The 57,671-nt window shown below is 64.4% G+C and carries 31 protein-coding genes and 6 tRNA genes (1 of these 37 running past the window's edge); 8 read left to right on the top strand and 29 right to left on the bottom strand.

Annotated features, from left to right (window positions below):
- The 5 genes from pvdM to ACLEJU_RS23590 all read left to right on the top strand — a co-directional run.
- Positions 1-830: the 3' portion of a pyoverdine-tailoring dipeptidase-like protein PvdM gene (pvdM, locus tag ACLEJU_RS23610; RefSeq protein ID WP_435424148.1), read on the top strand. 532 nt of this gene lie to the left of the window's left edge; 830 of the gene's 1,362 nt are visible here — the last part of the coding sequence; its start codon lies beyond the left edge, outside the window; it ends in the stop codon at positions 828-830.
- Positions 827-2,116, top strand: coding sequence for a pyoverdine-tailoring periplasmic protein PvdN (gene pvdN / locus ACLEJU_RS23605; RefSeq protein WP_435424149.1), 1,290 nt, complete (start codon positions 827-829; stop codon positions 2,114-2,116). Before pvdM ends, pvdN begins: the two co-directional genes overlap by 4 nt.
- A 25-nt stretch (positions 2,117-2,141) precedes the next feature.
- Positions 2,142-2,996 carry a dihydropyoverdine dehydrogenase gene (gene pvdO, locus ACLEJU_RS23600; protein WP_435424150.1) on the top strand — a complete coding sequence of 285 codons (855 nt, stop codon included), beginning with the start codon at positions 2,142-2,144 and terminating at the stop codon, positions 2,994-2,996.
- 155 nt (positions 2,997-3,151) lie between these two features.
- On the top strand, positions 3,152-4,810 hold the full coding sequence (locus ACLEJU_RS23595) for a cyclic peptide export ABC transporter (RefSeq protein WP_435424151.1): 1,659 nt from the start codon (positions 3,152-3,154) through the stop codon (positions 4,808-4,810).
- Positions 4,811-4,894: 84 nt separating this feature from the next.
- Complete coding sequence (locus ACLEJU_RS23590; protein WP_435424152.1) at positions 4,895-7,375, top strand: TonB-dependent siderophore receptor; 2,481 nt, start codon at positions 4,895-4,897, stop codon at positions 7,373-7,375.
- A gap of 331 nt (positions 7,376-7,706) precedes the next feature.
- On the opposite strand, the gene ACLEJU_RS23585 is transcribed toward ACLEJU_RS23590, so the two are convergent.
- The 7 genes from ACLEJU_RS23585 to phnN form a co-directional block, all read right to left on the bottom strand.
- Complete coding sequence (locus ACLEJU_RS23585) at positions 7,707-8,654, bottom strand: alpha/beta hydrolase (protein ID WP_435424153.1); 948 nt, start codon at positions 8,652-8,654, stop codon at positions 7,707-7,709.
- Between the two features lie 59 nt (positions 8,655-8,713).
- On the bottom strand, positions 8,714-22,339 hold the full coding sequence (locus tag ACLEJU_RS23580; RefSeq protein WP_435424154.1) for a non-ribosomal peptide synthase/polyketide synthase: 13,626 nt from the start codon (positions 22,337-22,339) through the stop codon (positions 8,714-8,716).
- On the bottom strand, positions 22,332-30,098 hold the full coding sequence (locus tag ACLEJU_RS23575; RefSeq protein ID WP_435424155.1) for an amino acid adenylation domain-containing protein: 7,767 nt from the start codon (positions 30,096-30,098) through the stop codon (positions 22,332-22,334). Before ACLEJU_RS23575 ends, ACLEJU_RS23580 begins: the two co-directional genes overlap by 8 nt.
- Positions 30,099-30,100: 2 nt before the next feature.
- Entirely contained in the window at positions 30,101-33,496 is a 3,396-nt protein-coding gene (locus ACLEJU_RS23570; protein ID WP_435424156.1) for an amino acid adenylation domain-containing protein, read from the bottom strand.
- A 144-nt stretch (positions 33,497-33,640) separates the two neighbouring features.
- Entirely contained in the window at positions 33,641-34,618 is a 978-nt protein-coding gene (locus ACLEJU_RS23565) for a TauD/TfdA family dioxygenase (protein ID WP_435424157.1), read from the bottom strand.
- Positions 34,619-34,822: 204 nt separating this feature from the next.
- Positions 34,823-34,897, bottom strand: a tRNA-Arg gene (locus ACLEJU_RS23560).
- A 128-nt stretch (positions 34,898-35,025) separates the two neighbouring features.
- On the bottom strand, positions 35,026-35,613 hold the full coding sequence (gene phnN, locus ACLEJU_RS23555; protein WP_435424158.1) for a phosphonate metabolism protein/1,5-bisphosphokinase (PRPP-forming) PhnN: 588 nt from the start codon (positions 35,611-35,613) through the stop codon (positions 35,026-35,028).
- Between the two features lie 229 nt (positions 35,614-35,842).
- Here phnN and ACLEJU_RS23550 point away from each other — a divergent pair, with 229 nt between their 5' ends.
- Positions 35,843-36,004 carry a hypothetical protein gene (locus ACLEJU_RS23550; protein ID WP_163985918.1) on the top strand — a complete coding sequence of 54 codons (162 nt, stop codon included), beginning with the start codon at positions 35,843-35,845 and terminating at the stop codon, positions 36,002-36,004.
- A complete protein-coding gene (locus ACLEJU_RS23545; RefSeq protein WP_003254499.1) occupies positions 35,961-36,287 on the top strand; it encodes an Arc family DNA-binding protein in 327 nt (108 codons plus the stop codon). Before ACLEJU_RS23550 ends, ACLEJU_RS23545 begins: the two co-directional genes overlap by 44 nt.
- 199 nt (positions 36,288-36,486) lie before the next feature.
- On the opposite strand, the gene mgtE is transcribed toward ACLEJU_RS23545, so the two are convergent.
- From mgtE to alaS, 9 genes are all read right to left on the bottom strand, one after another.
- Positions 36,487-37,929 (bottom strand): magnesium transporter, encoded by a 1,443-nt coding sequence (gene mgtE, locus ACLEJU_RS23540; protein WP_103446435.1) that lies wholly within the window; start codon positions 37,927-37,929, stop codon positions 36,487-36,489.
- Between the two features lie 377 nt (positions 37,930-38,306).
- A tRNA-Arg gene (locus tag ACLEJU_RS23535) sits at positions 38,307-38,383 on the bottom strand.
- 70 nt (positions 38,384-38,453) lie between these two features.
- Positions 38,454-38,530 (bottom strand) — tRNA-Arg (locus ACLEJU_RS23530).
- A gap of 71 nt (positions 38,531-38,601) precedes the next feature.
- Positions 38,602-38,678 (bottom strand) — tRNA-Arg (locus ACLEJU_RS23525).
- A 73-nt stretch (positions 38,679-38,751) separates the two neighbouring features.
- Positions 38,752-38,828 (bottom strand) — tRNA-Arg (locus tag ACLEJU_RS23520).
- 105 nt (positions 38,829-38,933) lie between these two features.
- Positions 38,934-39,024 (bottom strand) — tRNA-Ser (locus ACLEJU_RS23515).
- A gap of 72 nt (positions 39,025-39,096) precedes the next feature.
- A complete protein-coding gene (gene csrA / locus ACLEJU_RS23510; RefSeq protein ID WP_003254503.1) occupies positions 39,097-39,285 on the bottom strand; it encodes a carbon storage regulator CsrA in 189 nt (62 codons plus the stop codon).
- A gap of 165 nt (positions 39,286-39,450) precedes the next feature.
- Positions 39,451-40,686, bottom strand: coding sequence for an aspartate kinase (locus tag ACLEJU_RS23505; RefSeq protein WP_027921100.1), 1,236 nt, complete (start codon positions 40,684-40,686; stop codon positions 39,451-39,453).
- Between the two features lie 85 nt (positions 40,687-40,771).
- The gene (alaS, locus tag ACLEJU_RS23500) at positions 40,772-43,396 is read right to left on the bottom strand and encodes an alanine--tRNA ligase (RefSeq protein WP_435425231.1); all 2,625 of its coding nucleotides are present in this window, start codon (positions 43,394-43,396) and stop codon (positions 40,772-40,774) included.
- Between the two features lie 263 nt (positions 43,397-43,659).
- Between alaS and ACLEJU_RS23495 the strand changes: the two genes are divergently transcribed.
- Complete coding sequence (locus ACLEJU_RS23495; RefSeq protein ID WP_435425232.1) at positions 43,660-44,943, top strand: M91 family zinc metallopeptidase; 1,284 nt, start codon at positions 43,660-43,662, stop codon at positions 44,941-44,943.
- A gap of 18 nt (positions 44,944-44,961) precedes the next feature.
- Here the strand turns inward: ACLEJU_RS23495 and astE are convergent, their stop codons facing one another.
- From astE to ACLEJU_RS23430, 13 genes are all read right to left on the bottom strand, one after another.
- Complete coding sequence (astE, locus tag ACLEJU_RS23490) at positions 44,962-45,969, bottom strand: succinylglutamate desuccinylase (protein WP_435425233.1); 1,008 nt, start codon at positions 45,967-45,969, stop codon at positions 44,962-44,964.
- 10 nt (positions 45,970-45,979) lie between these two features.
- Positions 45,980-46,270: a hypothetical protein gene (locus ACLEJU_RS23485; protein ID WP_027921097.1), complete on the bottom strand. Its 291-nt coding sequence runs from the start codon at positions 46,268-46,270 to the stop codon at positions 45,980-45,982.
- 14 nt (positions 46,271-46,284) lie between these two features.
- Positions 46,285-47,634, bottom strand: a complete 1,350-nt coding sequence (astB, locus tag ACLEJU_RS23480; RefSeq protein WP_435425234.1) for an N-succinylarginine dihydrolase — start codon at positions 47,632-47,634, stop codon at positions 46,285-46,287.
- A gap of 23 nt (positions 47,635-47,657) precedes the next feature.
- Positions 47,658-49,121, bottom strand: a complete 1,464-nt coding sequence (astD, locus tag ACLEJU_RS23475; protein ID WP_435425235.1) for a succinylglutamate-semialdehyde dehydrogenase — start codon at positions 49,119-49,121, stop codon at positions 47,658-47,660.
- Positions 49,122-50,150, bottom strand: coding sequence for an arginine N-succinyltransferase (gene astA / locus ACLEJU_RS23470; RefSeq protein ID WP_435425236.1), 1,029 nt, complete (start codon positions 50,148-50,150; stop codon positions 49,122-49,124).
- 66 nt (positions 50,151-50,216) lie between these two features.
- A complete protein-coding gene (gene aruF, locus ACLEJU_RS23465; RefSeq protein WP_435425237.1) occupies positions 50,217-51,236 on the bottom strand; it encodes an arginine/ornithine succinyltransferase subunit alpha in 1,020 nt (339 codons plus the stop codon).
- Between the two features lie 137 nt (positions 51,237-51,373).
- Positions 51,374-52,594 (bottom strand): aspartate aminotransferase family protein, encoded by a 1,221-nt coding sequence (locus ACLEJU_RS23460; RefSeq protein WP_435425238.1) that lies wholly within the window; start codon positions 52,592-52,594, stop codon positions 51,374-51,376.
- A 342-nt stretch (positions 52,595-52,936) separates the two neighbouring features.
- Complete coding sequence (gene argR / locus ACLEJU_RS23455) at positions 52,937-53,917, bottom strand: transcriptional regulator ArgR (protein ID WP_435425239.1); 981 nt, start codon at positions 53,915-53,917, stop codon at positions 52,937-52,939.
- Between the two features lie 100 nt (positions 53,918-54,017).
- Entirely contained in the window at positions 54,018-54,782 is a 765-nt protein-coding gene (locus tag ACLEJU_RS23450) for an ABC transporter ATP-binding protein (protein WP_176509051.1), read from the bottom strand.
- 22 nt (positions 54,783-54,804) lie between these two features.
- Positions 54,805-55,503 (bottom strand): ABC transporter permease, encoded by a 699-nt coding sequence (locus ACLEJU_RS23445; RefSeq protein ID WP_435425240.1) that lies wholly within the window; start codon positions 55,501-55,503, stop codon positions 54,805-54,807.
- Positions 55,500-56,189: an ABC transporter permease gene (locus tag ACLEJU_RS23440; protein ID WP_027921088.1), complete on the bottom strand. Its 690-nt coding sequence runs from the start codon at positions 56,187-56,189 to the stop codon at positions 55,500-55,502. Before ACLEJU_RS23440 ends, ACLEJU_RS23445 begins: the two co-directional genes overlap by 4 nt.
- Positions 56,190-56,280: 91 nt before the next feature.
- A complete protein-coding gene (locus tag ACLEJU_RS23435) occupies positions 56,281-57,066 on the bottom strand; it encodes an ABC transporter substrate-binding protein (protein WP_103446424.1) in 786 nt (261 codons plus the stop codon).
- A gap of 484 nt (positions 57,067-57,550) precedes the next feature.
- Positions 57,551-57,671, bottom strand: a 121-nt coding sequence (locus ACLEJU_RS23430; RefSeq protein ID WP_440776753.1) for a hypothetical protein, incomplete at its 5' end; no start/stop codon positions are given.

The following is a 57,671-nucleotide window of genomic DNA, read 5'->3' as shown; positions in this document are numbered from 1 at the left end:
ATGCCCTGGATATCTGGGCCGCCCGCGGCATGCGCATGTTCGGCTTCAGCTACGTGGGCAACAACGCCTGGGCCGACTCCTCGCGCCCGCTGCCGTTCCTCAACGACACCCCCGACGCCCTCGGTGGCCTGTCGCCGCTGGGTGAGCAGGCCGTGGGTCGGCTCAACGACCTTGGCGTGATCATCGACGTGTCGCAGATGTCCACCCTGGCTCTGGAAGACGTCGCCCGCCTGAGCCGCGCGCCGATGGTCGCCTCCCACTCCGCACCGCGTGCGCTGGTGGACATCCCGCGCAACCTCAGCGACCACGAGCTGCAGGCGATCAAGCACAGCGGCGGCGTGGTGCAGGTGGTGGGCTTCCCGGCCTACCTCAAGCCCCTGAGCCAGGGCACCCTGGACAAGCTCAATGCCCTGCGCAAGCGCTTCGACCTGCAGCCGCTGAACGGCCTGGCCAACGCCTTGATGCCGGGTGACGCGATCATCTCCATCTGGCCCGAGAAGAAGTTCGGCGAGTACGCCAGCGCGCTCTACGCCATCCTCGACGAAGAGCCCCGCGCCACGGTCAAGGACATGGTCGACGCCATCGACTACACGGTGCGCAAGATCGGCATCGACCATGTCGGCATCGCCTCCGACTTCAACGATGGTGGCGGCGTCACCGGCTGGATGAATGTCGGCGAATCACGCAATGTCACCGCCGAGCTGATCCAGCGCGGTTACTCCGACGCCGACATCGCCAAGCTGTGGGGCGGCAACTTCCTGCGCGTGTGGGAAGAAGTGCAGCGCCTGGCCAAGCCCGGTGCCAACACTCAAGCGGAGCGTGGCCGATGAACGACCGTCGCCACTTTCTCAAGCAGGCCGGCCTGCTCGCTGCCGCCCTGCCCCTGACTGGCAGCTTTGCCCAGAGCGCACTGGCAGCCGCGCCTGCGGCAAAAACCGGCCAGGGCAAATGGCAGGCCCTGCGCCAGCAGTTCGACCTGGACCCGGCCTACCTGCACTTCTGCAATTTCCTGCTCGCCTCCCACCCCCGCATGGTCAGCGAAGCCATCGCCCGTTTCCGCGCGCGACTGGACCAGAACCCCGGCGAAATGGTCGACTGGGACCGCGAAGAACTCTGGGGCTATGAAAACGACGTGCGCGCCTGGGCCGGTCGCTACTTCGGCGTGCAACCAGGCCAGGTGGCCCTGACCGGCAGCACCACCGACGGTTTGTCGATGATCTACGGCGGCCTGCAGGTGGCACCGGGCAAGGAGATCCTGGTCAGCGCCCACGAGCACTATTCCACCAACACCCGCCTGGCCTATCGCGAGCGGCTGATGGGCACCCAGGTGCGCCGGGTGAAGCTGTTCAAGGACCCGCAGCTGGCCTCGGTGGACGAGATGCTGGGCAATATCCGCCAGGCCATCCGCCCCGAAACCCGCGTGCTGGGCATGACCTGGGTGCAGTCCGGCAGCGGCGTCAAGCTGCCGATCCGCGAAGTCGGCGAACTGGTGAAAACCGTCAACCAAAACCGCGACGAGCAGGACCGGATCATCTACGTGGTCGACGGCGTGCACGGCTTCGGCATCGAAGACGTGACCTTCGCCGACTTCAACTGCGACTACTTCATCGCCGGCACCCACAAGTGGCTGTTCGGCCCGCGGGGCACTGGCGTGATCATCGCCCGCGAAGAAAAGCCGCAGCCGTACCTGGTGCCCAGCCTGCCGACCTTCACCAAGGGCGAGAACTTCGGCACCTTGATGAGCCCCGGTGGCTATCACGCCTTCGACCATCGCCTGGCCCTGGGCAAGGCGTTCGAACTGCACCTGCAACTGGGCAAGGCCGATGTCCAGGCGCGCGTGCACCAGCTCAACGACTACCTCAAGCAGCGCCTCGCCGAGCACGCCAAGGTGCAGCTGGTGACGCCACGCAGCAGCCAGCTGTCCGCAGGCTTCACCTTCTTCCGCGTCGAGGGCCGTGATTGTGACGCCGTCGCCCGCCACCTGATGGCCAACAAGGTGATCAGCGACGCCGTGGACCGTGACGTCGGCCCGGTGGTGCGCCTGGCCCCGAGCCTGCTCAACGACGAAGCCGAGATCGACCGGGTGATGGCCATTCTCGCCCCGCAACTCGCCTGACCTTTTGCCTTTGAAGAGAACCGCCATGCACATGTTCAAGCCCCTGGCCTTGGTGGCCGCCCTGCTCGCCAGCGCCCCGGCCTTTGCCGCCGACGCGCACGCACCCGGCAAGACGTTCAAGGACTGCAAGGATTGCCCCGAGATGGTCGTCCTGCCCGCCGGCAGTTTCACCATGGGCGTACCCGATGACGAAGTCGGCCGCCAGCCGGACGAAGGCCCGATGCACACCGTGACCTTCGCCAAGCCCTTCGCCATCAGCCAGTTCCAGGTGCAGGCCAAACAGCTGCAGGCCTGGCAGCGCGACGCCAAGGTCACCCTGCCTGATGGCGACGACCGCCCGGGCCGCCGTTGCACCAACGGCAAGCCCAGCTACCCGCAAGGCCCCGACCAACCGGCGGTGTGCATCAGCTACGACGAGGTGAAGGCCTACGTCGCCTGGCTGTCGAAGAAGACCGGCAAGCACTACCGCATGCTCAGCGAGGCCGAGCGCGAATACGGTGCTCGCGCAGGCACCAGCGGCCCGTTCCCGTTCCCCTTCGATGAAGGCAAGGAATACAGCATCGCCAAGCATGCCAACACCTATGGCGCCGCCGACGGCTACAACTACACCTCCCCCGCCGGCAGCTTCCCGGCCAACGCCTTCGGCCTGTACGACATGCATGGAAACGTCTACGAATGGGTTGCCGACTGCATGCATGACAGTTACGTCGGCGCCCCCAGCGACGGCAGCGCCTGGATGGAAGCAAGCTGCGAGTACAACCACATCCGTGGCAATGACTACAGCGAAGCACCGGTGTTCTCCCGCTCCGGCAACCGCAACTACCGCGAACCCTACGTGCGCGGCGACTGGCTGGGCTTCCGGGTAGCCCGCGAGCTCTGAAGCACGCAGCGCCAGCTCCACCTGCCCAGGCCCACGGCCTGGGCCTCCTAAATAAGAACACTTCTCGAACGTCTTCCTCACAGGGCAATGGCCCGCACGGCGCCTGCCCCGCACAGCGCCCCAAAGCGCATCCGCGCATCCACCAGGAACTCAGCATGAACCAATCGACCCCTGGCGCCCTTCGCGAACTCCTCGGCTTGCTCAAACCCTACCGGCTGATCGTCGCCTTTGCCGTCGGGCTGGGCATCGTCGGCGGCTTCTGCATCACCTTGCTGCTGGCCAACATCAACAACCTGCTGCATGCCCCCGGCGCCCTGAGCTGGGGCGTGGTGCTGGCGTTCGCCGGTATCTGCCTGGTGGCGCTGGCCTCCTCCATCGCCTCGGACATTGGCACCAACTACGTAGGTCAGCACGTGATTGCCGGCTTGCGCCGCGACCTGGGCGAGAAGGTACTTAGTGCCCCCATCGAACAGATCGAGCGCTACCGCAGCCACCGCCTGATTCCGGTACTGACCCATGACGTCGACACCATCAGCGACTTCGCCTTCGCCTTTGCGCCGCTGGCCATCTCGCTGTCGGTGACGCTGGGCTGCCTGGGTTACCTGGCGCAGCTGTCGTGGCCGATGTTCCTGATCGCCGCCCTTGCGGTGCTGATCGGTACTGCCGTGCAGTACATCGCGCGCATCCGTGGCATCCGCGGTTTCAACGAAGCCCGCGAGGCCGAGGACGAACTGCAGAAGCACTACGACGGTGTCGCCTCGGGCGCCAAGGAACTGCGCATCAGCCGTCCGCGTCGCCAGCGCATGTTCAATGAGCGCATCAGTCGCACGGCCAACTTTATCCGTGACACCCATGTGCGCTCGATCAACATTTTCGTCATCGCCAAGAGCCTGGGCTCGATGCTGTTCTTCGTGGTCATCGGCCTGGTGCTGGCCCTGCAGCAGGCCCAGTTGGTCAGCGACCCCAAGGTCACCAGCGGCTTCGTGCTGGTGCTGCTGTACATGAAAGGGCCGCTGGAGCATCTGGTCTCGACCCTGCCGATCGTCAGCCGTGCTCAGATCGCCTTCCGCCGCATCGCCGAGCTGTCGCGCCAGTTCTCCTCCCCGGAGCCGCACCTGCTGCTCGACGCCGCCGAAGTACCCAACCAGCAGATCCGCAGCCTGGAACTGCGTGACGTGCGCTTCGCCTTCCCACCAGTAGAGGGCGCAGCGCCGTTTGCCCTTGGGCCGATCAACCTGCGCATCGAACAGGGCGACATTCTGTTCATCGTCGGCGAGAACGGCTGCGGCAAGACAACGCTGATCAAATTGCTGCTGGGCCTGTACGCACCGCACGAAGGCGAGATCGTGCTGGACGGCCAAGCCGTCACCGCCAGCAACCGCGACGACTATCGCCAGCTGTTCACCACGGTATTCGCCGACTACTACCTGTTCGATGACCTGCTGCAGGACGCGCAGGCCCTGCCCGAGGACGCCGGCAAGTACCTGCAACGCCTGGAGATCGCGCACAAGGTGCAGATCCGTGACGGCGCCTTCACCACCACCGACCTGTCCACCGGCCAGCGCAAGCGCCTGGCATTGGTCAACGCCTGGCTGGAGAAACGCCCGGTGCTGGTGTTCGACGAATGGGCCGCCGACCAGGACCCGACATTCCGCCGCATTTTCTACACCGAACTGCTCCCGGAACTGAAGCGCCTGGGCAAGACCATCATCGTCATCAGCCACGACGACCGCTACTTCGACGTGGCCGATCACCTGCTGCGTTTGCGCAACGGCAAGCGGGTGGAAAAAGAAATCACAGAATTTTCACATTGATCTTTCCGGTTCTGGGGAGCCGGTACGTCACATAAATGCAAATAAATCTCATAACTAGTCAAACTGCCAACACTGAGTATCCGCATGTCGATTACCACGGTTTCGCCGCTCGCCCGGGCGGTTCGCAGCAAATCACTGGCATTGCTCACCCCGTCGCTGCTGGCCTGTGCGCTGGCAGCTTCGATGAGCGCCTACGCCGAGCCCGTGCAACTGAATATCCCTTCTCAAGGGCTGGTCGGGGCACTCAACACACTTGCCAAACAGGCCGACCTGCAGCTGCTCTACAGCCCGGAAACCGTGCGCAACACCACCGCACCGGCAGTCCGCGGCAACATGGAGCCGGAACAGGCACTGCGCCTGCTGCTGCGTGACAGCGGCCTGACCTACCAGATCGACGGCCACACAGTGATCCTCAATGGCGCATCGGGTTCGTCTTCGGCGATGGAGCTGGGGCCGCTGAACATCAATGCCAATGCACTGAACGCCACGAGTGAGGGGACCAACTCGTACGCAGCGCGCGCCGTGACCATTGGCAAAGGTGTGCATACCCTGAAGGAAACGCCGCAGTCGGTCACCGTCATGACCCGCAAGATGCTCGACGACCAGAACCTCAACACCCTGGAGCAGGTGCTGGACAAGACGCCCGGCATCACCACCTACGACTCGCCCATGGGCGGCAAGTACTTCTACTCGCGCGGTTTCAACCTCGACGGCCAGTACCAGTACGACGGCGTACCGCTGGATGTGGGCGGCAACTACGTGCAGGCCAACAGCTTTTCCAGCGACATGGCGTTCTACGACCGGGTCGAGATCCTCAAGGGCGCTGCCGGCATGATGAAAGGCTCCGGCTCCTCGGCCGGTGGCGTCAACTTCGTGCGCAAGCGTGGGCAGGAAAAGGCCCACACTTCTGTAACCTTGTCCGCTGGCAGCTGGGACAACTACCGCAGCCAGGTAGACGTGGGCGGCCCGCTGAACGAGTCGGGTACCGTGCGTGGCCGCGCCGTGGCGGCGCTGCAGGACAAGCAGTACTTCTACGACAATTCCAAGCGCCAGGACCGCATCGCCTACGGCGCCATCGACTGGGACGTGACCCCCGACACGACCCTGGGCTTCGGCCTGGCGTACGAGGATGTCGACGCCACGCCCTGCTACCACGGCCTGCCGCGCTATGCCGACGGCAGCGACCTGAAGCTGTCCCGCTCGACCTGTCTGGGTGCCAGCTGGAACGACCTGCAGAGCGAGCGCATCACCGCCTTCGCCGACGCCAAGCACCGCTTCAACGATGACTGGTCGCTGAACTTCGCTTCGGTCTACACCCACAACAACCAGAACATCGAGTACGGCTATTCCGAAGGCTCGGTGCCGGTGGGCGCCACCACCGGGGCGATGGGCCGCTATTCCGGCCGCTTCGATTACGACCAGGACGACTACGGTTTCGATAGCTACGTCGACGGTAAATTCGAGGCGTTCGGCCTGGAGCACGAGCTGATCGTCGGCGCCAACGCCAGCCGCCAGAAGAACCACGACTACTTCGCCCTGCTGGCCTTGAGCGGCACGCAGAACCCGTTCGACCCATCGGATAGCTTCCCGCATCCGTCGAAAGCCGACTACCAGACCGGCACCATCCGCGGCGGCCCCTTTCCGACCGACTCCACCACCACCCAGTGGGGCACCTATGCCAACCTGCGCCTGAAACTGGCCGAGCCCCTCACCTTGGTACTGGGCACCCGCGTCAGCTGGTACCGCAACAACCGCGATTCCTACACCCAGCGCTGGGATACCTGGGAGCATATCCGCAGCCAGGAAAATGGCGAAGTCACCCCGTTCGGCGCCCTGCTCTACGACCTCAACGACCAGTGGACCGCCTACGCCAGCTATGCGCAGATCTTCCAGCCACAAGGCAACCTGACCACTGCCGATGGGCAATCGCTGCAGCCCAAGACCGGTGGCAGCTATGAGCTCGGCATCAAGGGCGAGCTGCTCGACGGCCAGCTGAACACCTCGTTCAACCTGTTCCGCACCATCGAAGACCACCGCGCCGAAACCGACTACGAGAATGTCTGTGCCGGTTCCAGCGATGGCTACTGCTACACCGACAGCGGCAAGGTGCGCGCCCAGGGCTTCGAGGCCGAGATCAGCGGTTCGCCGATCGATCGCCTGCAGTTGCTGGCTGGTTACACCTACACCCAGACCAAGTACCTGAAGACCATCAACGATACCGACCCGACCGAGCTGACCTTCACTTCCAGCTTCATTCCGCGGCACATGCTCAAGGTCTGGGGTGACTACCAGCTCGATGGCGCACTGGATCGCTGGACCATCGGTGCCGGGGTGTCCAGCCAGAGCGACAACTTCCGCCGCCAGGGCAACATCCATATCGAGCAGCCGGGTTACACCCTGTGGAGCGGCCGCGTGCAGTACCGCCTGGACGAACACTGGACGGTGGCAGTCAATGGCAACAACCTGTTCGACAAGAAGTACTACTCCACCATCGGTGCTACCGGTTGGGGTAACTACTACGGCGAGCCACGCAACTTCATGCTGACCCTCAAGGGCGATTTCTGAAGAGCGTTTGCGTGAACATGGAAAGGGCCGCTTAGCGGCCCTTTTTGTTGGGTGATTAAATAGCCTACAAGTCCTGTCGACTCGCGTCTGATTGTCCCTGGGGCCAGGCGGATGCGCTGTCACAGGCCTTGGAGCGGACTAGCAGCCTGCATTGAGGTTGGATTTGCGGGCCTCTTCGCGGGACAAGCCCGCTCCCACAGAGTCATCACAAGTCTCATGACTTACACATGACCTGTGGGAGCGGGCTTGTCCCGCGAAGAGGCCAGAACAGGCAATCGAGAATGTTCAGGAAAACCACCCTCTTCCAAGGCGAACACCCCTGCCACACCCCCTACCCCAGCACCCTACCCAACACCGCACACAACCGCTCATGCACCTGCAGCACATCCGGCAGCACCGAAGCCATGCGCAGCAGGTCATGGGTCAACCCCGGCAACTCCACCAGCTCGACCTCGACCCCCGCCTCGCGCAGCCGCTCGGCATAGGCCCGGCCTTCGTCCAGCAGCGGGTCGAGCCCAGCCAGGGCGACGATGGCCGGCGCCACACCGCTCAGGTCCTCGGCCAGCAGCGGCGAGAAACGCCAGTCGTGGCGGTCCTGCGGGCTGCGTGCGTAATGGTCGTAGAACCACTCCAGGGTATCGCTCTCCAGCAGATAGCCCTCACCAAACAGCGTACGCGAAACACTCTGCCGGCTGGCATCGGTGACCGGGTAGCACAACAGCTGGGCGCAAGGCTTGAGCAGCGCTCGCTCACCCGCGCGGGCCGCTTCGATCGCCAGCACCGTAGCCAAGGTCGCGCCGGCGCTGTCGCCACCGAAGGCCACACGCGCACTGTCCAGGCCCAACTGTTCAGCCTGACTGGCCAACCAGGCCAAGGTATCCTGGCCGTCCTCCAGGGCGACCGGGAAGCGGTGCTCCGGCGCCAGCCGGTAACCCACTGCCAGCACCGCGCAACCGGCCCGTGCGCACAGTTCGCGGCACACGCCATCATGGCTGTCGAGGCTGCCGACGACAAAGCCACCACCGTGAAAATACACCAGCACCGGCAGCGTGGTCGTTGCCTGTGGCGGCCGATACAGGCGCAGCGGGATGGCCGCGCCGTCCCTGGCCGGCGCTTGCAGTGCTTCGACGGCCAGGCCCTCGGGCGCTGCCCAGCGCAGTTGCTCGGTGGACTGCTGGAAGACTCGGCGCGCCTGCTCGGGGCTCATGTGATGGAACGGCGCGTTGCCGGCATTGGCCTCGGCCAGGTCGAGAAAAGCTTCAAGTTCAGGATGCAGCATGGTGTTCCTCTAGAGAGGGAGGCCAGCAGCGGCCTCCCTCGATTGGATGATGAAAAGGCTCAGCCCAGTCGTGCCAGGCAGTGGTCGATCAACAGCTCCAGCTCGGTACGGTAGTCGTCCATCAGCGCGTGCACGGTCTCCGGGCGGTAGCGGCGCGTGCTGTAGACACAGCGCAGCGCCAGGCAACCGTCATAGACCTGACCGATGATCTCCAGCCAGTTGCCCAGGCGCGCCACAGGGCTGTAGCAATCCCCTGTGCCCTCGGCCGCCGGCACCAGCAGTGCCTTGTCATCGAAGCTCTGATCGAACTGCCCCAGGTAGTTGAAGGTGATCCGCGCCTGCGGCAGACGCGCCAGGCGCTCGCCGAGCGCTGGTTCACCGAGGTAGCGCAGCACGCCATAACCGATACCCTTGTTGGGCACCGCCTGCAGTTGCCCCTGGATAGCCAGGATCGAGCTGCCGATATCTGCCTCGGGTTGCAGGCGAACCGGGAACATGCTGGTGAACCAACCCAGCGTGCGCGACAGGTCGAGGGCCTCGTACAAGTCTTCGCGGCCATGGCCTTCCAGTTGCACCAGCACCGACTCCTGTTCGCTCCAACGGCACAGCACACGGCCCAGGGCGGTCAGCAGCAGGTCATTGATCTGCGTGCCATAGGCCGCTGGCGCCTCCTTGAGCAGGCGGCTGGTCGGAATGCTGTCGAGCACGACCCTGGCCACCGCCTGTTCACTGACCTGGTTGCGGCCCCTGGGGTTGTCGCACGGCAGGTCCTGGCCCGCACGGTCCAGCTGCCCCAGCCACCAGTCGCTTTCTTCGGCGGCGATACGCCCGGCATCCTGCACCAGGCGCTCGACCCAGGCGCGGTAGCTGCTGCTGCGCATCGGCAACGTGGGTTCCTGGCCCAGGCAGCAGGCCTCGTAGGCAGTGCGCAGATCCTCCAGCAACACCCGCCACGACACCGCATCCACCACCAGGTGGTGGATCACCAGCAACAGGCGCGCTTCACCCTCGGCCATGCTCACGTGCATCGCACGCCACATCGGCCCCTCGCCCAGGTCCAGGCTGCGTTGCGCCTGGTTGGCCAGTTGCTCCAGCGCTTCGGCATCGGCGGCCTCGCGGCGCCACAGCTGCGGCGCACAGGCATCCTCGGCCAGGTAGTGCTGCAGCCAACGGCCACCGTCGCGGCTGAAGCGCAAGCGCAGCGAATCGTGATGCCGCTGGATTACACCCAGGGCGCGCTCCAGCGCATCCAGGTCCAGCGCGCCGCGCGCCTTGAGCATCAATGCCTGGTTGAAGTGCTGCGGCTCGCGCATGTCCTCGGCGAACAGCCATTCCTGGATCGGCAGCAGGCGGAAGGCACCTTCGCCAGCCTGCAAGCTGTGATCCTCGACCTTGCCGCTGGCGGTTTCCACTGGCCGCTCGCAGATGCCGGCGATGGTCTGATAGCGCAGCAGGTCACGCAGCTTCAGGTCGAGTTCCAGGCCTGGGTGGTTCTTCACCCGCGACACCACCTGCAGGCTCAGGATCGAGTCACCGCCCAGCTCGAAGAAGTTGTCTTCGATGCCGACTTGCTCGACCTGCAGCACCTGTGCCCAGATCTCGGCGAGCAACTGTTCTTCGAGATTGCGAGGAGCCAAATAGGCCTCCTGCTGGAAGCTCGGTTCCGGCAGCGCCTTGCGATCCAGCTTGCCATTGGGCGTGACCGGGAACGCGGGCAACACCATGACCTGCATGGGCACCATCCAGTCCGGCAGGCTGGCGCGCAGGGCCATCTTCAGCCGGTCTCCCGACAGCGAAGTCTCACCCACCACGTAGCCCACCAGTTGCTTGCCCGAAGCACTGTCGCGCGCCACCACCAAGGCATCCTCGACGCCCGGCTGGCGGCGCAACGCCGCCTCGACTTCGCCCAGCTCGATGCGGAAACCGCGGATCTTCACCTGCTGGTCGATACGCCCCAGGTAATCGAGAATACCGTCTTCGCGCAGGCGTACCAGGTCGCCAGTGCGATACAGCCGTGCGCCGGGTTTGCCGAACGGATCGGGCATGAAGCGTTCGGCGCTTTGCCCTGGGCGGTTCTGATAGCCACGGGCGACCCCTTCACCACCAATGTACAGCTCGCCGGCAAAGCCCACCGGCAACGGGTTGAGCTGCTCATCCAGCACATGCAGGCTGCGCTCACCTACGGCACGCCCGATAGGTGCGTAGTCGGCGCCGCAGCGGTCACTGCCCGCCGCCTTCCACAGCAACGGCGTGACCACGGTCTCGGTGGGGCCGTAGCCATTGGTGAAGTAGCGCGGGCGCAGTGCTGCGCGGACCTGCTCGAAGCTGCGCTCCGGTACCGCATCACCACCGAAGCAGTAGATGCGCACAGGCGGCGCCGGCATGCCACTGCCCTCGATGAACTCGGCCATCTGCTTGAGGTAGGCCGGCGGGAAACAGGCGATGTCGATACGTTGCTCGTGCAGCGCTCGGCAGGTCTGCTCCGGGGTCCACAGGCTGCCATCGCGAATCACCAGCGTGCCACCGACCATCAGCGTGGTGAGCCAGCGTTCGTGGGCGCCGTCGAAGGCGAACGACATGAAGTGCAGCTCGCGCACGCCAGGTTCCATCTCGTACAGCTCGGCAATGGCCTGGCAATGCATGCTCAGCGGCCCTTGCGGCACGGCCACGCCTTTCGGCCGGCCGGTGGAGCCCGAGGTATAGATCAGGTAGGCCAGGTTGCCCGGCTGCGCCTGCGACACCGGTGCAGTTTCCGGCCACTGGCCCTGGTTTTCGGCATCGAGCAGCACGCGCTGCAGGGCAGCCGGTGCCGGCACGCGGTCCTGCAGCCCGTTCTCGGTGATGAGCAAGCCCATCCCCGAGTCCTCGACCATGTAGGCCAGGCGCTCGGCCGGGTAGTCGATATCCAGCGGCAGGTAGGCGGCGCCGCTCTTCATCACCGCCAGCAAGGCCACCAGGGTTTGCACCGAACGCTCCAGGGCGACGCCGACGACCACTTCGGGGCCTGCGCCCAGAGCTTGAAGGCGATGAGCCAGGCGGTTGGCCGAGCGTTCCAGTTGCAGGTAGTCGAGCTGCTGCGCGCCACAATGCACCGCCAGCGCTTGCGGGCGCTGCTCGGCATGGCGGGCGATCAGCTCGACCAGCGACTGTGCCTGCCAGGTGTTGCCGGGCGCCGTGCTCCAGCCCTGCAAGGCCGAGCGTTGTGCCGCAGGCAGGCGCTGCAGGTTGCCCAGAGCCACCTGCGGGTTGGCGAGGATCTCTTCCAGCAGGTGCTCCATCATGGCGCGAATACCCTGCACCACCGGCTCGCTGAAGCAACCACGCAGGTACAGGTACTCGATCGACAGCTGCTCGCCCAGGTGCACCGCCAGGTCCATCGGGAAGTTGGTGACGTCGTGGTTGGACGACTGGCCGAAGCTCAGCCCACTGGCCGCGCTGTCGCCCAGGCGCTGGTCGATCGGGTAGTTCTCGAAGACGATGATGCTGTCGAACAGCGGCTGTCCGCCCTGCCCCGACCAGCGCTGCACGTCAGCCAACGGCGCATGGGCGTGCTCACGCAGTTCCAGGTTGTCGCGCTGCAGGGCCTGCAGCCAGTCGAGCAGTGTCTGTTCGGCGTCCATCCGGCCGATCACCGGCAGGGTGTTGATGAACAGGCCCAGCATGCGGTCGGCCCCCGCCAGGCCCTCGGGGCGCCCGGCGACGGTCGCACCGAAACAAGGCGCCGCCTGGCCGGTGTAGCGCTGCAGCAACAGCAGCCAGGCGCCCTGCACCAGGGTGTTGGCGGTGATGCGCAGTTCGCGGCAACGCTGTTGCAGGCGGGCAGTACGCTCGCCATCCCAGCGGGTGTAGAGCGCGTGATGCCCCTGTTCGTCGCTGACATGCCGCGGGTGCACGGCCTGGCTCAGCGAGGTCGGTTCGTCCAGGCGCTGCAGTCGGTCTTTCCAGAAGCCCCCGAGAGCGCCCTGGTCCTGGCGCTGTAGCCAGGCGATGAAGTCGCGATAGCGGCCGACCTCTCCCGTGCTGCTGCCTTGGTGGTACTGCTCCATCACCTCGCCGAACAACTGCGAGCTGGACCAGCCATCCATGAGGATGTGGTGGCTGGTCCAGGCCATGTGGTAACTCTGCTCCGCCACGCGGATCAGCAGCAGCCGCTGCAACGGCGCGCGGGTCAGGTCGAAACCACGGGCGCATTCCGCTTCGGCACGCGCGGCGAGGCGTTGCTCGTCGACCGCCTCACCGCGCCAGTCGAGCACCTCGAAGTCCAGGCGTGCCTGGCGGTGCACCACTTGCACCGGGCGCGGCAGCCCTTGCCAGTGGAAACTGGTGCGCAGGATGTCGTGGCGGACCATGACACGCTGCCAGGCTGCGGCGAAACGCTGCGGGTCGAGGCCCTCGACAGGCAGGCAGACCTGGTTGACATACAGCGCCGAGCCACCGTCGGAGAGGGTGTGGAACAGCATGCCCTCCTGCATCGGCGACAACGCGTAAACGTCCTCGATGTCATCCACTGCCACCGGCAATGCGTCGAGCTGTGCCTGGTCGAGGCCGGCCAGCGGGAAGTCCGTCGCTGTCACGCCACGGTTGGCCGGTTGCTGGCAATGCTCCACCAGCGCCCGCAGGGCGTCTTCGAATGCCGTCGCCAGCGCCTGTACCCGGCTTGCCTCGAAGGTGCAGGCGCTGAACGTCCAGCTCAGGCTCAACACGCCTTCGTGCACCTGGCCATCCAGGCTCAGCCAGTTGCCCAGCGGTGCATCGTCGTCGATGCCGCTGCCGGCCGATTCATCCGCCAGGCGCCATAGCGCATCCTCTGCCGAGCTCGTATCGAACTGGCCCAGGTAGTTGAAGGTGATGCGTGGCTGCGGCAGAGCGGCCAGCGCCTCGCGGGCTGCCTGTGGGCCGAGGTGGCGCAGCAGGCCATAGCCGATGCCTTTGTTCGGCACGCTGCGCAATTGTTCCTTGATACGCTTGATCGACGTGCCGATATCGGCAGCGGGTTGCAGGCGCACCGGGTACAGGCTGGTGAACCAGCCCAGGGTGCGCGACAGGTCGATAGCGTCGAACAGTGCCTCGCGGCCATGCCCTTCCAGCTGCACCAGTGCCGATGCTTCGCCGCTCCAGGCGCAAAGTGCCTGGGCCAGGGCGGTCAGCAGCAGGTCGTTGACCTGGGTGCGATAGGCCGCCGGTGCCTCTTGCAGCAGCGCGCGGGTCAATGCAAGGTCGAAGTGGCTGGTGAGTGTGCGGGCATGGCGTTTGGCCTGGCTACCCTCGGGGTGGTCGACAAGAATGCCTTCGCCACCCTCGGCAAGCTGCGCCTGCCAGTAGCTCAGTTCGTCGTTCATCACTTCTGACTGCGCGTGAGCAACCAGCCTTTCGCCCCAGGCCTTGTACGCGCTGGTCTTGACAGGCAGGCGCGGTACATCGCCCTGCTGCAACTGGCGGTAAGTGGCTTGCAGGTCTTCCAGCAGAATGCGCCAGGAAACGCCGTCGATGACCAGGTGGTGAGCCACCAGCAGCAAGCGCTGGCTGCCATCGGCCAGGCTGGCAAGCAGCGCACGGCACAGCGGACCGTGTTCCAGCGACAGGCTGCGCTGGGCCTCGGCGGCCACGGGATCGAGGCTTTCGACCTGTACGCACTGCAACTGCACGGCCTGGTCGATGGCGGCGTGGTACTGGACCCAACCCGCTGCGTCCTGGCGATAGCGCAGGCGCAGGGCATCGTGGTGCAGCGTCACATGCTGCAGCGCGGTGCGCAGCAGCTCGCCATCCAGGGGCTCGACCGGCGTCAGCAGCAGCGCCTGGTTCCAGTGATGGCGGGCCGGAATGTCCGTTTCAAAGAACAGCTGCTGGATCGGCAGCAATGGTGCCTCGCCAGTCACCGGGCCTTGCTCGACCTGGCTGGCTTCGCCCTGGTCGACGACGCCGGCCAGGCGCTGCAGGGTCTGCTGCTCGAAAACGTCCTTGGGCGTGAAGCGCAGGCCTTGCTGGCGGGCACGGCTGACCAGCTGGATCGAGACGATGGAATCACCGCCCAGTTCGAAGAAGTTGTCGTTGAGCCCCACCTGCTCGACTTTCAGCACATCCTGCCAGATGCCAGCCAGGCGTTGCTCCAGTTCGCTTTGCGGCGCCAGGTACTCGCGCCGGGACTGGCCCAGCTCCGGTTTCGGCAGTGCCTTGCGGTCGAGCTTGCCGTTGGGCGACAGCGGCATGCGCTCAAGCACCACCCACTGCGCAGGCACCATGTAGTCCGGCAGCACGGCCGCCAGGTGCGCCTTGATCGCTTCCAGGCTGTCAGCCTGCTCGGCCACCAGGTAGGCCACCAGTTGCTTGCCGCTCGGGCCATCGGCGGCCACCACTACCGCTTCACGCACCGCGTCCTGCTCTTGCAGGCGCGCTTCAATCTCGCCCAGTTCGATGCGCAGGCCGCGGATCTTCACCTGGTGGTCGATACGCCCGGCGTACTCGATCACCCCGTCCTCGCGCTGGCGCGCCAGGTCGCCGGTGCGGTACAGCCGCTGGCCAGTGCCGAACGGGCTGGTAACGAAGCGCTCGGCGGTCAGCGATGGCCGACGGTGGTAACCCCGGGCCAGGCCGATGCCGCCCAGGTACAGCTCGCCGGTCACGCCGGGGCTGACCGGGTTCAGTTCGCCGTCCAGCACGTAGGTTTGCAGGTTGGCGATCGGCTGACCGATCGGCACCGCATCCTTGCCTTCTTCGACGCAGGTCCAGTGGGTGACGTCGATGGCCGCTTCGGTCGGGCCGTACAGGTTGTACAGGCCGCTCTGCGGCAGCAGCGCCAGGGTCTGGCGTTGCAGCTCCACCGGCAGTGCTTCGCCGGAGCAGATGATGCGTTGCAGCGAGGTGCAGCGGGCGGCGTTTTCGTCAGCGACGAAGGCCTGCAGCATCGACGGTACGAAGTGCAGCGTGCTGATCTGTTCGCGGTTGATCAGCTCGGCCAGGCGTACCGGGTCGCGGTGGTCACCGGGCAGCGCCATGACTAGGCGTGCGCCTTCCATCAGCGGCCAGAAGAACTCCCACACCGACACGTCGAAGCTGAAGGGCGTTTTCTGCAGCACGCTGTCATTGGCCGTGAGCGGATACGCCTCCTGCATCCAGGCCAGGCGGTTGTGCAAGGCGACATGGCGGTTGCCGGCGCCTTTCGGCTTGCCGGTGGAGCCGGAGGTGTAGATGACATAGGCGAGGTTTTCCGGGTGCAACTCTACAGCCGGATTGTGCGCCTCAAGGGTACTCCAGGCCTCGGCCCGGTCCAGATCGAGCACCGCCAGCCCGGCCGGGATCGGCAGGCCATCGCGAAGGTGCGACTGGGTCAGCAGCAAGGTAATGTCGCTGTCCTCGAACATGTAGGCCAGGCGGTCCTGTGGGTACTCCGGGTCCAGCGGCACATAGGCGCCACCGGCCTTGAGGATCGCCAGCAGGCCAACGACCATTTCCACCGAGCGCTCGGCGGCGATGCCCACCAGCACATCCGGGCCGACGCCCTGACCACGCAGATGCACGGCCAGGCGGTTGGCCTCGGCATTCAGTTCGGCATAGCTCAAGGTGCGGTCGGCGAAGGTCAGCGCGGGCGCTTGCGGTTGGCGGACGGCTTGCTGTTCGAACAGCTGGTGCACATACGGCGTACCTGGGTAGTCCCGTGCCGTGGCATTCCATTGCTCGACGACTTGCTGGCGGTCGTTTTCCTCCAGCAGCGGCAGCTCGCCCAGTGGGCTATCTGGGTGCGCCATGAACTGCAGCAGCAGTTGGGTCAGTTGCCCGGCGATGCGGCGGATGGTCGGCTCGGCGAAGTCCTGTGTCAGGTAGTTGAAGGCCAGTTCCAGCTCATCGCCGACCTGAGCGATCAGGGTCAGGGCATAGCCGCTTTGCTCGCTGTAGCCCAGGTTGCTGAAACCAAGGCCGCCCGGGGCCGCTTGCAGGGCTTCGGAAACCGGATAGTTCTCGAACACCAGCAGCGTGTCGAACAGCGCCGCGCCGTTACGCCCGGCCAGGCGTTGCACGTCTGCCAGCGGTGTATGTTCGTGGTCGCGCAACGCAAGGTTCTGCGCCTGCACCGCCTGGGCCCACTGGGCGACGCTTAGCGCGCCATCCGGGCTGGCGATCACCGGCAGGCTGTTGATGAACAGGCCCAGTTGCTGCTCGATCCCCGGCAGCTCCACCGGGCGCCCGGATACGGTGGCGCCGAAGGCCACGCTGCGCTGGCCGGTGTAACGCTGCAACAGCAGCAGCCAGGCCGACTGCACCAGGGTGTTGAGGGTCACCTGCTGCTGCCGGGCAAAGGCCTGCAGGCGGCGGGTCTGCTCGCCGTTCAAGCGGGCGCTGTGCAAGGCCTGGCCGGGCTCGGCCAGGTCCGCCCGGGCGCAGGCCAGGGCCAGCCGGGTCGGCTCCTCCAGGGGCGCCAGCTGTGCCTGCCAGAAGCGCTCGCTGGCCGCCTGGTCCTGGCCCTGCAACCAGGCGAGGTAGTCCTGGTAGCGGCCTTCCGGCGCGGCGACGGCCTGGCCGGCATAGGTTTGCAGCACCTCGCCGAGCAGGCGCGAGTTGCTCCAGCCGTCCATCAGGATGTGGTGGCTGGTGTAGATCAGGTGATGGCTGTCAGCGCCAGTGCGCAGCAGGCACAGGCGCAGCAGCGGTGGGCAGGCCAGATCGAAACCGCGGTCCAGCTCATGGCTGGCACGCTCGTCGAGCAGGCGGGCAGTGCCATCGCCGCCCTCCTCGACCACGATTTCCAGGCTGGCCTGGCGGTGAATCACCTGGCGTGGCGCTTCCAGCCCGGCGTCCCAGAGGAAGCCAGCACGCAGCAGTTCGTGGCGGTCGACCGCCTGCTGCCAGGCACTGGCGAAGCGCTCGACGTCGAGGCCACGGATATCCAGGCGCATCTGGTTGACATAGGTACGGCCGCTGGCTTCGTACAGGCTGTGGAACAGCATGCCTTGCTGCATGGGCGATAGCGGATAGATCTCGGCGATGGCCCGGGCAGGCAATGCCAGGGCATCGAGTTGAGCCTGGCCAAGCCCGGCCAGCGGCACGTCGCTCGGGGTCAGCCCGGCGTTGGTCTCGACCAGGCAGTGCGCGATCAGCGCCTCCAGGGCCTGCTGGTAGGCCTGGGCCAGGCGCGCGATGGTCGCCTCGGCGTACACTTCGCCGCTGAAGGTCCAGTTCAGGCTCAGCTCGCCTCCGAACACCTGGCCATCGACGCTCAGCCAGTTGCCCAGCGGCGCCTGCGGATCTTGCCCGGCACCACGCCCCTCGCTGGCGGGCACCCACAACGCACCCTCGGCGAAGTCGCCGTCGAACTGCCCCAGGTAGTTGAAGGTGATGCGCGGTCGCGCCAAGGCGGCCAACGCTGCGCGTGCCTCATCGCTACCCAGGTGACGCAACAGGCCATGGCCCAGGCCTTTGTCCGGAGTCGCGCGCAACTGCTCCTTGATGCCCTTGATGGCTGCACCAAGGTCGCTGTGTGGCGTCAGGCGCACCGGGAACATGCTGGTGAACCAGCCCAGCGTGCGTGACAGGTCGATGTCGCTGAACAGGTCTTCGCGGCCATGCCCTTCCAGTTGCACCAGCGCTGACGCCTCGCCACTCCAGGCACATACAACCTGGGCCAGGGCCGTCAGTAGCAGATCGTTGACCTGGGTGCGGTACGCCGCTGGCGCTTCCTGCAGCAATTGGCGGGTACGGGTAGCGTCCAGCCGGGTGGCGACGCTGCGGGCATGCCGGTTGTCCATCCCCCCTTGTGGATTGTCGCGCGGCAGATCCTGCGGCGCGCCTTCCAGCAGCTGCTGCCAGTAACCGAGCTGCGCGACCATCGGCGCGGAGCGGGCATGTTCACCCAGGCGCTCGCCCCAGGCCTTGTACGAGGTGGTCTTGGCCGGCAACTGCAGCGTCTGCCCCGCCTGCAGCTGGCGATAAGCCGTCTGCAGGTCCTCAAGCAGGATGCGCCAGGAAACGCCATCGATGACCAGGTGATGAATCGCCAGCAGCAAGCGCTGTGTACCGTCCGGCAAGGTGATCAGGCCCAGGCGCAGCATGGGGCCTGCGCCCAGGTCGAGGCTGCGCTGCACTTCGCTGCAGTATGCAGGCAGATCGTCGAGGCTGGCCAACTGCTGCTGCCAGATCAGTCCTTCGGCACTCGCCTGTGGCTGATGGTGCTGTACCCAGCCACCGTCCAACGGCTGGTAGCGCAGGCGCAGGGCGTCATGCTGTTGCATCACCGCGGCCAGGGCCCGGGTCAGCAGTTCGCTGTCCAGCGGCTCGGCCGGGGCCAGCAGCAGCGACTGGTTCCAGTGGTGACGGTTGGGGATTTCAGTGGCGAAGAACGTCTGCTGGATCGGCAGCAGCGGCGCCTCACCGGTCACCGGCCCCTGGTCGATCTGCACGGTCTCGCTCAGTTGCGCCACAGTGGCCAGGCGGCGAATGTTCTGATGCTGGAACAGGTCACGCGGCGCGAAGCGGATCCCGGCCTGGCGTGCCCGGCTGACGATCTGGATGGAGATGATCGAATCCCCGCCCAGCTCGAAGAAGTTATCGTCCACGCCGACCTGTTCCAGGCGCAGCACATCCTGCCAGATCAGCGCCAGGCGCTGCTCCAGGGCGTTGCGCGGTGCCTGGTACTCGCTGCGCGATTGCGCCGGGTCGGGCTTGGGCAGGGCCTTGCGGTCGAGCTTGCCGTTGGGCGACAGCGGCATCTGTTCGAGCAGCACCCATTGCGCTGGCACCATGTAGTCCGGCAACACATCCAGCAATTGCGCCTTGACGTCTTGCAGGTAGCCGCCCTGAATCTCGGCCTCAGCACGTGCCAGAGAAGTCGGCTCTGGCACCAGGTAGGCCACCAGTTGCTTGCCGCTCGGGCCATCGGCGGCCACTACCACCGCTTCACGCACCGCGTCCTGCTCTTGCAGGCGCGCTTCAATCTCGCCCAGTTCGATGCGCAGGCCGCGGATCTTCACCTGGTGGTCGATACGCCCGGCATACTCGATCACCCCGTCCTCGCGCTGGCGCGCCAGGTCGCCGGTGCGGTACAGCCGCTGGCCAGTGCCGAACGGGCTGGTGACGAAGCGCTCGGCGGTCAACGATGGCCGACGGTGGTAACCACGGGCCAGGCCGATGCCGCCCAGGTACAGCTCGCCGGTCACGCCCGGGCTGACCGGGTTCAGTTCGCCGTCCAGCACGTAGGTCTGCAGGTTGGCGATCGGCTGGCCGATCGGCACCGCATCCTTGCCTTCCTCGACGCAGGTCCAGTGGGTGACGTCGATGGCCGCTTCGGTCGGGCCGTACAGGTTGTACAGGCCGCTCTGGGGCAGCAGCGCCAGGGTCTGGCGTTGCAGCTCCACCGGCAGTGCTTCGCCGGAGCAGATGATGCGTTGCAGCGAGGTGCAGCGGGCGGCGTTTTCGTCGCCGACGAAGGCTTGCAGCATCGACGGCACGAAGTGCAGCGTGCTGATCTGCTCGCGGGTGATCAGTTCGGCCAGGCGTACCGGGTCGCGGTGGTCACCGGGCAGCGCCATGACCAGGCGGGCGCCTTCCATCAGCGGCCAGAAGAACTCCCACACCGACACGTCGAAGCTGAAGGGCGTTTTCTGCAGCACGCTGTCATTGGCCGTGAGCGGATACGCCTCCTGCATCCAGGCCAGGCGGTTGTGCAAGGCGACATGGCGGTTGCCGGCGCCTTTCGGCTTGCCGGTGGAGCCGGAGGTGTAGATGACATAGGCGAGGTTTTCCGGGTGCAACTCTACAGCCGGATTGTGCGCCTCAAGGGTACTCCAGGCCTCGGCCCGGTCCAGATCGAGCACCGCCAGCCCGGCCGGGATCGGCAGGCCATCGCGCAGGTGCGACTGGGTCAGCAGCAAGGTAATGCCGCTGTCCTCGAACATGTAGGCCAGGCGGTCCTGTGGGTACTCCGGGTCCAGCGGCACATAGGCGCCACCGGCCTTGAGGATCGCCAGCAGGCCAACGACCATTTCCACCGAGCGCTCGGCGGCGATGCCCACCAGCACATCCGGGCCGACGCCCTGACCACGCAGATGCACGGCCAGGCGGTTGGCCTCGGCATTCAGTTCGGCATAGCTCAAGGTGCGGTCGGCGAAGGTCAGCGCGGGCGCTTGCGGTTGGCGGACGGCTTGCTGTTCGAACAGCTGGTGCACATACGGCGTACCTGGGTAGTCCCGCGCCGTGGCGTTCCAGCCACTGATCGCCAGGGCTCGCTCGCCATCCTGCAGCATGGGCAAATCGCCCATGCGTTGTGTCGGCGCTTCGATGATCGCCTGCAACAGGTTCTGCCAGTGCACGGCCATGCGCTGGACGCGAGGTGCATCGAACAGGTCGGTCGAATAGATCAGCGAAGCGCTGAGCCCCTGTGGGTGCTCGACACAGTCCAGGCTCAGGTCGAATTGCGCACTGGGCATGGCCCACTGCATCTGGGCCACTTCCAGTCCCGGCAGCTTCACGCCGTCACTGATAGCGCCCTCGCTCACCTGATAGTTGAACATCACCTGGAACAATGGGCTGTGGCTCAGGCTGCGTTCCGGCTGCAGGGCTTCGACCAGCTGTTCGAAGGGCAGATCCTGGTGGGCCTGGGCTTCCAGTGCAGCCTGGCGCACCTGCTTGAGCAGGTCGAGGAAGCCTGCCTGGCCATCGACGTCCGCGCGCAGCACCTGTGTGTTGACGAAAAAGCCGAGCAGGCGCTCGGTCTCGGCGCGATTGCGGTTGGCCGAAGGCACGCCGACACGGATGTCAGCCTGGCCGCTGTAGCGATGCAGCAACAACTGGAACGAGGCCAGCAGCACCATGAACGGTGTGCATCCCTGGGCCTGGGCCAGTTGCCGGATGCCCAGCAGCAGCGCGGCTGGCAGCTCGAGAATTTCGCGTGAACCCTGGCTGCTGCGGCGCGCCGGCCGTGGGCGGTCGAACGGTAGTTCCAGCGGGCCTTGCTCCCCGGCCAGGCGCTGCGTCCAGTAATTAAGCTGACGCTCGCGCTCGCCTGCCGCCAGCCACTGTCGCTGCCAGCCGGCGTAGTCGACATACTGAATCGGCAAGGCCGGCAGCTGCGCTGCAAGCCCCTGGCAGTGAGCCTGGTACAGGTTGATCAGTTCATCGACCATCAACTGCATGGACCAGCCGTCGGAGACGATATGGTGCTGGGTCAGGACCAGTACGCGGTCCGCATCGCACACTTCCAGCAGCGCCACCCGCAACAGCGGGCCCGTCTCCAGGTCGAACGGGCGAGTCGCTTCGACTTCGATGGCGGCCAGCAATGCCGGCTCGTCAGCTTGCCCAAGCTGACGCGTGTCAATCGTCAACGACCCGGCCGCATCGATGCACTGGCGCGGCTGGCCGTCGGCATCGAGGAAGAAGCGCGTGCGCAGCGTCTGATGCCGCGCCGCCAGGTCCTCGAATGCCTGGCGCAGGGCCTCAAGGTTCAATGCCCCATGCAGGCGCAGCACGGTGACCATGTTGTAGGCAGCGCCTTCCGGGTCCAGTTGCCAGAGCACCCACTGGCGCTGCTGGGCATGGGAGAGGCGCAGCTTCTCGCCGTCGGCCAGCGGCACGATGGGCAGGCGGCCCAGATCGACACCTTTCTCCAGCAGGCGCTTGAACAGGGCGACACGCTTGTCGTGGCCCAGCCCGCTGATCCGCTGGACCAGCTCATTGCCCTGTTGGGTCCCTTGCTTAAGCATCAAATGCCTCCAATTCGTCCAAGGCGTCAAAAATGGCGTCGTAGTCTTGTTCTGCCGGGCCCGCTTTACCTGCCACCAGGGCTGCCAAGGCGCCGAGGTCGTCGGCGAGGTAGGCGTCCTGGATCGGCAATTCGACGGAGAACTCGGTCTTGATTCGGGAAACCAGGCGCACCATCAGCAACGAATGCCCGCCCAGTTCGAAGAAGTTGTCATTGAGGCCGACCCGCTCGACCTTGAGCACCTCCTGCCAGATGCCGGCCAGGCGTTGCTCCAGTTCGCTCTGCGGCGCCAGGTACTCGCGCCGGGACTGGCCCAGCTCCGGTTTCGGCAGTGCCTTGCGGTCGAGCTTGCCGTTGGGCGACAGCGGCATGCGCTCAAGCAGCACCCACTGCGCGGGCACCATGTAATCGGTTAGCACGGCCGCCAGGTGGGCCTTGATTACCGCCAGGCTGTCGGCCTGCTCGGCCACCAGGTACGCCACCAGTTGCCCCTCTGCAGCCACCACCACTGCCTCGCGCACGGTGTCCTGTTCCTGCAGGCGTGCTTCGATCTCGCCCAGTTCGATGCGCAGGCCGCGGATCTTCACCTGGTGGTCGATACGCCCGGCGTACTCGATCACCCCGTTCTCGCGCTGGCGCGCCAGGTCGCCGGTGCGATACAACCGCTGGCCAGCGCCGAACGGGCTGGTGACGAAGCGCTCGGCGGTCAGCGATGGCCGACGGTGGTAACCACGGGCCAGGCCGATGCCGCCCAGGTACAGCTCGCCGGTCACACCCGGGCTGACCGGGTTCAGTTCGCCGTCCAGCACGTAGGTCTGCAGGTTGGCGATCGGCTGGCCGATCGGCACCGCATCCTTGCCCTCTTCGACGCAGGTCCAGTGGGTGACGTCGATGGCCGCTTCGGTCGGGCCGTACAGGTTGTACAGGCCGCTCTGCGGCAGCAGCGCCAGGGTCTGGCGTTGCAGCTCCACCGGCAGTGCTTCGCCGGAGCAGATGATGCGTTGCAGCGAGGTGCAGCGGGCGGCGTTTTCGTCAGCGACGAAGGCCTGCAGCATCGACGGTACGAAGTGCAGCGTGCTGATCTGTTCGCGGGTGATCAGTTCGGCCAGGCGCGCCGGGTCGCGGTGGTCACCGGGCAGCGCCATGACCAGGCGTGCGCCTTCCATCAGCGGCCAGAAGAACTCCCACACCGACACGTCGAAGCTGAAGGGCGTTTTCTGCAGCACGCTGTCATTGGCCGTGAGCGGATACGCCTCCTGCATCCAGGCCAGGCGGTTGTGCAAGGCGACATGGCGGTTGCCGGCGCCTTTCGGCTTGCCGGTGGAGCCGGAGGTGTAGATGACGTAGGCGAGGTTTTCCGGGTGCAGTTCTACAGCCGGGTTGTGCGCCTCCAGCACGCTCCAGGCCTCGGCCCGGTCCAGATCGAGCATCGCCAGCCCGGCCGGGATTGGCAGGCCATCGTGCAGGTGCGACTGGGTCAGCAGCAAGGCGATGCCACTGTCCTCGAACATGTAGGCCAGGCGGTCCTGCGGGTACTCCGGGTCCAGCGGCACATAGGCGCCACCGGCCTTGAGGATCGCCAGCAGGCCAACGACCATTTCCACCGAGCGCTCGGCGGCGATGCCCACCAGCACATCCGGGCCGACGCCCTGACCACGCAGATGTGCGGCGAGCCGGTTGGCCTCGGCATTCAGTTCGGCATAGCTCAAGGTGCGGTCGGCGAAGGTCAGTGCCGGCGCTTGCGGTTGGCGGGCTGCTTGCTGTTCGAACAGCTGGTGCACATAAGGCATGCCTGGGTAATGCCGCTCCGTGGCATTCCAGCCCTCCACGATGCGCGAATGACCTGACGCGTCGACCAGCCCGAAGCTGCCCAGCAAGGCTTGCGGAGCGCTGGCGAAGCCTTGCAGCAGATGGCGCAGCTCGGCCGCTATTTGCTGCACCTGCCCATGGCCGAAGACCTGGCGTTGGTAGGCGAAGGTCAGCTGCATCTGATCCCGCGCTTCGGCAATCAGAGTCAGCGGGTAGCCGCTGTATTCCTGATAGTCCAGACCAGACATCTGCAACCCGGCACTGCTGTCCGACAGGCTCTGGGCCAGTGGATAGTTCTCGAACACCAGCAAACTGTCGAACAACGCCTCGCCATGGCGCCCTGCCGCTGCCTGGATGGCATACAGCGGCAGGTACTCGTACTCGCGCAGGCGCAGGTTGAGTGCCTGCACTTCACGCACCCAGTCGGCGACCGGCATTTGCCCTTGCGGCTCGGCGGCCACCGGCAGGGTATTGATGAACAGGCCCAGTTGCTGCTCGATCCCCGGCAACTCCGCCGGGCGCCCGGACACGGTGGCGCCGAAGCAGGGCCGACGCTGGCCGGTGCGGCGCTGCAACAGCAGCGCCCAGGCAGCCTGCAGCACGCTGTTGAGGGTGACTTGCTGGGCCTGCGCAAAGTGCTTCAGGGCCTGGCTCAAGGCCTCGCCCAGCTCCAGCACTACGGCGCCCTGCCCGGCTTCATTGGCATCACGTGTACCGCCGAGCAGTGTCGGGCCGTCCAGGTCGAGCAGTTGGGCTTTCCAGAAGGCCTCGGCAGCGGCGCGATCCTGCTGCTGCAACCAGCCGAGGTAGTCGCTGCGGGTGGCCTGCGCCAGCGCGGCAGGCTGCCCCGAGTAGGCCTGCATCACGGCGGCAAAGAGCAACGAATTGCTCCAGCCGTCCATCAGGATGTGGTGGCTGGTGTAGATCAGGTGATGGCGCTGCGGCCCGGTGCGCACCAGTACCAGGCGCAGCAGCGGCGCCTGGCCAAGGTCGAAGGCACGTGCCTGCTCGGCCTGCGCCAGCGCTTCGAGGCGTGCGTCGATATCGCCCTCGCCAGCCCAGTCGAAGCGCTCGACCGGCAGCTGGACGTGGCGCAGTACTACTTGGCGTGGCGCTTCCAGGCCCTGCTCCCAGGCAAACCCGGCACGCAGCGATTCGTGCTGATCCAGCGCCTGCTGCCAGGCCTGGATGAAGCGCTCGGGGTCGAGCTCGTCGAGGTCCAGGCGCAGGCGGTTGACGTAGCTGCTGGGCTGGCCGTCGTACAGGCTGTGGAACAGCATGCCTTCCTGCATCGGTGCCAGCGGGTAGATGTTCTCGACCTGGCGCAGGTCAACCGGCAATGCGTCCAGCTGCGCCTGGGTCAGGCCGGCCAGCGGGAAATCAGCCGGGGTGGCGCCGCCGGCCTGGCTGTCGAGGCAGTGTTCGACCAGCGCGGCCAGCTCACGGGCGTAGTCGGCGGCCAGGCTGGCGATTATCGGCTCGTCGAACATTGCGTGGCTGAAGGTAAAGCCCAACTCCAGTTCACCACCCAGCACCTGGCCGTTGACGCTCAGCCAGTTCCCCAAAGGCGCATCGGCCGCCTGAGTGGCGCCAACGCTTTCCAGGGCAGGTGCGAATAGCCGGTCTTCGCCGAAGCCCTGGTCGAACTGGCCGAGGTAGTTGAAGGTAACTCGCGCGGGTGGCAACGCCTGCAGCGCCGCCTGCTGCGCCGGGTTGCCGAGGTAACGCAGCACGCCATGGCCGATGCCGCGCCCGGGCACGCCACGCAGTTGTTCCTTGATGGCCTTGAGCGAACCGCTCAGGTCGTCGGTCGGGGTCAGCGCCACCGGGAACAGGCTGGTGAACCAACCCACGGTGCGGCTCAGGTCCACGCCGTCGAACAGGTCTTCACGGCCGTGACCTTCCAGCTGGACCAGCGCACTGCCCTGCCCGGTCCAGCGGCACAGTACCCGCGCCAGGGCGGTCAGCAGCAGGTCGTTGACTTGCGTGCGGTAGGCGGCTGGCGCCTGCTGCAGCAGGTTCTGCGTGGTGGCGGCATCCAGCCGGCAGCGCACAGTGCGTGCGTGACGCACCTGCAGCCCGGCGTCGCGGCGTGCCGCCGGCAGGTCACCCTCCTGCCCTGCGAGGGTCGCTTGCCAGTAGGTGAGTTCTTGATCACGGGCAGGCGCCTGGGCCCAGCCGGCCAGATGCTCAGCCCAGGCCTTGAATGCCGTGCCTTTCTCCGCCAGCGCGGGTGTGCGCCCGGCCAAGAGGGCGACGCAGACCTGCTCCAGGTCTTCCAGCAGCACCCGCCAGGACACACCGTCGACCACCAGGTGATGAATCACCAGCAGCAGGCGCTGCCCACCTTCGGCAAGGTCGCACAGCACTGCGCGCAGCAGCGGCCCTTGTGCGAGGTCGAGGCTCCCCTGTGCCTCTTCGGCGATGGCCTGCAGTTGCGCGGCATTGGCCGCCTGGCGATGCCAGAGCATTCCACCTGGTACGCCCGCACGGTGCTCGGCATGCCAGCTGCCGTCCGCCTTGTTGAAGGCCAGGCGCAGTGCGTCGTGCTGGTTGACCAATAGCGCCAGGGCCTGTTCGACGATGTTCGCCGTCAGCGCCTGGCGTGGCTGCAGCATGACCGCCTGGTTGTAGTGCCCAGGCTGGTTCAGGGCCAGTTCGAAGAAGCGCGCCTGCACCGGCAACAGCGGCATGCCACCGCTGACCTGCGCGACCGCGACAGGCTTGGCCGCTACAGGTGCCACTTTGGCGACCTGGGCCAGCTGGCCGATGGTCTGCTTCTCGAACAGCTGGCGCGGGCTCAGCTTGATGCCCTGACGCTTGGCCCGGGCGATGATCTGCAGGCTGAGGATGGAGTCGCCACCCAGTTCGAAGAAGTTGTCATCGACGCCGATGTCGTCACGCTTGAGCACCGCTTGCCAGATGGCCAGCAGCTGCTCCTCCAGCGGTGTGCTGGCGGCGACATGACGCTTGAGTTGCACTTGCGGCTGCGGCAGGGCGCGGCGGTCCAGCTTGCCGTTGGCAGTCAGCGGCAGGCGCTCCAGCAACAGCAGATGAGCGGGTACCAGATAGTCCGGCAGCAGCGCCTGCAACTGCTCGCGCAGGGCCTCAGCGCTCAGCTGGGGGTTGCCCGGCACGCACCAGCCGACCAGTTGCAGCTGCGCGGCGTCATCCCCTTGCGGGACGGCCAGCACCACCGCGTCATGCACGCCCGCCAGGCCACGCAGCACGCGGCCGACCTCCCCTGGCTCGACACGATAGCCACGGATCTTCACCTGGTCGTCGGCACGCCCGAGGAAGTGCAGCAAGCCTGCGTTGTCGCGCTGCACGCGATCACCGCTGCGGTACAGGCGCGTGCCCGGCGCGCCAAACGGGTCGGGCACGAAACGCTCGGCGGTCAGAGCCGCCTGGCCCAGGTAGCCGTGCGCCAGGCTGTCGCCGCCAATGTACAGTTCGCCAGCGACGCGCGCGGGCAACACGTTGAGCACATTGTCCAGCACCCGCACGCTGGCCCCCGGCAGCGCCGCGCCCAATGGCATTGCTTGCGTTACTGCACCTTGCAGTTCGTGGGTCAGCACGCCGACGGTGGTTTCACTGGGACCGTAGTGGTTGATGAAGCGGCAGCCGGGCTTGAGCTCGCGCACTTTCTGGTACAGCGCGGGCGAGCAGGCCTCGCCACCGACGATCAGGGCATGCTCGGGCAGCACGTCGGCGGCATTGGCCGCCTGCAACAGACCATTGAGGTGGCTGGGGACGATCTTCAGCACGCCGATGCGCTGCTCGGCCATGTAGGCGGCAAACGCATCCGGGTCGAAGCCCAGCGCCTCCGGCAACACATGCAGTGTGCGCCCGGAGCACAGGGCGCCGAACAGCACCGTGTGACCGAGGTCGGCGGCGATGGTGGAGACCAGCGCCATGCTCGCGTCCGTGGCCAGATCCAGGCGTTGCAGCAGGCCATCGACATAGCTGGCCAGCGCGCCATGGCTGACCACCACACCCTTCGGTTGGCCGGTGGAGCCGGAAGTGTGGATCACGTAGGCCGGCGCACCTGCCAGTGTCCCGGTTTCTGGCGCATCACCCGGCAACGAGGCCCAACGCTCTGGCGCATAGGGCTGTACCTGGCAACCAGGCGATGCCAGCGCCTGCTGGCGCAGTTCAGTAGCATCGCACAGCAAAACCTGCGCGCCGCTGCGCTGCAGCATGCCTTGCAGGCGCTCGGTCGGCGCCTTGATGTCCAGCGGCATGTACACGCCACCGGCCTTGAGAATGCCCAACAGGCACACCAGCCAATCCAGCGAGCGCTCCATCAGCACTGCGACCGGTGCACCCGTGGCGACACCCAGGTCGCGCAGGTGATGGGCCAGGCGATTGGCCTGGCTGTCCAGTTCGGCATGACTGAGCCGCTGCCCCGCACAGGCCGCCGCGATGCCTTCGGGCTGACGGCGCACCTGCTCGTCCCAGCACTCCAGGACCAGGGCAGGTTGCTCTCGGTGGCCGACAACCTCTGCGGCAGGCGCCTTGACCAGGGTATGCAGCGGCGCGTCTGGCGCAGCCAACAACGTCTCGAACAGCTCACGCAGCGCAGCGATGAACCCTTCGATGGTGGAACGCTGGTAGAGATCGCTGGCGTAGGTCATCTCGCCGTGCACCAGGCTGCCGTCGTCGGTAACGTCCAGGGCGAGGTCGAAGTGGGTGCCTTCCTTGCGCAGCGGATACTCGCTGACGGCCAGCCCCGGCAGTTGCAGCGCGGTCTGCTTCTGCACGCCGACGTTCTGGTTGAACTTGGCCTGGAACAGCGGGTTGTGGCCAAGGCTGCGCTCGGGCGCGAGCACTTCCACCAGCTGCTCGAACGGCAGCTCCTGGTTGGCCTGGGCGGCGAAGGTCGCCTCGCGCACCTGCACCAGCAGTTCACTCAGCGACAGGCGCTCGTCGACCACGCAGCGCAGCACCTGGGTGTTGACGAAGAAGCCGATCAGCCCTTCGACCTCTTCGCGCCCGCGGTTGGCGTTGGGCACGCCGATGCGGATGTCGCGCTGGCCGGAATGGCGCGAGAGGAACAGCGCGTAGCCGGTCAGCATCAGCATGAACAGCGTCACGCCCTGGGCCCGGGCGGCATCGCGCAGGCGCTGCGACAGCGGCCCGCCGAAAGCGAACTTGAGGGTCTCGCCCTGCAGGCTCTGCACGGGCGGGCGCGGAAAGTCGGCCGCCACCTGAAGCAGGTGGTGTTCGTCGCCCAGCTGTTCGCGCCAGTGCTGCAACTGCCGCTCACCCTCGCCCGCTTCCAGCCAGCGGCGCTGCCACACGGCGTAGTCGGCATACTGCAACGGCAGCGCTGGCAGGCCCTGGGCGCCGCCCTGGTAGCACTGGACGAACTCGCGAACCATCACGTCCATCGACCAACCGTCGCAGACGATGTGGTGCATGCACACCACGAGCACGTGTTCATCCTGGCCTAGGCGGAACAGGCTGGCGCGCAGCAGCGGGCCATCGAGCAGGTCGAACGGGCGACCGACTTCGTCTTCCACCTGGCGAGCCAGCTCGGCCTCGTCGGCCATGCCGAGGTCGACATGCCGCAGGGCCAGGGGCTCGGCCGCGAGCACCCGTTGCAGCGGCTGTTCGCCGTCGACCTGGAACACGGTGCGCAGCGCTTCATGACGCTCGATCAAAGCGTCGAAGGCGCCTTGCAAACGGCTTTGCTCCAGTTCTCCCTTCAGGCGCAGGCCGGCCGCCATGTTGTAGGCCGCGCTCTGCGGGTCGAGCTGCCAGAGGAACAGCAGCCGCTGCTGTGCGTAAGACAACGGAATGGCTTCAAGGCCATGGCGGCTGACCGGGATCGGCAGCAGGCCGAAGTCCTTGCCATCCTGGCGCAGCTTGGCGAGGAACTGGCGGCGTTGTTCGAGCGGCAACCCGATGAACTTCTCAGCGATACGCAGCGTAGTGTTGCGGGTCATGCTCAAACCTCCTCCAGTGAATTCATGAACGCTTCCATGTCGGCCCAGTCTTCGTCGGCAGTGCCACCCAGGGCCTGCAGCTCCTCGGCCAGAGCGGCCAGGTGCGGGCGTTCGAACAAGCTGCGCATGGGCAGCGCGACGCCCAGTTCGGACTTGATCCGGGCAATGACCTGGGCTGCCAGCAACGAGTGCCCGCCCAGGTCGAAGAAGCTGTCGTCGAGGCCGACGCGGGGCACCTGCAACACTGCCATCCAGATCGCCGCCAGCTGTTGTTCCTGCTCGCTGACCGGCGCACGGAAGCTGGCCTGCAACTGGCTCGGGTCGGGCGCAGGCAAGGCCTTGCGGTCGAGCTTGCCGCTGGGGGTCAGCGGCAGGCGTTCCAGCAGCATCAGGTGCGAAGGCACCATGTAGTCCGGCAGCGTCGCGCGCAGGCCATCGCGGATCGCCTGGCGCTGCGCTTCGGCACGGGTGCCATCCGCTTCGCTGACCACATAGGCCACCAACTGCCGCCCGCCGGCCATGTCCAGGGCCTGCACCGCCGCCTCGCGCACGCCAGGGCATTGCTGCAGGCGCATCTCGATTTCGCCAAGCTCGATGCGGAAGCCGCGCACCTTCACCTGATGGTCGACGCGGCCGATGTATTCGATGGCGCCACTGGCGTCGAAGCGGGCGCGGTCACCGGTGCGGTACAGGCGCTCGCCGGGGACTTCGGGGTCGGGCAGGAAGCGTTCGGCGCTGAGCGCGGGCTGGCCGTGATAACCGCGTGCCAGGCCGGGCCCACCGATGTACAGCTCACCAATGGCACCGGCCGGCACTGGCTGCATCTCGCCGTCGAGAATGCACAGGCGGCGCCCGGCGAGGCCCTGGCCAATGGGGATGCCGCGCCAGGACACATCTTGCGATGCCAACGCCGTGCAGTCGTGGATGCTGGACACCACCGTGGCCTCGGTCGGGCCATAGGTGTTGAGCAGGCGCACCCCACCCAGGCCGGCGCGGCGCCACAAATCGAGGCCGTCCACCGCCATGGCTTCGCCGCCGACATGCACCTGGCGCAGTGCGGCAAACGCCCGTGGCGTTTCGCGCGCAAAGTCCTGCACCAGCATGTGCCAGTAGGCGGCCGGCAGGTCGGCGACCGTGATGCCGTGCTGCTCCAGTGCCTGCAGGAAACTGCCGCTGTCCCACAGGCGGCTGTCGCGCAGCACCACGCGGGCACCGACGCACAGCGGCGGGTAGAACTGCTCGACGAAGCCGTCGAAGCTGCAGGTAGCAAACTGCAGCACGCGATCATCCGCGGTCAGGCGCGAATAGTCGGTTGCCAGTTCGCAGAACTCGGCCAGCGCACCATGGCTGATGGCGACGCCTTTGGGGCGGCCGGTGGAACCGGAGGTGTAGATCACATAGGCCAGGTTGCCGGGCTGCAGTGATACCCGCGGGGCATGCTCAGGTTGCTCGCCCTGCGCCTGGTCCAGGCACAGAACCTCGATACCCTCAGCCACTGGCAGCTGGCTCAGCAGGTTCGATTGGGTCAGCAGCAGGCGCAGGCCGCTGCCGGCGAACACCTGGGCGATGCGTTCGCTGGGTGCTTGCGGGTCAAGCGGCACGTAGGCACCGCCGGCCTTGAGCACGGCCAGCAGGGCAACCCCCATGTCCAGCGAGCGCTCCAGCGCCACACCGACCAGCACCTCGGGGCCGACGCCCGACTGCACCAGGCGTTGCGCCAGACGGTTGCTGCGGCGCTCCAGCTCGGCGTAACTCAGGCTGGCGCCCTGCCCTTCGCCGGCCAGCACCAGCGCGACCGCCTCGGGCGTGCGTGCTGCCTGGGCCTGGAAACGTTGATGGGCCAGCGCCGAGGCCTGCGGGGCGGGTGCGCGCAGTGCCCAATGCTGCAACTGACGGGCTTCTGCAGCATCGAGCAACGGTAGCTCGCCGATTCGGCGCTGCGGGTCGGCCAGCACGCTGCGCAGCAGGTTGCGCCAGTGGCCGGCCATGCGCTCGACGGTGGCGGCGTCGAACAGATCGGTGGCGTAGGTGAAGGCGGCCAGCAAGCGCTCGCCTTCCTCGCGGGTTTCCAGCATCAGGTCACTGGCCGCGGCATGGCTGCGGGCGCCGGCCACGCTTTGTTCGGCGTCCAGATGCGCCAACTGCAGGCCGCAACCCAGGCGCATGCCCTGGATGTCGGTGACCAGCGGCTGGTGGTTGTACATGACCTGGAACAGCGCGTTGTGGCTCTGGCTGCGACTGGGCTGCAGTGCCTCCAGCAGTGCATCGAACGGCAGTTCCTGGTGGGCCTGGGCGCCGAGGGCGGTCTGGCGCAGCGCTGCCAGCAACTGCTCGAAGGTCTGGCGCCCATCCAGCTGGCTGCGCAGCACCTGGGTATTGACGAAGAAACCGATCAACCCCTCGACCTCACTGCGGTTGCGGTTGGCAATCAGGCCGCCGACGCGGATGTCGCCCTGGCCGCTGTAGCGGTACAACAGGGTCTTGAAGGCCGCCAGCAGCACCACGAACAAGGTCGTGCCCTGACGCTGGGCCAACGCCTTCAGGCCGCTGCGCAGCTCGGCGTCGATGGCGAATTCAAGGCGCGCCCCGGCATGGCTAGGCTGTGCCGGGCGCGGGCGGTCGGTGGGCAATTCCAGTGGCTCATGCTCCTCGCCCAGCTGGGCTCGCCAGTAGTCGAGCTGGCGGGCCTGCTCGCCGGCTTCCATCCAGCTGCGTTGCCACAGGGCGTAGTCGCGGTAGTGCACGGCCAGCGCCGGTAGCTGGGTCTGGTTGCCAGCGCTGCGGGCATCCAGGCAACGCATGAACTCCTCGATGAGGATGTTCATCGACCAGCCGTCGGCAATGATGTGATGCATGGTCAGCAGCAGCACATGCTCATCCGCCGCCAGTTGCAGCAGGGCCACCCGCAGCAACGGGCCCTGCTGCAGGTCGAACGGCTGGCCGGCTTCACGGGCGACCTCCTCACGGGTCCGCTGCAAGCGCTGATTCGCCTCCAGGCCGGACAGGTCGACATGGCGCACCTGCACCAGCGCGCCGTCACCGACGCGCTGCAGCACCTGACCGTCGAATTCCGCGAAGGTGGTACGCAGGCACTCATGGCGCTGCACCAGATCGGCAAAGGCCAGGTCCAGCGCCCGGCGATTCAGGTTGCCGAGCAGGCGCACGGCCCCTGGCAGGTTGTAGGCCGCGCTCTCTGGCTCCAGTTGCCAGAGGAACCACATGCGCTGCTGGGCATAGGAAAGCTGATCGCGGCCGGCGACACCGCTGCAGTCGGGAATGGGGTAACTGGTGAAATCGACCTGCTCGTCGCGCAGGGCGGCGAAGAAGACACGGCGTTTTTCCAGCGGCAGTTCAATGAAGCGGCGCGCCAGCTTCAGGGATTGATCGAGGGTGCTCATAGGTCGTCCGAACCGGTGATGGGAGCCGCCCTGGGCTCCGCGATACCTGTTGAACGAATGATTACGGCTCGCATTTAGGTGTCACGTGCAAAACCCGCCGGCGTGTCCGAAGGCATGCCGGCGATCGCTGTACCGCCGCAAGTCTCAGGCCGCGCCGTGCCCTTCGGCCATGGCCACGATCACCTTGCGCTTGCCGGTGAAGGTGCTGCGGGCGTGGGCGGCGAGCATGTTGTCGAGCATCAGCACATCACCTTCCTGCCACGGGAAGGCGATGGTGCATTCATCCAGAACACCGCGCACCTCGTCGAGGATCGAGTCTTCGATGGGCGAACCGTCGCCGTAGTAGACGTTGCGTGGCAGGTCTTCCTCGTCGACGACCTCCAGCAGGCTCTCGCGCACCTCGGGCGGCAGATTGGAAACATGGAACAGGTGGGCCTGGTTGAACCATACATCCTCGCCGGTTCGCGGGTGGCGGGCCACGGCCTGGCAGACCTGGCGGGTGCGCAACTCGCCATCGTCCTTCCAGTCGCAGGTGATCGCATGGCGCTCACAGTAGGCTTCCACCACTGCCGGGTCGTCACTGTTGAACACCTGCTCCCAGGGCACATCCAGGCCATTGCCGAAATTGCGCACGTACATCAGCCCATGGCGGTTGAAGCGTTCGTGGATGCCCGGGTCGATCCGGCGGAACACCTCGCGGCTGTCGGCGATTGGCGTCTCCCCTCCACTCTCGGCGGCGATCATGCTGTAGAACCAGATCTTCATCGGCCATTCACGGGTGTAGGCCTGTTCGTTGTGCAGCGGGATCTTCTGGTGCGGCGGGTACTCGGTGGAGGTGTACACGCCTTGGGTAACGTTGCTGCGTGGAGTAGAGCCGAACTCGTAATTGAGCAGCGGGTGGCCAAAGCCGCCGGCGAAGCTGCGGAAGGCCTCGGCGCCGCCCACATCAAAGCCGCGAAAAAGGATGCCGCCGACGTCGAGCAAGTGGCGCTCGACCAGCGCGCGGATCGGCTCCAGCGCCTCGTTGAGGTCCAGGCCGGCGTGGGGCGCCTCGACCAGCAAGGGCAGGCTGCGCTGGCCTGGCAGCAGGGGCCGGGCCAGCAGTTCCAGTATGGCGCTCATGATCTCCCCCTTACGGCAGTTGGCCGCAGCGGATAAAGCAGCAATTGATTGGCAACAGGCAGCGCCTGGCTGGCCTTGAAGCAGGTGGCGGCAAGCATCCTTCGACCCTCGATGAAATGACGGCAAGCTCCGGTCCGGGCGCGCGCAGCGCACGTCGGCCTTGTGCAAAGGAAACGAGGGGCAGAGGGAGGGATTTAGCGTGGATGGCGTCCCCGGCAGGAATCGAACCTGCACCAGAGTCTTAGGAGGACCCCGTTCTATCCATTAAACTACAGGGACTGAAACCCGCCAGCCATGTGTGCTGCCTGAATGCAGCAACAGCGGGACGGCGAGCATGTTAACCAGCGCGCCACCGTTTGTCATGCCTGAATCGGGCTTTTTGCACGTAGGAGTTTTCTGAGAGCCGCTCAGGCAATCAGCTTTTCCTGACGCAGCAGATCGAGCAAGGCCGCAACTGCCGTTGCCAGCTCACCTGAATTGTCGAGGTGGTGGACCGACGGTGCGGCCTCCAACTGCAACCGGGAATTGCGCGCCAAGCGCTGGTCGACTTGCTCCGGGGTTTCCCGCCCGCGGGCGAGCAAGCGTTGACGCAGCACCTCGGGTTGCACTTCCAGGCACACCGCCAAGAGATCTGGGTAGCGCGCCTGTGCTTCAGGCAGATAAGCCCGCGAACCATTAACCAGCACCGAGTGCCCTTGCGCCAGCCACTGATCCACCTGGGCCGGAATCCCGTACTCCAGGCCATTGGCTCGCCAGTGCATGGCGAACGCGCCCTCCTCGCGCATCTGCGCGAACCGCTCCGCGCTTACGCCATGGGCGGCCTCCCCCTTGGCCTCGGCGGAACGCGTGATCACGCGACGGGCGATTTCCACCCCGGCGGCAGACAACTGCGCGCGAGAAGCATCGATCAGGGAATCTTTTCCCGAACCTGAGGGTCCTACCAGGAATATCAGGCGGCCTGAGGCTCCATCTTGGGCGCTTGCGTCATGTTGCATAGCCACTATGCTCTAGGGAAGGAAACCCGCGCATTCTAGGTGTTTTCTGGGGCCTTTGCTGCGTTTTACAGGTTTTTGACGGCAAAAGGCTGACGGTGCGGCGGGCTGGATAATGCAAAACTTTTCAAACCAGTGCTCATTTCTGATAATTGGTACTGGCAAAAAGCCTTTATCCGGCTCACTATTTGTCACAGAATTGACGCCAAGGAATCGGCGACCATGAGGCAAGATGACCATCCAAATTTTCATGACGGTTGAACATTTTGTCGTCGCCACGGTCGTACTTCCACCCCGTGCGGCCAATTTGAGAACCGCTTCCCCTGAACCAGTAAATCCGGTCAATTTATATGCGCCCAATGAAACAGGCTATTTATTCGAGCCGCACCGCTGACAAGTTCGTCGTCCGCCTGCCAGACGGGATGCGTGAGCGCATTGCCGAGGTAGCGCGCAACCATCACCGCAGCATGAACTCCGAGATCATCGCGCGCCTGGAGCAGAGCCTTATCCAGGAAGGTGCGCTGGGCGACGAGCTGAGCATGCGCCTGGACAGCCCGGAGCTGTCGTTGCATGAGCGCGAGCTCCTGCAACGTTTCCGCCAGCTGTCGCACCGTCAGCAGAATGCGCTGGTGGCCCTCATCGCTCACGATGTGGAAATGGCCGCCGACGCCTCCTGAGGCCGGCAGCAAGCAGACACGAAAAAGCCAGCGTAAGCTGGCTTTTTTCGTTGTGCCTTACAAGCGACGCGGCCACTGTAGGAGCGGCCTTGTGTCGCGAAAGGGGCGCGTAGCGGCCCCAGGATCTTGAGCACATCGAGATAGTTGGGGGCGCTACGCGCCCCTTTCGCGACACAAGGCCGCTCCTACAGGATCCGTCTCAGAGCAGGAACAGTGTGGCCAGGCCCAGGAAGATGAAGAAGCCACCACTGTCGGTAACAGCCGTGATCATCACGCTGGCACCCATCGCCGGGTCACGCCCCAGGCGGGCCAGGGTCATTGGAATCAGCACACCCATCAACGCCGCCAACAACAGGTTCAAGGTCATCGCCGCGGTCATTACCACGCCCAATGACCAGCTGCCATACAGCCAGAACGCCACCGCACCAATCACCCCGCCCCACACAAGGCCGTTGATCAGCGACACTGCCAATTCCTTGCGCATCAAGCGACTGGTATTGCCCGGCGATACCTGGTCCAGCGCCATGGCGCGGACGATCATGGTGATGGTCTGGTTACCTGAGTTGCCACCAATACCGGCAACGATCGGCATCAGCGCAGCCAACGCTACCAGTTTTTCAATCGAACCCTCGAACAGGCCGATCACGCGCGAAGCAACGAAGGCGGTAATGAGGTTGATTGCCAGCCATGCCCAACGGTTGCGGAACGAGCGCCAGACCGAGGCGAAGATGTCTTCCTCCTCGCGCAGACCCGCCATGTTGAGCACTTCGCTCTCGCTCTCCTCACGGATCAGGTCGACCATCTCGTCAATGGTCAGACGGCCAATCAGGCGCTCGGCCTTGTCGACTACCGGCGCCGATACCAAGTCATAACGCTCGAAGGCTTGCGCTGCATCGTAGGCATCTTCCTCGGGCTGGAACGATACCGGGTCGGTCGCCATGACCTCCGCTACCTTCTTCTCCGGGTCGTTGACCAGCAGGCGCTTGATAGGCAGCACGCCCTTGAGAATGCCTTCATAGTCGACCACGAACAACTTGTCGGTATGGTTGGGCAGCTCTTTCAGGCGGCGCAGGTAACGCAGTACCACTTCCAGGCTGACGTCTTCGCGGATGGTGACCATCTCGAAGTCCATCAGCGCACCGACCTGCTCCTCGTCGTAGCTCAGCGCCGAGCGCACACGCTCGCGCTGCTGGGCATCGAGGCTTTCCATCAGCTCGTGCACGACATCGCGTGGAAGCTCTGGCGCCAGGTCGGCCAGTTCGTCAGCATCCATTTCCTTGGCGGCAGCCAGGATCTCGTGATCGTCCATGTCGGCGATCAGCGATTGACGAACAGAGTCGGAAACTTCGAGGAGGATGTCGCCGTCACGATCCGAGCGCACCAGCTGCCAGACCGTCAGGCGGTCTTGCAGGGGCAAGGCTTCGAGGATGTAGGCGACGTCGGCAGGGTGCAGGTCGTCCAGCTTGCGTTGCAGGTCGACCAGGTTCTGGCGGTGGACAAGGTTTTCCACCAGGTCATTGTGCTGACCTTCCTGACGGTGGGTCAGGTCTTCTACCACACGTTGGCGCTGCAACAGTTCGACCACCTGGGCCAGGCGATCCTGCAGGCTTTCTTGCGCTTTTTTTACTTCTACTTCAGTCATAGGCGAACTCCACTCCCAGCAGCGGAGCACGCCGGGAGAATCAATCAGTCAGATCTAGCTGTATGAAACTTGTTAAGGAGTAACTACTGGGTAAGTCCATGGTGGTTTTCCACAAGCCCCGGCGGGGCTGACGGGCGCAATCATACACTGCCTAAGCTGTCAGATCGCTTAAAATTTTGGCCAGAACAATCGTTTGCGCGATAAAGCTGGGACAACGCTCGAAGCCATCAGTGCGACGGCGGGCGGGCAATAAAAAACACATCCGCCGCGCAAAAGTCTGTCGGGCGGATTACTGTGCAGTCTAGTCAGGCATCACTGACAAAGCAGTGAAATAGAAAACAAAAAGCCCGCTCAATTGAGCGGGCTTCTTGATTGTATGGTGGACTCAGCAGGATTCGAACCTGCGACCGCTCGGTTCGTAGCCGAGTACTCTATCCAGCTGAGCTATGAGTCCGTGGTGGTAGTTTTAGACCAGATTACCACTGGTGGTTGAAGCGTCTTTGCAAGCAGAGCCACTTCAAAAGTGGTGGACTCAGCAGGATTCGAACCTGCGACCGCTCGGTTCGTAGCCGAGTACTCTATCCAGCTGAGCTATGAGTCCGTGGTTGGCAGTTTCAAACCAGATACCGCTGGCGGGTGAAGCGACTTTGCAAGCAGAGCCACTTCAAAAAGTGGCGGACTCAGCAGGATTCGAACCTGCGACCGCTCGGTTCGTAGCCGAGTACTCTATCCAGCTGAGCTATGAGTCCGCGATTGGTATTTTTAGACCAGGTTACCACTGGTTGATTTGAAGCAGCCTTGCAAACAAAGCCACTTCAAAAGTGGTGGACTCAGCAGGATTCGAACCTGCGACCGCTCGGTTCGTAGCCGAGTACTCTATCCAGCTGAGCTATGAGTCCAGTCTTGCCGCGCATGATAGTTCGCTGAAACATTTTTGCAAGAACTTTTTCGTTTAACTTCAACGACTTAGCGTTCCTACCGGTTACAGCGCCCTACGCAAATAATGGCGGTGAAGGGGGGATTCGAACCCCCGATACCCTTATGAGGTATACTCCCTTAGCAGGGGAGCGCCTTCGGCCACTCGGCCACCTCACCGCAACACGAGGCGAATATTAAAGAACCTCTTTCACCTTTGCAACCCTTTTTTTGAAAAAAACTTCAAAAAAATTAAAGGCTTGGCTCTTCATCCTTCTCCTTCTTGATCCGCAGGTAGATTTCCTCGCGGTGAACAGCCACTTCTTTAGGGGCGCTGACACCAATACGCACCTGGTTGCCTTTGACGCCGAGCACCGTCACGGTGATCTCGCCGTCTCCAATGATCAGGCTCTCGGCGCACCGACGAGTCAGAATCAACATAGCTTTCTCCTTACGCAAAACATTCAGGGATTTCAGTCTTGGGATGTCAGGCCAGTCGTGGACGACGACACACAGCCTGGATGATCGCCCCGCCGGCAGGACAGGGCCTGCGTGGCGACCAGAAACGCGAAGGGCGCGGCCAAGCCGCGCCCTCCGGGCAACGCGTTACTCGCCCTGTCGGGCAGGAGCGTCGAGTTCGAACGCGGTGTGCAGCGCGCGTACGGCCAACTCCAGGTACTTCTCTTCAATGACCACCGAGACCTTGATTTCGGAGGTGGAGATCATCTGGATATTGATGCTCTCTTTGGCCAGGGCTTCGAACATGCGGCTGGCAACGCCCGCGTGGGAGCGCATGCCGACGCCGACGATCGACACCTTGGCGATCTTGGTGTCGCCGATCACTTCACGGGCACCGATTTCACGTGCGGTGTTTTCCAGCACGCTGTAGGCCTTCTCGTACTCGTTGCGGTGTACGGTGAAGGTGAAGTCGGTGGTGTTATCGTGCGAAACGTTCTGCACGATCATGTCCACTTCGATGTTCGAAGCGCTGATCGGGCCGAGGATCTTGAAGGCAACGCCCGGGGTGTCCGGTACGCCACGAATGGTCAGCTTGGCCTCATCACGGTTGAAGGCGATACCGGAAATGATCGGCTGTTCCATGGATTCCTCTTCATCAATGGTAATGAGGGTACCTGGACCCTCCTTGAAGCTGTGCAGCACGCGCAGCGGAACGTTGTACTTGCCGGCGAACTCCACCGAACGGATCTGCAGCACCTTGGAACCGAGGCTGGCCATTTCCAGCATCTCTTCGAAGGTGATCTTCTCCAGGCGACGGGCCTGTGGCACGACACGTGGGTCGGTGGTGTAGACGCCATCGACGTCGGTGTAGATCTGGCACTCGTCAGCCTTCAGCGCAGCCGCCAGGGCCACGCCGGTGGTGTCGGAGCCACCACGGCCGAGGGTGGTGATGCTGCCGTGCTCGTCGACGCCCTGGAAACCGGCCACCACGACCACGCGACCTTCCTTGAGGTCGGCACGGATCTTCTGATCGTCGATCTGCAGGATGCGCGCCTTGTTGTGCGCGCTGTCGGTGAGGATGCGTACCTGGTTGCCGGTGTAGGATACCGCTGGCACACCACGCTTGATCAAGGCCATGGTCAGCAGGGCGATGGTGACCTGCTCACCGGTCGACACGATCACATCCAGTTCACGCGGAACCGGCTGATCGGTGATCTGCTTTGCCAGATCGATCAGGCGATTGGTTTCACCGCTCATGGCCGACAGCACAACCACCAGGTCGTCGCCCGCTTCACGGTGTTTCTTGACCTTTTCGGCTACCTGCTCGATCCGCTCGATGGAACCGACAGAGGTGCCGCCAAATTTCTGTACGATCAACGCCATTTCAATGGTGCCTCAGCCCGTACCGGGCCTCAAAAAAACCATCCAACATGAAGGGGCGGATGACTAGACCACCCGCCCCTTCATCTCAAAGTCCCTGCTCTGCGAACGGCACGGCCAGCGCCAGGGCCTGGTCCAGTGCAGCGACGTCGACGCCACCACCCTGAGCCATGTCCGGACGGCCACCGCCCTTGCCACCCACTGCCGCAGCGGCTTGTTTCATCAGGTCACCAGCCTTGAGTTGGCTGGAGAGGTCTTTGGTCACGCCGGCCACCAACACGACCTTGCCCTCATGCTCGCTGCCCAGCAGGATCACTGCGTGGCCGAGCTTGTTCTTCAGCTGATCGACCAGCGCCAGCAGTGCCTTGCCATCCTGCCCATCCAGGCGGGCGGCAAGCACCTTGGCACCCTTGACCTCAACGGCCGCATTGGAGAGATCGTCCCCGGCGGCGCTGGCGGCCTTGGCCTGCAGCTGCTCGAGCTGCTTTTCCAGCTGGCGGTTGCGCTCGAGCACAGCCGACAGCTTGTCGATCAGGTTGTCACGGTTGCCCTTGACCAGCTGCGCGGCTTCCTTGACCTGCTCTTCGGCAGCGTTCAGGTAGGCCAGTGCAGCGGCGCCGGTCACCGCTTCGATACGGCGTACGCCCGAGGCCACGCCGCCTTCGCTGATGATCTTGAACAGGCTGATATCGCCGGTGCGCTTGGCGTGGATACCGCCGCACAGCTCGACAGAGAAATCCCCGCCCATGCTCAGCACGCGCACGGTATCACCGTACTTCTCGCCGAACAGGGCCATGGCACCCTTGGCCTTGGCGGTTTCGATATCGGTCAGCTCGGTTTCAACCGGGGTGTTCTTGCGTACTTCACGGTTGACGATGTCTTCCAGAGCCTTGATCTGTTCCGGCTTCACCGCTTCGAAGTGGCTGAAGTCGAAACGCAGGCGCTGGCTGTCGACCAGCGAGCCCTTCTGTTGCACGTGCTCGCCCAGTACCTGGCGCAGCGCTTCGTGCAGCAGGTGAGTGGCCGAGTGGTTAAGCGAGGTGGCGTGCTGCACCTCGGCATCGACCTTGGCCTCGACCGGCGAACCGATGACCAGCGCTCCGCTGGCTACCACGCCGTGGTGCAGGAAGGCACCACCGGTCTTGGTGGTGTCGCGCACGTCGAAGCGTGCGGCGCCGGCCTGCAGGAAGCCGCTGTCGCCGACCTGGCCACCGGATTCAGCGTAGAACGGGGTGCGGTCGAGGACCACGACGCCCTGCTCGCCTTCGCCCAGCTGGTCGACGGCCTGGCCGTCCTTGTACAGGGCGATGATCTTGCCCTGGCCTTCGGTGGCGTCATAACCGAGGAACTCGGTGGCGCTGTCGACCTTGACCAGGCTGTTGTAGTCCATGCCGAAGCTGCTGGCGGAGCGCGCACGCTCGCGCTGGGCTTCCATCTCGCGCTCGAAGCCGGCTTCGTCGATGGTCAGCTCGCGCTCGCGGGCGATGTCGGCGGTCAGGTCCATCGGGAAGCCATAGGTGTCGTACAGCTTGAACACCACGTCGCCCGGGACCACATCGCCCTCGAGCTGGGCCAGGTCCTGCTCGAGGATGCGCAGACCCTGCTCCAGGGTCTTGGCGAACTGCTCCTCTTCAGCCTTGAGCACGCGCTCGATGTGCGCCTGCTGGCTCTGCAGCTCTGGGAAGGCCTCGCCCATCTCGGCGGCCAGGGCGGCGACGATCTGGTAGAAGAAGCTGCCCTTGGCGCCCAGCTTGTTGCCGTGACGGCAAGCGCGGCGAATGATGCGACGCAGCACATAGCCACGGCCTTCGTTGGACGGCAATACGCCGTCGGCAATCAGGAAGCCGCAGGAACGGATGTGGTCGGCCACCACTTTCAGCGAAGCCTGGCCGTCGTTGCTGCAACCGATGGCCTTGGCCGCGGCGGACAGCAGGTTCTGGAACAGGTCGATCTCGTAGTTCGAGTGCACGTGCTGCATGACCGCACTGATGCGCTCCAGGCCCATGCCGGTGTCCACCGACGGCGCTGGCAGCGGGTGCAGCACGCCGTCGGCGGTGCGATTGAACTGCATGAAGACGTTGTTCCAGATCTCGATGTAGCGGTCGCCGTCTTCTTCCGGCGAACCGGGTGGGCCGCCCCAGATGTCGGCGCCGTGGTCGTAGAAGATCTCGGTGCACGGGCCGCAAGGGCCGGTGTCGCCCATGGTCCAGAAGTTGTCGGAGGCGTACGGGGCGCCTTTGTTGTCGCCGATGCGCACCATGCGCTCGGCCGGCACGCCGACTTCCTTGGTCCAGATGTCGTAGGCTTCGTCGTCAGAAGCGTAGACGGTGACCCAGAGCTTTTCCTTGGGCAGGTTCAGCCACTTGTCCGAGGTCAGGAAGGTCCAGGCGAAGGTGATCGCGTCGCGCTTGAAATAGTCACCGAAGCTGAAGTTGCCCAGCATTTCGAAGAAGGTGTGGTGACGCGCGGTGTAGCCGACGTTTTCCAGGTCGTTGTGCTTGCCACCGGCACGCACGCACTTCTGGCTGCTGACAGCGCGGGTGTAGGCACGCTTCTCGGCACCGAGGAAGCAGTCCTTGAACTGGTTCATGCCAGCGTTGGTGAACAGCAGGGTCGGGTCGTTGTTCGGGATCAGCGAACTGGAGGCGACTCGGGTATGGCCCTGCTCTTCGAAGAAGCGAAGGAAGGCTTCACGGATTTCTGCGCTTTTCATAGGTTCTTCCACGGAAACGGCGGCCGTTTGGGCTAATACGTCGGATCGACGAAACGACGGCAAAGGGCGCCATTATAGCCAGCCTGAACGGGAGATACAGTGTGTTTGTACACCAGAACAGCAATCAATGGATGAAAAGCCTTTCATCCACAGACCAAGGCTATCGATGACGCTCGGTCAACAGCACTGACGGTAGATATGCAACACCTGAAAATGCGCCGCTTCAGCATGCTGCAGCCTCATCTTCGATCCAGGAGCGCATCATGAGCGACCCAGACCTGTCCAAACTCCATTCAGACCCGCACCCGCTGCCGTATTCGGGCACTCACGCCAATCCAAGCCCGATCTACTATATCGATGCACGCAAGCCAGGTTATGCACAAACCGCGTTCAATAACAACGAGCTATACCCACAGCAGCAAAACGAGGTGAAGTACATCCAGGCCGACGAAAATGTGCGCATCACCTTCGAAAGCACATTCCCCTTGGGGCGAGGCTACCGGCGCCTGGCACAAACCAGCGAACTGCTGGTTTTCAACCTGCCGCCCCGCAAGCGAGACAACACACCGCAGCCCGGCAATCGTGTGCATATCGCCGCGCGCGACTGCCTGCTGGAAGTCACCATCAATAACGCAACATTCATGGTCGCGCCCCACAGTGCGCCAGCGGTTGCCATTCGCGCTATCGACGGTCACAACCACATCACCATCGCTCCAACCGTAGAAAAGACCGTGCTGATCGACATGCTGGGGGGCGATAACCAGATCCAGACCGGTGCGGGCATTGTCCACGTTGACTTCCACAGGGGCACGCAGCGCATTGACGCAGGTATCGGCCCGGTACTTGTCGATAAGGGCCAAGCCTTTGTCAACGTCAACGGGCATCGCTTGCTTGGCCAGGAACTTTCCAGGCTCAACCTTTATCGCAATGCCGACAACGACGAGCAATTGCTGGCCCCTGTACCGCAGGAATATCAGGCGCTAGGCAACCTTGGTGTACGTGTACGTGGCGACGACGGTTTTCGGCAAGCAACAGAGGATGCGCTGCAGCTATTGCGCAAACTGCCTTGCGGTCAGCTTCTGCTGGCAGCCCTGGACAAGGAAGTCGCACGTACCGGTCACCCGATCACCATCACTGAAGGCGCCAGGCATCAATATACGTCCTACACAGCAAGCGACTACGAAGATGATGAAGATGACGGCCACTTCATCCGCAATGAAGATTTGAGCGGCTGGGGACGCAGTGGTGGCGATCTGGTGTACAACCCAGCATGGTCGACAGCAGCACAACTGCCACTATTGGACCTGTATCGCTGCCTGTGCCAAGGCTGGAACTCAATGTCGGGAACTGTATTTCCGGGGCAGACGCAGATTCATGGCGATAAAGGCAACTATGCGGTGGATAACCTGCTGTTGCAGAGCATCGGGCTAGCAACCAATCGCCGCTTCAAGTTCGGTAATCCTACAGTCGACAATACCAACCCGCCCGCCTTCACCGAAAACGGCTTACGCCAGGCGCTGCGCCTGGAGCCACGCAACCTGCCATAACTTTGGCCCTCATGCCCCTCAGCCCAGAAGCTGGCCCGAGTCAGGCACGATCAATATCCCCGCCCTGAGGCCATTCTTGACCCTGGGGTTGGGGAAGATGATCCGCGCGCCCTCCTCCTCGACCACCCAGCGCATCTCGGCCAGGTCCTCGGCCAGCAGGTAACCCTTGCTCAGCTCGGAAAAGTTCTCGATGTCCGCCGGCAGGTGCAGGTGGAAGCTGTCGCTGTGCTTGATGATCTCGCGGGCGACACTGAACAGCTTTAGGCCATCCAGCGAGCCGTCGATCTCGGGCTCGGTATCCTCGATGATGTGGATCAGGCGCTCTTCGAGCTTGTCGAGGTTGACCTGCTCGTTCTGCCCGAACGGTCGCGCCTTGCCCAGCTCCAGGGTGAATGCCTCGGCATCCAGCTGTTCGTAGGTGAAGGCACTGAAGGTGATCGACGATTTGCTCTGCAGCAGCACCGCCTCCATGCCGGCAGCAGCCAGGCGGGCCAGCTCGCGACGGGAATGCTTGCGCCCCTCTTTATAGGGGTACAGGGCGAACTGCTCGATCTTCGAACCACGGATCGCAGTGTGCAGGTCGTAATGCAGACGGGTGCGCTCAGGCTTGCTGAAGAACACCCGGGCGAACTGCTCGAGCTCAGCCGCACGCAATGCCTCGAAGCCACTGGACAGCTCGTGACGACCGTTGAACAACCGGTTGATGTCCTGCTCGACGAAGCGCTCACCCTTGCGGATGGCGACCGGGTTGCCGAACAGGAACAGAATCCGCGCACGCGGCTTGATCTTGCCGTTGGCCACGCCATGCAGCAGCCGTTCGAGCAGTTCGATCGGTGCCGTCTCATTGCCGTGGATACCGGCAGAGAGCAGTAGGTCCAGCCCACAATCCTCGCCTTCGGGCGGACGCACTTCCAGTGCACCTTCCCCCAGCCAGCGCAACCGCACGCCCTTGGGTGTCACTTGAGTCTTCTCGGCCGGCTCGTGATCGGTCAGGGTCAGCTCGAGCAATTTGCCAAGGGCGAGCATAGGCGCTTCCTTAGTGGTGGTGGCCGCAGTCGGGGCCATGGACGTGATCGTCATCTTCGCCGACTTCCGCCGGTTCCATTTCCAGCTGCAGGCTGACCAGGTTGGTGGCCATCGGGCGCAGCAGCAGGTTGGCGTATTCAGCATCGCCTTCCTCGACATCCACGCCGATCAGCAGCTGGCCACGGCCGTCCTGCTGAACCCACACTTCCTTGCCTTGCCAGACGATGGCAAAACGGGTGCAGGAGGTTTCCAGCTGGGTGCCGTCTACATCTTCGAGGATCAGGCGCAGGGCGTCGGTCATTGCAAATTCTCTCTTCAAGGTTGGCGTTGGAACGGGTACACCGAGCCCAACTTCAGGATCTGGGTCAATTCATCCAGTGCGGTACGGCACTCCAGCAGCAGCTGCGGGTCGGCAAGGTCAGCTTCGCCAAGGCGATCGCGGTAATGCTTGTCGACCCACTGCACCAGAGTGTCGTACAGCGGGACGGTCATGATAACGCCTGGATTGACCGCCGCCAGTTCCGATTCCTTCAATGCCACGCGCAAACGCAGGCAAGCCGGGCCACCGCCGTTCTGCATGCTCTGCTTGAGGTCGAATACCTTGACCTCCTTCACCGCGCCGCCCTGGGCGGTCAACTGGCTCAGATAAGCCCAGACCCGCTCGTTGTTGCGGCACTCTTCCGGGACCACCAGCAGCATCGAGCCATCGTCACGGCTGAGCAGCTGGCTGTTGAACAGGTAGGAGCGCACTGCATCCTCTACCGTCACCGCCACACGTGGCACACGGATGGCCTGGAAGTTACCACCCTTGCTGGCCAGTTTAGCCTGCAGTTGGCCAAGCACCGCGTCGGTCTCGAGGAATGCGTCCTCGTGGTAGAACAGCACTTCACCGTTGCCGACCGAAATCACGTCGTTGTGGAACACACCCTGGTCAATCACTGCCGGATTCTGTTGAGCGTAGACTACACCGTCATCGCTCAGGCCGTGCAGCCTGGCCACGGCCTGGGAGGCCTCCAGGGTCTGCCGCGCCGGGTACTTCTGCGGTGCGGGGTAGCGGCTGTCGAAGGCACTGCGGCCATAGACGAAAAACTCCACCCCGGCCTCGCCGTACTCGCGGCAGAAGCGCGTATGGTTGGCCGCGCCCTCGTCACCGAACTGTGCCACGGCTGGCAGGGCTTCGTGGTGGGCAAAGTGTTTCTCGTTGTTGAACATCGCCGCCAGCACGCGGCTGGTGGTCGGGTGCTCGATGCTGCGGTGGTACTTGCAGTTGAGGTTGGCGGCGGTGAAGTGCACGCGGCCATCGGCGGTGTCGGCGCTCGGGCTGACGGTGGCGGCGTTGGCCACCCACATGCTCGAGGCCGAGCAGCTGGCGACCAGCAGTGGCATGGCCTCCTTGGCGGCACGCTGGATCACTTCGGCATCACTGCCGCTGAAGCCCAGGCGGCGCAGGGCGGCCACGTCCGGGCGCTCCTGCGGTGCCAGTACGCCCTGCTTGAAGCCCATGTCGGCCAGCGCCTTCATCTTGGCCAGGCCCTGGCGCGCCGCTTCCCGCGGGTTGGACCCTTGCTGGCTGTTGCTCTGCGAAGCCACGTTACCGTAGGACAGGCCGCCGTAGTTGTGGGTAGGCCCCACCAGGCCATCAAAATTCACTTCATAGGATTTCATCGGCTAGGCTCCGTGACCTGTTGTTATAGGGTGACGCCCGGCGTCAGGGTCGCCGGCAAGGCAAGGCTGGCGGTCTCCAGCGAAGCCACGGGGTACGCGCAGTAATCGGCTGCATAGTAGGCGCTGGCGCGGTGGTTGCCACTGGCGCCCACGCCACCGAAAGGCGCGCTGCTGGCGGCGCCGGTCAGCTGCTTGTTCCAGTTGACGATACCGGCGCGACTGCGCAGCCAGAAGTACTGGTAGCGCGCACGGGAATCGGACAACAGGCCGGCGGCCAGGCCGTACTGGGTGTTGTTGGCCTCGTCGATGGCGGCATCGAAGTCGGCGTAGCGGATCACCTGCAGCAGCGGGCCGAAGAACTCTTCGTCCGGGCGATCGGCCACGGCAGTGACATCGAGAATGCCGGGTGTCAGCAGCGCGGCGTCGGCCTGGGGCTGGGTCATGGCCAGCAGCTTCACGGCACCCTTGGCCAGCAGCTCGGCCTGGGCCGCGATCAGTGCCTGCGCTGCCTGCAACGAGATCACCGAGCCCATGAACGGCGCCGGCTGCTGGTCGAAGGCACCGACGGTAATGCTCCGGCACACCTCGACCAGCCGCGCAACCAGCGCATCGCCCCAGGCGCCCTGTGGCACCAGCAGACGGCGGGCACAGGTGCAGCGCTGGCCGGCAGAAATGAATGCCGACTGGATGATGGTGTACACCGCGGCGTCGAGGTCCTTGACCTCATCCACCACCAGCGGGTTGTTGCCGCCCATTTCCAAGGCGAGGATCTTGTCCGGGCGGCCGGCGAACTGTTGGTGCAGCAGGTTGCCGGTGCGGCTGGAGCCGGTAAAGAACAGGCCGTCGATACCTGGATTGGCGGCCAGCGCCACACCGGTTTCACGGGCGCCCTGAACCAGGTTGAGCACACCAGCTGGCAGGCCGGCGGCGATCCAGCAGTTGACCGTCAGCTCGGCAACCTTGGGGGTCAGCTCGCTGGGCTTGAACACCACGCAGTTGCCAGCCAGCAGTGCAGGCACGATATGGCCATTGGGCAAATGGCCGGGGAAGTTGTAAGGGCCGAACACCGCCACCACGCCATGGGGCTTGTGCCGCAGCACGGCCGTGGCATCGGCCAGCGGGCCGCTCTTCTCGCCGGTACGCTCGCGGTAGCTCTGCACCGAGATCGCCACTTTGTTGACCATGCTGGTCACTTCCGTGGCCGACTCCCACAGCGGCTTGCCGGTTTCCTCACCGATGCAGTGAGCCAGCGCCTCGGCATGCTGCTTCAGTTGCTCGGCGAACTTCTCTAGCACGTCAATACGCGCCTCCAGGCTCAGCTGCGCCCAGGCCGGGAATGCCTGGCGTGCCGCCTTGACAGCGGCGTCAACCTGGCCGGCATCGGCGCCCTGCCCTTGCCAGACAACGGCCTGGCTCACCGGATTGAGCGACTGCAGGGCTTCGCCCTGGCCAGCCAGCCAGTTGCCTGCGATGTAATGCGTGGTCATTTACTGGGCCTCCCGGCTTGCCGACAGCGGCACGGCGCGTACGTTGTCGCCGGCGCCCATGCGCAGTCGCTTGGCGGTCTGTGGGTCGACCACCAGGGTGCCTGCAGCCAGACGCGCAGGCGCTGCGGTAATACGGCAGTCGTCGCGCTTGCGGTTGTGGATGATGTAAGGGGTCGCGTCATCGCCCGGCGTGCCCACGGCCAGCACGAGGGTCTCGCTCTCGCGCACGGCGCGAATCTTCGACGTCTCGCATTCGATGGCGGGGCCTGCGTCGAAGATGTCGACGTAACCCTGATAGCTGAAGCCTTCCTGCTTGAGCATCGCCAGCGCAGGCTCGGTGTCGGTGTGCACGCGGCCAATGACATCGCGCGCTGCCTCGGACAGGAAGCAGGTGTACAGCGGGAACTTGGGCATCAGCTCGGCAATGAACGACTTGTTGCCTACGCCCGTGAGGTAGTCGGCCTGGCTGAACTCCATCTTGAAGAAGTGCCGCCCCAGGCTTTCCCAGAACGGCGAACGGCCTTGCTCATCGGACATGCCGCGCATTTCAGCGATGATCTTGTTGCCGAAAAGTTCTGGAAACTCGGCAATGAACAGCATGCGTGCACGCGACAGCAGGCGACCGTTGAGCCCGGAACGGTAATCGCTGCGCAGGAACAGCGAGCACAGCTCGGAGTTGCCGGTCAGGTCGTTGGCCAGGAACAGCGTGGGGATTTCGCGGTAGATCTTCAGCTCCTGGGAGGCGCTGACGGTGAGGCCGACCCGGTAGTTGTACCAAGGTTCACGCAGGCCCACGGCCCCGGCGATGGCGCTGATGCCGACCACCAGGCCTTCATCGTTCTCCAGCACGAACAGGTAATCGGTGTCGCCGCGCTCGGCTTCGCCACGGAAGCTCTTTTCGGCCCAGCCGACGCGGTGGCCAAGGCGCTCCTCGTTGGCCGGCAGGGTGGTCAGCCCGGTGGTGCCGGTGCTGCGGGCCAATTCGATCAGCGCGGGTAAATCGCTGCTGCGTACAGGACGAACGATCATGCTATCTCCTTGTGCGGTGGCCAGTGCCTGCCGCGAAACTCATTGTTCCGGCTTGCGTGCCGTGGCTCAGGCGGCGACCAGACGCACGCTGGCACCTTCACCGACGCCCAGGGCCTCGGCCGCCTGGCTGCTCAGGCTGACCGGCTTGCCCGGCACCCAGTCCAACTCCAGCAGCACCGCGCGGTAGTCCTGCAACTGGCCGTTGCACACCAGGTATGGGCGCCCGCCCTTGACCGGCGCGTCGTCCACCTTGACCGGCACCACGCGGCTCTGGGCAATCGAGCGAATGCCCGAGGCACGCGCATGCAGGGTCGGGCCACCGTCGAAGATGTCGATGTAGTGCTCGGTCTCGAAGCCTTCGCGCATGAGGATGTCGAAGGTGATCTGCGCCCGCGGGTGGACCTGGCCCATGGCTTCCTGCGCTTCATCGGGCAGCAGCGGCACGTAGATCGGGTAATGCGGCATCAGCTCGGCGAGGAAGGTGCGGCTCTTCAGGCCGCACAGGCGCTCGGCGTGGGCGTAGTTGAGGTCGAAGAAGTTACGGCCGATGGCATCCCAGAACGGCGACTCGCCCTGCTCGTCGCTGTAGCCGACGATTTCGGTGACCACCGAATCGGCGAAGCGCTCCGGGTGCGAGGCCATGAACAGCAGGCGGCCACGGGAGTTGAGTTCGGCCCAGCCGCTGTTCACCAGTTCCGGCAGCACATAGAAGCTGGTCAGCAGGCTGTTGCCGGTGAGGTCGTGGCACAGCGAAAGGACATGGATCTTGTTGTGGATCCTCAGCTCGCGCGAAGCGTGCACGAAGGTCTCGTTGCGGAAACTGTAGAACGGCTCGGAGTAGCCGGCCGAGGCGACGATGGCAGAGCAGCCGGCGAGCTGGCCGGTGTCGCTGTCCTCGAGCACGAAGAAGTAGCTCTCTTCACCGTTGAAGCTCACTTCAGCGGCGAAAGAAGTTTCCGAGGCGGCAATCTTGTCGCCCAGGCGGGCGGCATCGTCCGGCAGCGAGGTGACACCAACGGGGCTGTCGGCAGCCATGCGCTGCACTTCGTTCAGATCAGCCATTTGCGCGGGGCGCATCACCAGCATGGTGTCACTCCTTTGGGAAAACGGGCCATTCAGGACGGCACGGAAAAACGGCGGGCGCATCAGCACCCGCACTGGAATTCGGGGTTCACCCCCCGGCGCCGCGAAGCGCCCGGGACGGTGAACGGACCGCAGGCCGATCAGCCCTTGGTCAGTTGCGCCACGGCGCGCTCGAAGCGGTCCAGGCCTTCGTCGATGTCGGCATCTTCGACCACCAGGCTTGGGGCGAAGCGGACCACGTCAGGGCCGGCCTGCAGCACCATCACGCTTTGTTTTTCAGCGGCGTTGAGCACGTCCTTGGCCTTGCCCTGCCAGGCTTCGGTCAGCACACAGCCGATCAGCAGGCCGACGCCACGCACCTGGCTGAACAGGCCGTACTGCTGGCCGATCTTTTCCAGGCGGGACTTGAAGCGCTCGTGCTTGGCCTTGATGCCAGCCAGGGTTTCCGGGGTGTTGACCACATCCAGTACTGCACAGGCGACGGCACAGCCCAGCGGGTTGCCGCCGTAGGTGGTGCCGTGAGTGCCGACGGCCAGGTGCTTGGCGATGTCGGTGGTGGTCAGCATGGCGCCAATCGGGAAACCGCCGCCCAGGCTCTTGGCGCTGGTCAGGATGTCCGGGGTCACGCCGTAGTGCTGGTAGGCATACAGCGAGCCAGTGCGGCCGACGCCGGTCTGCACTTCGTCGAAGATCAGCAGGGCGTTGTGCTCGTCGCACAGCTTGCGCGCGCCTTCCAGGTAGGCCTTGTCGGCCGGCACCACACCGCTCTCGCCTTGGATCGGCTCGATCACCACAGCGCAGGTCTTGTCCGAAATCTGTGCCTTCAGCGCTTCCAGGTCGTTGTAGGGCACGTGGCTGATGCCGGTGATCTTCGGGCCGAAGCCGTCGGAGTACTTTGGCTGGCCACCGACGCTGACGGTGAACAGGGTGCGGCCGTGGAAGCTGTTCACGGTCGCGATGATCTCGTGCTTCTCAGGGCCGAAACGATCGTGGGCGACGCGGCGGGCTAGCTTGAAGGCAGCCTCGTTGGACTCGGCGCCGGAGTTGCAGAAGAACGCACGGTCGGCAAAGGTGGCGTCGACCAGCTTGTGCGCCAGGCGCAGGGCCGGCTCGTTGGTGAAGACGTTGGAAACGTGCCAGAGGGTGTTGGCCTGTTCGGTCAGGGCCTTGACCAGTGCCGGATGGCAGTGGCCCAGGGCGTTCACCGCGATGCCGCCGGCAAAGTCGATGAGCTCGCGACCCGACTGGTCCCAGACGCGGGAACCCTCGCCTCGCACAGGAATGAAGGCCGCCGGAGAATAGTTGGGAACCATGACCTGGTCGAAATCGGCACGTTGCACCGGGGCTTGCTCAACGGACATCTGAGTCTCCTGAAGAGGAACGCTGGCCTGGAAGTGGCGAGCGATGGGGGGATTGTAAGGACTGATCCGCGCCTGTCCTTGCGGCCAAGCGACAACTTGTTACAGCGCAAAACCCAGTTTTACCAAGGCTTTCGGCAATGCGACAAACACTGTCGCAATCGCGCAGTGTACGGGAGAGAGGGAGCTGGGTGAACGGGTGTGCACATTAAGAAGAGGGGCAGCCTGTTCCGGCCTTTTCGCGGGTAAACCCGCTCCCACAGGACCTGTGCAGGGCTTGAAGCTTGTGCGGTCCCTGTGGGAGCGGGTTCACCCGCGAAAGGGCCGGTACAGGCGACAGAAATTTCAGCCTTTTTCAGCCGGTGCCGAGCTCAATTCGAACGGGCTGCTGCTGCGCCGCTGGTTACGATCTTCCCGCGGCGTAGCGCCGAAGAAGTTGCGATAGGCGCTGGAAAAATGCGGCCCCGAGGAGAATCCACAGGACAACCCGATCTGGATGATCGACTTGCTGGTCTGCATCAGCATCTGCCGCGCCTTGTTCAGGCGCAGCTCCAGGTAGTACTGGCTCGGCACACGATTCAGGTACTGCTTGAAGATCCGCTCCAGCTGCCGGCGCGACACGCAGACATGCTGGGCGATTTCGTCGGTGGTCAGCGGCTCTTCGATGTTCGCTTCCATCAACAGCACGGCCTGGGTCAGCTTCGGATGGCTCGAGCCAAGGCGGTTCTGCAGCGGAATACGCTGACGCTCGCCACCCTCGCGAATACGCTCGACCACCAGTTCCTCGGACACTGCCCCGGCAAGCTCCGCCCCATGATCGCGACCCAGCACCGCCAGCAGCAGGTCGGTAACGGCCATGCCACCACAGGCGGTCAGGCGGTCACGGTCCCAGTCGAACAAGTGGCTGGTGGCGATCACCTTGGGGAAGCGCTCGGCAAAGTCGTCCTGCCAGCGCCAATGCACCGCAGCGCGATAACCATCGAGCAAACCGAGCATGGCCAGCGGGTACACCCCGGCGGACAGGCCGCCGATCATGCAACCACTGCGCGCCAGCTGCTTGAGCGCCGTCGACAGCGCCGAGCCCACCGCCTGGGGCAAATCGTCAGCCAGCAGGAACAGCTTGTGGCAACCTTCCAGGCGCCCGCTCCACGGCTCGCCCGGCAGGCGCCAGGCGCCCTCCTCGGCAGGTTCCGCCTGGAGGAAGGCGATCTCGTAGACCACCTCCGGATGCACCCGCTGGGCCACCTGCAACACTTCCTCCGCCAGCGCCAGGGTCAAAGGCTTGGTGCTTGGCCAGATGAGAAAACCGATTCGCTGGGTGGTCATAGGGTACGGTCCGAAACCTGGGTTCGTTCGAGTCTGTGGCGCCGGGTCAGGCTGCGCTCGCTGCGCAGCATGCCCTATTCTGGTGCAAAGGTGCAGCGTTTTACTTCAAGCTGCCGGAAAGGAACTGCTTGAGCCGCTCCGATTGCGGGTTGGCCAGCACTTCACGCGGGCAACCGGTTTCTTCGACCAGGCCTTTGTGCAGGAACACCAGCTGGTTCGACACTTCGCGGGCAAAGCCCATTTCGTGCGTCACCACCACCATGGTGCGGCCTTCCTGGGCCAGGGCCTGCATGACCTTGAGCACATCGCCCACCAGCTCGGGGTCGAGCGCCGAGGTCGGTTCGTCGAACAGCATGACCTCTGGCTCCATGGCCAGGGCACGGGCAATTGCCACACGTTGCTGCTCACCACCGGACATGTGGCCCGGGAAAGCATCCTTGCGGTGCGCCACACCAACCTTGGCCAGGTAGTGCTCGGCCTTCTCCAGGGCTTCTTTCTTGTTCACCCCCAGCACGTGCACCGGGGCTTCGATGATGTTCTCCAGTGCAGTCATGTGCGACCACAGGTTGAAATGCTGGAACACCATCGACAGGCGCGAGCGCATGCGCTGCAGCTGGCGCGGGTCGGAGGCCTTGAGCGCGCCGTCCTTGCCAGGTACCAGCTTGAGCTCTTCGTTGTTGAGCAGGATCTTGCCTGCGTGGGGCTGCTCGAGCAGGTTGATGCAGCGCAGGAAGGTCGACTTGCCCGAACCGCTGGAGCCGATGATGCTGATCACGTCGCCTGCCTTGGCCGCCAGGGACACGCCCTTGAGCACTTCATGGCTGCCGTAGCGCTTGTGCAGGTCTTGGACTTCGAGTTTGTACATGCTGTCGGTTCTCACAGAGCGTTCAGTGCTTGCGCGGCGCCAGGTAGCCGAGCCAGCGGCGTTCGGCCATCTTGAACAGGCGCACGAGGATGAAGGTCAGGCACAGGTAGAACACGCCCGCCGTGATGTAGGCCTCAAAAGGCAGGTAGTACTGGGCATTGACCGTGCGTGCGGCACCGGTGATGTCGATCAGGGTGACGATCGACGCCAGGCTGGTGGTCTGCAGCATCATGATCACTTCGTTGCTGTACTGCGGCAGCGCCCGGCGCAGGGCCGATGGCAGCAGGATGCGGCGGTACATCTTCATGCGCGACATGCCCATGGCCTTGGCCGCCTCGATCTCGCCATGGGGCGTGGCCTTGAGGCTGCCGGCGATGATTTCCGCGGTGTAGGCGCTGGTATTGATGGCGAAGGCCAGGCAGGCGCAGAAGGTTGCGCTGGACAGCCACGGCCAGAAGATGCTCTCGCGCACCGCCTCGAACTGGGCCAGGCCGTAGTAGATCAGGAACAGCTGCACCAGCATCGGCGTGCCGCGGATGATGTAGGTGTACAGCCAGGCGCCCATGTTCACCAGCGGCTGCTTGGAAACGCGCATCAGGCCCAGCGGAATGGCCGCCAACAGGCCAAACAGCAGCGACAGCGCCAGCAGCTTGAGGGTGGTCAGCAGGCCGCCAAGATACAGCGGCATGGCCTCCCAGACGACGTTGTAGTCGAAAATCATAGTTCAGCCACCTTGACGCCTACCGAGTAGCGGCGCTCCAGATACTTCAGCGCCAGCAGTGAAATACTGGTGATCACCAAGTACAGCGCGGCCACGGCCAGGAAGAAGGTGAAAGGCTCGCGGGTGGCGTCGGCCGCCTGCTTGGCCTTGAACATCATGTCCTGCAGACCGACCACCGAAATCAGCGCCGTGGCCTTGGTCAACACCAGCCAGTTGTTGGTGAAGCCCGGGATGGCCAGGCGGATCATCTGCGGCACCTGGATGCGGAAGAACACCTGGCGCGCGCTCATGCCATAGGCCACGCCGGCTTCGGCCTGGCCCTTGGGGATACCGAGGAACGCACCACGGAAGGTTTCCGACAGGTACGCACCGAAAATGAAGCCCAGCGTGCCGATACCGGCCACCAGCGGGTTCAGGTCGATGTAATCGTCATAGCCGAGCAGCGGTGCCACCCGGTTGATGATGTCCTGGCCGCCGTAGAAGATCAGCAGGATCAGGACCAGGTCGGGGATGCCACGAATCACCGTGGAATACAGATCCCCCAGCCAGGCCAGCCAGCGCACCGGCGACAAACGCAGCGCCACGCCGATCAGGCCGAGGACGATGGCCAGGGCCATCGACGACAGGGCGAGCTGTAGCGTCAGCCACGCCCCGTCGAGGATGACTGCCCCATAGCCTTTCAACATGATTGGGATTCCTCAGGGCTTGGGAATGAAAAATGGTGCAAACCTCAGAGCCTCTGCTGTTTGCACCATTGCACAGGTGAAACCCGACGTCTTAGTTCGAGTCTGGACCGTAGATATCGAAGTTGAAGTACTTCTTCTCGATTTCTTTGTACTTGCCGTTGGCGCGGATGGCGTCGATGGCCTTGTTGATGCGCTCGCGGTTGGCGTCGTCGCCCTTGCGCACGGCGATGCCGACGCCGTCACCAAAGTACTTCACGTCGGTGAACGATGGGCCGACGAAGGCAAAGCCCTTGCCGGCGTCGGTTTTCAGGAAGCCGTCTTCGAGCAGGGTGGCGTCGGCCACGGTACCGTCCAGGCGGCCGGCGGCAACGTCGAGGTAAATTTCGTTCTGGGTGCCGTATGGAACGACGGTGGCGCCCTTAGGAGCCAGCACTTCCTTGGCGAAGCGGTCGTGGATCGAGCCGCGCTGCACGCCGATCTTCTTGCCTTTGAGCTCGTCGAGGCTGTCGCTGACGGTGGTACCGTCCTTCATGACCAGGCGGGCCGGGGTCAAGTAGTAGCGCTTGGTGAAGTCGACCGACTTCTTGCGATCATCAGTGATCGACATGGACGACAGGATGGCGTCGATCTTGCGCACTTTCAGCGCCGGGATCAGGCCGTCGAACTCTTGCTCGACCCAGGTGCACTTGGCCTTCATCTCTTCACACAGGGCGTTGCCGATGTCGTAGTCGAAACCGGCGATGCTGCCGTCCGGCTGCTTGAAGGCGAACGGTGGGTAAGCGGCTTCGATGCCGATCTTCAACGGTTTTTCATCGGCCTGCGATACCAGGGAAAACACGGAAAGCGCCAGGGCGCCAAGCAGTGCGAGCTTCTTCATCAGGTAACTCCATCGGTACGGGGCAATACGAGGCAGGGGTAACAGCTGCCCGATATGCGAATGGGTACAACGCGAGCCGCGCAGGGTTCGACCAAGGTCGCAGACCACGAGCGAGTGAGTGGCATTTTAACGACAGCCCGGTAGTCGATATTTCTTCAAAGCGACAACTACTTACAGAAGCGCTTGAAATCGCGGCGGGCGATGTTGACAGCTTTTGCAAAACATGCAAGAGCTCGAGAGAAATAACCTGTAAGCCAAGCAATTACCGGGCCTATTATTGGCAAACCCTTGCAATACGGCAAGTGTAGCGTTCCACCTTGCTGAAAATGCCCACGCCAGCGCACCGAAACGGCTCGGATCTGTTTCCGAGCGCCCCGATCCTGTGCGAAATCGGTGACAGAAGAGTTACCGATGATTGTCGGGTAACAGTAAAGCAAAAAACCCCGCCGGTTGCCCGGGCGGGGTTTTACACACGCGAGGCCTATCAGGCCGAAGCCAGGCTCATCGCCTTGTGGGTATCGATCAGGTGCTGCACCACGCCCGGGTCGGCCAGGGTCGAGATGTCACCCAGGGCATCGTACTCGGCGGTGGCGATCTTGCGCAGG

The sequence above is a fragment of the Pseudomonas sp. SMN11 genome, assembly GCF_052041945.1.
Lineage (GTDB): Bacteria > Pseudomonadota > Gammaproteobacteria > Pseudomonadales > Pseudomonadaceae > Aquipseudomonas.
Note: the sequence above shows the minus strand (reverse complement) of the source record. Positions and strands in the feature narration are given on the sequence as shown.

Coding starts and splice junctions, on each gene's coding strand:
- csrA (WP_003254503.1), bottom strand. CDS start 39,285: ATGTTGATTCTGACTCGTCGGTGCGCCGAGAGCCTGATCATTGGAGAC.
- ACLEJU_RS23505 (WP_027921100.1), bottom strand. CDS start 40,686: ATGGCGTTGATCGTACAGAAATTTGGCGGCACCTCTGTCGGTTCCATC.
- ACLEJU_RS23485 (WP_027921097.1), bottom strand. CDS start 46,270: ATGACCGACGCCCTGCGCCTGATCCTCGAAGATGTAGACGGCACCCAG.
- ACLEJU_RS23585 (WP_435424153.1), bottom strand. CDS start 8,654: ATGCTGCATCCTGAACTTGAAGCTTTTCTCGACCTGGCCGAGGCCAAT.
- ACLEJU_RS23570 (WP_435424156.1), bottom strand. CDS start 33,496: ATGAGCACCCTCGATCAATCCCTGAAGCTGGCGCGCCGCTTCATTGAA.
- ACLEJU_RS23565 (WP_435424157.1), bottom strand. CDS start 34,618: ATGAGCGCCATACTGGAACTGCTGGCCCGGCCCCTGCTGCCAGGCCAG.
- astE (WP_435425233.1), bottom strand. CDS start 45,969: ATGCTCGCCCTTGGCAAATTGCTCGAGCTGACCCTGACCGATCACGAG.
- ACLEJU_RS23575 (WP_435424155.1), bottom strand. CDS start 30,098: ATGACCCGCAACACTACGCTGCGTATCGCTGAGAAGTTCATCGGGTTG.
- ACLEJU_RS23595 (WP_435424151.1), top strand. CDS start 3,152: ATGAACCAATCGACCCCTGGCGCCCTTCGCGAACTCCTCGGCTTGCTC.
- astA (WP_435425236.1), bottom strand. CDS start 50,150: ATGATCGTTCGTCCTGTACGCAGCAGCGATTTACCCGCGCTGATCGAA.
- ACLEJU_RS23460 (WP_435425238.1), bottom strand. CDS start 52,594: ATGTCCGTTGAGCAAGCCCCGGTGCAACGTGCCGATTTCGACCAGGTC.
- pvdN (WP_435424149.1), top strand. CDS start 827: ATGAACGACCGTCGCCACTTTCTCAAGCAGGCCGGCCTGCTCGCTGCC.
- ACLEJU_RS23545 (WP_003254499.1), top strand. CDS start 35,961: ATGCGCCCAATGAAACAGGCTATTTATTCGAGCCGCACCGCTGACAAG.
- alaS (WP_435425231.1), bottom strand. CDS start 43,396: ATGAAAAGCGCAGAAATCCGTGAAGCCTTCCTTCGCTTCTTCGAAGAG.
- ACLEJU_RS23495 (WP_435425232.1), top strand. CDS start 43,660: ATGAGCGACCCAGACCTGTCCAAACTCCATTCAGACCCGCACCCGCTG.
- astD (WP_435425235.1), bottom strand. CDS start 49,121: ATGACCACGCATTACATCGCAGGCAACTGGCTGGCTGGCCAGGGCGAA.
- ACLEJU_RS23590 (WP_435424152.1), top strand. CDS start 4,895: ATGTCGATTACCACGGTTTCGCCGCTCGCCCGGGCGGTTCGCAGCAAA.
- phnN (WP_435424158.1), bottom strand. CDS start 35,613: ATGCAACATGACGCAAGCGCCCAAGATGGAGCCTCAGGCCGCCTGATA.
- pvdO (WP_435424150.1), top strand. CDS start 2,142: ATGCACATGTTCAAGCCCCTGGCCTTGGTGGCCGCCCTGCTCGCCAGC.
- aruF (WP_435425237.1), bottom strand. CDS start 51,236: ATGCTGGTGATGCGCCCCGCGCAAATGGCTGATCTGAACGAAGTGCAG.
- ACLEJU_RS23550 (WP_163985918.1), top strand. CDS start 35,843: ATGACCATCCAAATTTTCATGACGGTTGAACATTTTGTCGTCGCCACG.
- ACLEJU_RS23445 (WP_435425240.1), bottom strand. CDS start 55,503: ATGATTTTCGACTACAACGTCGTCTGGGAGGCCATGCCGCTGTATCTT.
- mgtE (WP_103446435.1), bottom strand. CDS start 37,929: ATGACTGAAGTAGAAGTAAAAAAAGCGCAAGAAAGCCTGCAGGATCGC.
- astB (WP_435425234.1), bottom strand. CDS start 47,634: ATGAAATCCTATGAAGTGAATTTTGATGGCCTGGTGGGGCCTACCCAC.
- ACLEJU_RS23450 (WP_176509051.1), bottom strand. CDS start 54,782: ATGTACAAACTCGAAGTCCAAGACCTGCACAAGCGCTACGGCAGCCAT.
- ACLEJU_RS23580 (WP_435424154.1), bottom strand. CDS start 22,339: ATGCTTAAGCAAGGGACCCAACAGGGCAATGAGCTGGTCCAGCGGATC.
- argR (WP_435425239.1), bottom strand. CDS start 53,917: ATGACCACCCAGCGAATCGGTTTTCTCATCTGGCCAAGCACCAAGCCT.
- ACLEJU_RS23435 (WP_103446424.1), bottom strand. CDS start 57,066: ATGAAGAAGCTCGCACTGCTTGGCGCCCTGGCGCTTTCCGTGTTTTCC.
- ACLEJU_RS23440 (WP_027921088.1), bottom strand. CDS start 56,189: ATGTTGAAAGGCTATGGGGCAGTCATCCTCGACGGGGCGTGGCTGACG.